This window comes from Streptomyces sp. NPDC093097, assembly GCF_044754325.1.
Lineage (GTDB): Bacteria > Actinomycetota > Actinomycetes > Streptomycetales > Streptomycetaceae > Streptomyces.
Genome location: NZ_JBIVOW010000038.1, coordinates 1 through 42,799, shown reverse-complemented (window position 1 = coordinate 42,799; position 42,799 = coordinate 1). Strand labels below are relative to the sequence as shown.

At 68.4% G+C, this 42,799-nt stretch carries 35 protein-coding genes and 1 pseudogene; 12 read left to right on the top strand and 24 right to left on the bottom strand.

All coding sequences use genetic code 11. The annotated features are described in order from the left end of the window. Positions 1 to 549: 549 nt before the first annotated feature. From ACIQE0_RS37035 to ACIQE0_RS37025, 3 genes are all read left to right on the top strand, one after another. The gene (locus tag ACIQE0_RS37035; RefSeq protein WP_402340310.1) at positions 550 to 1,350 is read left to right on the top strand and encodes a hypothetical protein; all 801 of its coding nucleotides are present in this window, start codon (positions 550 to 552) and stop codon (positions 1,348 to 1,350) included. Between the two features lie 193 nt (positions 1,351 to 1,543). Next, positions 1,544 to 1,873, top strand: a complete 330-nt coding sequence (locus ACIQE0_RS37030; RefSeq protein ID WP_402340307.1) for a hypothetical protein — start codon at positions 1,544 to 1,546, stop codon at positions 1,871 to 1,873. A gap of 60 nt (positions 1,874 to 1,933) precedes the next feature. After that, positions 1,934 to 4,729 (top strand): Helicase associated domain protein, encoded by a 2,796-nt coding sequence (locus tag ACIQE0_RS37025; protein ID WP_402340304.1) that lies wholly within the window; start codon positions 1,934 to 1,936, stop codon positions 4,727 to 4,729. Between the two features lie 137 nt (positions 4,730 to 4,866). Here the strand turns inward: ACIQE0_RS37025 and ACIQE0_RS37020 are convergent, their stop codons facing one another. Further along, positions 4,867 to 5,490, bottom strand: coding sequence for a hypothetical protein (locus tag ACIQE0_RS37020; protein ID WP_402340301.1), 624 nt, complete (start codon positions 5,488 to 5,490; stop codon positions 4,867 to 4,869). A gap of 348 nt (positions 5,491 to 5,838) precedes the next feature. On the opposite strand from ACIQE0_RS37020, the gene ACIQE0_RS37015 reads away from it, so the two are divergent. Continuing rightward, a complete protein-coding gene (locus tag ACIQE0_RS37015; RefSeq protein WP_366339387.1) occupies positions 5,839 to 5,991 on the top strand; it encodes a hypothetical protein in 153 nt (50 codons plus the stop codon). A gap of 77 nt (positions 5,992 to 6,068) precedes the next feature. On the opposite strand, the gene ACIQE0_RS37010 is transcribed toward ACIQE0_RS37015, so the two are convergent. From ACIQE0_RS37010 to ACIQE0_RS36990, 5 genes are all read right to left on the bottom strand, one after another. Further along, positions 6,069 to 6,512, bottom strand: a complete 444-nt coding sequence (locus tag ACIQE0_RS37010) for a hypothetical protein (protein ID WP_402340299.1) — start codon at positions 6,510 to 6,512, stop codon at positions 6,069 to 6,071. A gap of 937 nt (positions 6,513 to 7,449) precedes the next feature. After that, positions 7,450 to 8,244: an exonuclease domain-containing protein gene (locus ACIQE0_RS37005; RefSeq protein ID WP_402340296.1), complete on the bottom strand. Its 795-nt coding sequence runs from the start codon at positions 8,242 to 8,244 to the stop codon at positions 7,450 to 7,452. Positions 8,245 to 8,349: 105 nt separating this feature from the next. Continuing rightward, the gene (locus ACIQE0_RS37000; RefSeq protein ID WP_402340294.1) at positions 8,350 to 11,130 is read right to left on the bottom strand and encodes an RNaseH domain-containing protein; all 2,781 of its coding nucleotides are present in this window, start codon (positions 11,128 to 11,130) and stop codon (positions 8,350 to 8,352) included. Continuing rightward, on the bottom strand, positions 11,078 to 14,452 hold the full coding sequence (locus ACIQE0_RS36995; RefSeq protein ID WP_402340291.1) for a hypothetical protein: 3,375 nt from the start codon (positions 14,450 to 14,452) through the stop codon (positions 11,078 to 11,080). The genes ACIQE0_RS37000 and ACIQE0_RS36995 overlap by 53 nt, the downstream gene beginning before the upstream one ends. Beyond that, positions 14,449 to 15,648 carry a hypothetical protein gene (locus tag ACIQE0_RS36990; RefSeq protein WP_402340288.1) on the bottom strand — a complete coding sequence of 400 codons (1,200 nt, stop codon included), beginning with the start codon at positions 15,646 to 15,648 and terminating at the stop codon, positions 14,449 to 14,451. Before ACIQE0_RS36990 ends, ACIQE0_RS36995 begins: the two co-directional genes overlap by 4 nt. A gap of 83 nt (positions 15,649 to 15,731) precedes the next feature. Here ACIQE0_RS36990 and ACIQE0_RS36985 point away from each other — a divergent pair, with 83 nt between their 5' ends. Both ACIQE0_RS36985 and ACIQE0_RS36980 read left to right on the top strand, forming a co-directional pair. Then, positions 15,732 to 16,223: a putative phosphothreonine lyase domain-containg protein gene (locus ACIQE0_RS36985; protein ID WP_402340285.1), complete on the top strand. Its 492-nt coding sequence runs from the start codon at positions 15,732 to 15,734 to the stop codon at positions 16,221 to 16,223. A gap of 127 nt (positions 16,224 to 16,350) precedes the next feature. After that, entirely contained in the window at positions 16,351 to 16,644 is a 294-nt protein-coding gene (locus tag ACIQE0_RS36980; protein WP_402340282.1) for a hypothetical protein, read from the top strand. 13 nt (positions 16,645 to 16,657) lie between these two features. Here ACIQE0_RS36980 and ACIQE0_RS36975 read toward each other — a convergent pair whose 3' ends face one another. The 4 genes from ACIQE0_RS36975 to ACIQE0_RS36960 all read right to left on the bottom strand — a co-directional run bounded on the left by ACIQE0_RS36975 (position 16,658) and on the right by ACIQE0_RS36960 (position 22,946). Beyond that, on the bottom strand, positions 16,658 to 17,446 hold the full coding sequence (locus tag ACIQE0_RS36975; protein WP_402340279.1) for a Clp protease N-terminal domain-containing protein: 789 nt from the start codon (positions 17,444 to 17,446) through the stop codon (positions 16,658 to 16,660). 676 nt (positions 17,447 to 18,122) lie between these two features. Further along, on the bottom strand, positions 18,123 to 18,398 hold the full coding sequence (locus ACIQE0_RS36970; RefSeq protein WP_402340276.1) for a hypothetical protein: 276 nt from the start codon (positions 18,396 to 18,398) through the stop codon (positions 18,123 to 18,125). 154 nt (positions 18,399 to 18,552) lie between these two features. Then, the gene (locus tag ACIQE0_RS36965; RefSeq protein WP_402340273.1) at positions 18,553 to 22,071 is read right to left on the bottom strand and encodes a DEAD/DEAH box helicase; all 3,519 of its coding nucleotides are present in this window, start codon (positions 22,069 to 22,071) and stop codon (positions 18,553 to 18,555) included. Next, a complete protein-coding gene (locus ACIQE0_RS36960; RefSeq protein ID WP_402340271.1) occupies positions 22,056 to 22,946 on the bottom strand; it encodes a hypothetical protein in 891 nt (296 codons plus the stop codon). Before ACIQE0_RS36960 ends, ACIQE0_RS36965 begins: the two co-directional genes overlap by 16 nt. Before the next feature lie 546 nt (positions 22,947 to 23,492). Between ACIQE0_RS36960 and ACIQE0_RS36955 the strand changes: the two genes are divergently transcribed. After that, positions 23,493 to 23,927 carry a DUF6228 family protein gene (locus ACIQE0_RS36955; protein WP_402340269.1) on the top strand — a complete coding sequence of 145 codons (435 nt, stop codon included), beginning with the start codon at positions 23,493 to 23,495 and terminating at the stop codon, positions 23,925 to 23,927. 83 nt (positions 23,928 to 24,010) lie between these two features. On the opposite strand, the gene ACIQE0_RS36950 is transcribed toward ACIQE0_RS36955, so the two are convergent. The 10 genes from ACIQE0_RS36950 to ACIQE0_RS36905 form a co-directional block, all read right to left on the bottom strand. Continuing rightward, a complete protein-coding gene (locus ACIQE0_RS36950; RefSeq protein WP_402340267.1) occupies positions 24,011 to 24,847 on the bottom strand; it encodes a hypothetical protein in 837 nt (278 codons plus the stop codon). Between the two features lie 857 nt (positions 24,848 to 25,704). Next, positions 25,705 to 26,028 (bottom strand): replication initiation protein, RepL2, encoded by a 324-nt coding sequence (locus ACIQE0_RS36945; RefSeq protein WP_402340264.1) that lies wholly within the window; start codon positions 26,026 to 26,028, stop codon positions 25,705 to 25,707. Beyond that, positions 26,025 to 26,549: a MarR family transcriptional regulator gene (locus ACIQE0_RS36940; RefSeq protein ID WP_402340261.1), complete on the bottom strand. Its 525-nt coding sequence runs from the start codon at positions 26,547 to 26,549 to the stop codon at positions 26,025 to 26,027. The genes ACIQE0_RS36945 and ACIQE0_RS36940 overlap by 4 nt, the downstream gene beginning before the upstream one ends. A gap of 800 nt (positions 26,550 to 27,349) precedes the next feature. Further along, complete coding sequence (locus ACIQE0_RS36935; protein WP_402340258.1) at positions 27,350 to 27,979, bottom strand: hypothetical protein; 630 nt, start codon at positions 27,977 to 27,979, stop codon at positions 27,350 to 27,352. A 416-nt stretch (positions 27,980 to 28,395) separates the two neighbouring features. After that, positions 28,396 to 28,650: a hypothetical protein gene (locus ACIQE0_RS36930; RefSeq protein WP_402340255.1), complete on the bottom strand. Its 255-nt coding sequence runs from the start codon at positions 28,648 to 28,650 to the stop codon at positions 28,396 to 28,398. 451 nt (positions 28,651 to 29,101) lie between these two features. Then, positions 29,102 to 29,494 carry a DUF6247 family protein gene (locus ACIQE0_RS36925; RefSeq protein ID WP_402340252.1) on the bottom strand — a complete coding sequence of 131 codons (393 nt, stop codon included), beginning with the start codon at positions 29,492 to 29,494 and terminating at the stop codon, positions 29,102 to 29,104. Between the two features lie 182 nt (positions 29,495 to 29,676). Then, a complete protein-coding gene (locus ACIQE0_RS36920; RefSeq protein WP_402340249.1) occupies positions 29,677 to 30,054 on the bottom strand; it encodes a hypothetical protein in 378 nt (125 codons plus the stop codon). Positions 30,055 to 30,169: 115 nt separating this feature from the next. Further along, positions 30,170 to 30,757 (bottom strand): transcriptional regulator, encoded by a 588-nt coding sequence (locus tag ACIQE0_RS36915; protein WP_402340247.1) that lies wholly within the window; start codon positions 30,755 to 30,757, stop codon positions 30,170 to 30,172. Beyond that, the gene (locus tag ACIQE0_RS36910; RefSeq protein WP_402340244.1) at positions 30,757 to 32,337 is read right to left on the bottom strand and encodes a helix-turn-helix transcriptional regulator; all 1,581 of its coding nucleotides are present in this window, start codon (positions 32,335 to 32,337) and stop codon (positions 30,757 to 30,759) included. The genes ACIQE0_RS36915 and ACIQE0_RS36910 overlap by 1 nt, the downstream gene beginning before the upstream one ends. A gap of 631 nt (positions 32,338 to 32,968) precedes the next feature. Further along, a complete protein-coding gene (locus tag ACIQE0_RS36905; RefSeq protein ID WP_402340241.1) occupies positions 32,969 to 34,309 on the bottom strand; it encodes a hypothetical protein in 1,341 nt (446 codons plus the stop codon). A 183-nt stretch (positions 34,310 to 34,492) separates the two neighbouring features. Here ACIQE0_RS36905 and ACIQE0_RS36900 point away from each other — a divergent pair, with 183 nt between their 5' ends. Next, on the top strand, positions 34,493 to 34,903 hold the full coding sequence (locus tag ACIQE0_RS36900; protein ID WP_402340238.1) for a hypothetical protein: 411 nt from the start codon (positions 34,493 to 34,495) through the stop codon (positions 34,901 to 34,903). A 517-nt stretch (positions 34,904 to 35,420) separates the two neighbouring features. Here the strand turns inward: ACIQE0_RS36900 and ACIQE0_RS36895 are convergent. Beyond that, positions 35,421 to 37,001: pseudogene (locus tag ACIQE0_RS36895) on the bottom strand (IS1182 family transposase). A gap of 403 nt (positions 37,002 to 37,404) precedes the next feature. Here ACIQE0_RS36895 and ACIQE0_RS36890 point away from each other — a divergent pair. The 4 genes from ACIQE0_RS36890 to ACIQE0_RS36875 all read left to right on the top strand — a co-directional run bounded on the left by ACIQE0_RS36890 (position 37,405) and on the right by ACIQE0_RS36875 (position 40,207). Then, on the top strand, positions 37,405 to 37,857 hold the full coding sequence (locus tag ACIQE0_RS36890) for a hypothetical protein (RefSeq protein ID WP_402340235.1): 453 nt from the start codon (positions 37,405 to 37,407) through the stop codon (positions 37,855 to 37,857). 250 nt (positions 37,858 to 38,107) lie between these two features. Further along, complete coding sequence (locus ACIQE0_RS36885; RefSeq protein ID WP_402340232.1) at positions 38,108 to 38,242, top strand: hypothetical protein; 135 nt, start codon at positions 38,108 to 38,110, stop codon at positions 38,240 to 38,242. A 251-nt stretch (positions 38,243 to 38,493) separates the two neighbouring features. Next, positions 38,494 to 38,931, top strand: coding sequence for a type II secretion system F family protein (locus ACIQE0_RS36880; protein ID WP_402340229.1), 438 nt, complete (start codon positions 38,494 to 38,496; stop codon positions 38,929 to 38,931). Positions 38,932 to 39,418: 487 nt separating this feature from the next. Further along, entirely contained in the window at positions 39,419 to 40,207 is a 789-nt protein-coding gene (locus ACIQE0_RS36875; RefSeq protein ID WP_402340226.1) for a hypothetical protein, read from the top strand. Positions 40,208 to 40,320: 113 nt separating this feature from the next. Here ACIQE0_RS36875 and ACIQE0_RS36870 read toward each other — a convergent pair whose 3' ends face one another. The 3 genes from ACIQE0_RS36870 to ACIQE0_RS36860 all read right to left on the bottom strand — a co-directional run bounded on the left by ACIQE0_RS36870 (position 40,321) and on the right by ACIQE0_RS36860 (position 42,602). Beyond that, positions 40,321 to 40,647 carry a transcriptional regulator gene (locus ACIQE0_RS36870; protein ID WP_366340335.1) on the bottom strand — a complete coding sequence of 109 codons (327 nt, stop codon included), beginning with the start codon at positions 40,645 to 40,647 and terminating at the stop codon, positions 40,321 to 40,323. Continuing rightward, positions 40,644 to 41,246 (bottom strand): hypothetical protein, encoded by a 603-nt coding sequence (locus ACIQE0_RS36865; protein WP_402340222.1) that lies wholly within the window; start codon positions 41,244 to 41,246, stop codon positions 40,644 to 40,646. The genes ACIQE0_RS36870 and ACIQE0_RS36865 overlap by 4 nt, the downstream gene beginning before the upstream one ends. Positions 41,247 to 41,394: 148 nt before the next feature. Beyond that, positions 41,395 to 42,602 (bottom strand): IS3 family transposase gene (locus ACIQE0_RS36860; protein ID WP_402340219.1). Its coding sequence is split into 2 segments (ribosomal slippage): positions 41,395 to 42,305 and positions 42,305 to 42,602, totalling 1,209 coding nucleotides; the frame shifts between segments, so codons are not numbered across the junction. Positions 42,603 to 42,799: the final 197 nt, after the last annotated feature.

Genomic DNA, 42,799 nt, shown 5'->3' with positions numbered 1-42,799 from the left:
GCGCGCGTCCTCCTCCGGAGGAACGACGCACGCCCCTACGGGGCGTCAAATGCAATTCCCCTCCGGGGAATTGATAAGACCCTTCGGGTCTTACTATTCCTTCGGAATAGCTGGGAATTCCTCCGGAATTCCGCACTGGGCTTCCTTGAGGTGTGTCTTGTCTGGCGTGTGACAGGCTGTTGGTTGTGCCGGACGTGGGGCTGGCTACGGGGCGGGGGTTCCTTGGTTGGTCTGGGGTGCCGTCTACTGGTCTCTTCGGGCGGGTGGCAGTGCCTGACTGCCCGTCACTGGCCGTCGTCGAGTGTGGGTGGAGGGGGGTGCCTGACGGTGACTGGGCGGTGCGATGACTTGACGCTCCATCACGAGGCTTACAGCGTAGCAAGTTTCGATGGACTTGTAAGCTGTTCTCTGCCGAAACCATGCGTTCGAGTCCATCCTGTCTGAACTTGCTGCATCACTCTGTGATGCAGGGGTAGAGTTCGTGAAACTACGGCATCACCTCCCAGGGGCAGGAAGCACCGGGAATTCCTCAGGTGGAAGGGCCGAACGATGCCGATCGAGAAATTTACTGCGCGTGAAACCGTCCGTCGATCCGTGCAGAAGAAAGCTACCGGAATGGACCGGAAGCAGGTAGCAGAACAGACTGAAATCGCCCGCGGTTGGGAACACGCCGAATCGCGGCGCATCGGCTACGTCATGGCCCAGGAGCACATGGAGATCTACGCCCCGCAGGCAGATCTCACGGTCACCCGGTGGAAGCGCGAACGCCTCCAGCGGATCGCCGAACCAGAAGCCGCCACAACACCGTCCGTGGGCGCGGCCGTTCGCCGGTGCCGGGTCGTGGCGCGGCGCGTGGACGGCGCCCACTCAGGGTGCGCCACGCTCGCGAACTTCACCGACACCGAGTCGGTCGAGGCGGCGGTGGCCGCGGTGCGGCGGGAGAACGAGCGGCTGGGCGGCCTGTATGGCGTGCGTGGCCTGTGCCGCGTCGTGCAGGTAGTGGAAGAAGACGCGGTGACCGAGCCGCCCGAGGCCCGGCTGGAGGCTTTTGTGCGGGAGACGGTGCTGCCGCGCACGCATCCGAACTCCACCGCGCGGCGCCGGGTGTTGGAGGCGCTGGGTGAGGCCGGCTGTCTGTGCACCGCGCGAGCGGTGAACAGCGACGGGGACGTCATCCTCTGCAAGCGCAAGTCCGGGCACTACGACCCGGACGATCTGCCGGGGTTCAAGCGCGGGAAGTCGGACGGGACGCCCGGGGGCTGGCATCTCGCGGGCGGGTCGATCTGGAGTGACGCCGGTTCGGCTTGCTCCCCGCACACTCCGGTCCCCGGTGAGGTGGTCGGCCGGTGATCTGGAGCAGCGAGGACGTCGCGCGGGATGTGGTGCGGCGGCAGGGCGCGGGGATGCCGGCGGCGCAGGTGGCCGAGGCGGTTGCTCAGGCGACGGTGCGGGAGCGGGAGACGGCCGAGGAACTGCGGTCTCCGGGGCCAGTGGAGCACGGCGGTTTGGTGGCGTCGCCGGATCCGGAGGAGCTCGCCGAGCGGTGGGCGGCGCAGCATGCGGAGTGGAGGCGTCGGGGTGGGCGGTGTATGAGCCGGATCGGGACAGCGCTGGCACGACGTGGGCGGCGGAACGGACGATCCGGCGGGAGCGGGCCCTCGCCGCGCACACCGCGCACCTGGAGCAGCGCCGGGAAGCCGCGCAGGAGATGCGGGGCGAGGTGTGGTTGCCGGCCGGGCCGGGCCGGCTGCTGCGGCAGGCCGCAGCCCGTGCCGGGCTGACTCCCCAGGAAGTGCTCGCGCAGCTGGCGAGCCGGGTGGCGGTCGGCGAAGACGGCACCGTGTCCGTCGCTCCGTTCATTCCGTCGCGCTGACTTTCCATCGGAATTGCGGACTCGTTGAATTGCTAGATTGTGCAGAAGGAGGGACAAGGAATGGGCAACAGGACGGGTGAGATTCCGCTTTTCCCGCATCAGGTGGAGTTGGTGGATGCGGTTATTCGGGGTCTTTCGGGGCCGTTGGACGGGGTTCTGCCTGCCCGGGGGTTGCGCGGGACGGTGGTGTCGGCGACCGGTTCGGGCAAGACGATCTCGGCGGCGACGGCGGCGCTTCGGATGGTGCCGCGGGGGCTGGTGGGGGTGTTGGTGCCGACGCTGGATCTGCTGACGCAGACGGTGGAGGCGTGGCGCGCGGTGGGGCACACGGGGCCCGCGGTGGCGGTGTGTTCGTTGGGGGCGGACCCGCTGCTGGAGGCGCTGGACGTGCGGTGCACGACCAACCCGACGCAGCTGGCACTGTGGGCCGGCCAGGGGCCCATGCTGGTGTTCGCCACCTACGCGTCGCTGGTGCCGCAGGGCCTGGACGACGACCAGGACGGCGACGAAGAGGGCGCGGCCGGCGGCGGGGAGCGTGCGGGGGCGCCGGGGGTGCTGGAGCAGGCGCTGCGCGGCTCGTACGGGCAGCAGATGAGCCCGTTTGACCTGCTGGTGGTGGATGAGGCGCACCGGACCAGTGGAGCGATCGGGAAGGCGTGGGCGGTCGTTCACGACCAGGAGCGGATCCCGGCGGCGCGGCGGCTGTATATGACGGCCACACCACGGCTGTGGGCGCCCTCAACCACATTCGCCGGGGCACCGGGCCGGGACAGTGGTCCGAGCGGCTCTGAAGGGGATTCGGGGGCGTTGGGCGGACGCCTGGTGGCGTCGATGGATGACGTCGAGTTGTACGGGCCCGTTCTGTACGAGCTGGGGCTGATGGAGGCGGTGGAGCGGGGCGTCCTTGCCTCGTTCGAGGTGGATGTGCTGGAGATCCGCGACCCCGAGACCCCCGGCGAAGGCGCGGATCCCGAGGAGGTGCGTGGCCGGCGTCTTGCCGCACTGCAGGCCGCTCTGCTCAAGCACGCCGACGCCGTCGGGGCCCGGAACCTGATGACGTTCCACTGGCGCACGATCGAGGCCATGGCGTTCGCGCGGGCGTTGCCGGAGACAGCCGCGGAGCTACACCAGACGAACTCCGCGATCTACCCGAAGCGGGTGGGGGCGGAGTGGCTGTGCGGCGAGCACCCGGCGGCGCACCGGCGGGTGGTGCTCGACCGGTTCGCCGACGGCCTCGATGCCGAGGGGTGGGTGACCGACCTGGGCATCCTGGCGTCCTGCCAGGTGCTCGGTGAAGGCGTCGACATCCGCGGCAAGCGGGGTGTTGATGGCGTGGTGTTCGCCGACACCCGCTCCTCGCCCGTCCAGATCGTGCAGATCACCGGCCGCGGCCTGCGTCAGGCGCCGGGTGAGGGGAAGGTGGCGCGGCTGATCGTGCCAGTCTTCCTCCAACCCGGCGAGGACCCCGAGGACATGATGGCCTCTGCCTCCTACCGGCCCCTGGTCGCCGTCTTGCAGGGGCTGCGTGCGCACGACTCTCGGCTCATCGAGCGCATGGTCCTGCGCACCGCCAGTGCCCGTGGGAAGGCCACCTCGGTGGTCGCCCTCGATCCCGGGCACGAGGAAGACGCACACGAGGAGGGCGAGGAGGAGCAGCCGACCGCTGGTGACAGCGACGCCGGGGAGAGCGAGGAAGGCACGACCGCCAAGGCCGCCGACGTCGACGGTGATGGCCGGCGGGCCGCCGGCGACACGGACGAGAACCAGGACCAGGACGACGGGGACCGTCGCGGGGGTGTGCCGTTGCTGCGGTTCTCCCTGCCGCGCAACCCCGACGTCATCGCCGCCTTCCTACGCACCCGGGTACTACGACCGGACAGTGAAGTGTGGCTGTCCGGGCTCAACGCCCTACGCAAATGGGTCGAGTCGCAGGGGCACGCGCAGGTGCCGATGGACACCGTCGTACCCACCGGCACGACCGGGGCGACCGGGGCGACCGGGGCGACCGGGGCGACCGGGGCGACCGGGGCGACCGGGAGCAACGACGACGACGGCGGCACGTATGCGTTGGGGGCGTGGGTCAGCGAGCAGCGCCGCGCCTTTCGGGCAGGGACATTGAAGGCGTGGCGGGCCGAGCTGCTGGACGAGCTGGGGATGGTCTGGTCGGTCGCCGACGCCCGCTTCTACAAGAACCTCGCCGCGGCCCGCAGCTACTTCGCGCGGCACCGCACTCTGGCCGCGCCGAAGGACGCTTCGGTGGACGGGGTGGCGGTGGGGCAGTGGCTGGCCAACCTCCGCAAGACCGGTGGGCTGGGCAAAGACGAGGAACGCGCGGCCGAACGCCGGGCGGCGCTGGAGCGGATCGACCGGCACTGGAATCCGCCGTGGCCACTGGTGTGGCAGCAGCGATACGCCGCACTCACCGCGGTGCTGGCCGACGGGGCCGCGCTCGCGGAGATCCTTCCCGGGGTGGCGGTCGGCGGCCAGGACATCGGCACTTGGCTGCACGCACAGCGGGAAGGCTGGGCGCAGTTGGGCGACGGGCAGCGAGAGCGCCTGACCGAACTCGGCGTCGAACCGCTGCCGACCGCCGAGAAGGAGACGCCGGTGAAGGCGGCGAAGGCCCGGAAGGGGGCCTCAGCCGCCTTCGAGCGGGGGCTCGCCGCCCTCGCCCAATACAAAACCCGCACCGGGACCGTCACCGTCCCCAGAGCCCACACAGAAACCGTTGTGGTCCACGGCCAAGAGCACACCGTGAAACTCGGCATCTTCCTCTCCAACACCAAAAGCCGCCGCGACAAACTCACCACCAACAAACTCCAGCAACTCGCCGGGCTGGGGCTGGACTGGGCGTAACGCGGCTGATCATGCCGCGGGAGCGGAAGAAAGGCGAGGCAGTGTGGCCTCGATGTGACCGGGCATCGGGGCCACACTTCTGTACGCGGGGGACGTGTACAACCGCCCAACGAACCACCCACCAGGGAAAGCCGGGACTACGTCGGCTGAATACGTGCGCCGGTGGCAACTCCTACGTTGCGCCCCAGAGGGGACAGCGCCAAGCAGAAGAACAACGCGCCGAGCGGCAGCAGGTCCAGACCGGCCGCCATCGTCGCCGTACCGAGCAGCACAAGTGCGGGCCGCCAGACAGGTATGCGACGCTGCACGGCGAGCTGGATCGTCAGCCACAGCAGGCCGACGTAGAACAGCATCGGACCGACCGTGTACACCGCGGGCATCACACCGGGATGGCTCTGAACCTCCTCGAAGAGCTGATCCATCCCGGCCCGGCTGTCGGCTCGAAAGCCGACGATGAGATCGATGACGCCTTGGGCAGTGACGGACACCACCCCCACCAGCCCGATGAGCGCCGCCACACGGGCGCTCAACCGCGGCGCGCCGGTCGCCGGCTCCGACAGCCACAGCAGGCCCAGGAAGATCACGCCGAAGAGCAACACCCCTGCGATCATGGCGATATGACCGCTGATCCAGGCAAGATTCGGGCCGTGGGTCGGGTCGGAGAGCCGGATGGCTCCGTAGACGAGCATGCACAGCGGTGCGGCGATGAAAGCGGACCGCGTCAGTACGGTTCCGCGGGTTCCACGAGATCGGTTCGTCATTTGTCGATCTTGTCGGCCAGCACCGTACCCCGGCATCAGGGATCACCCCGATGACACCCGGACACACCCCTGACTGGCCATCATCGTTGACCCCTGATCCGCGTCACCCACTGGGGCACGGGCATAGCAAGCACTTCCCGCGCGGCGGCGGCGCGGGCGTACCTGACGCGGGAGGGCACGCTGGCCGAGGTCCCGCGGGGCACCTGGAGGTCATCGTGCACGAGGGAGAGCCGCACGCGATCAAGTTGGGTGTGTGGCTGTCCAACCAGAAGAGCAGGGCAACGAAGTTGCCAGCGCAGCATGCGGCGGTGCTGGCCGGGCCGCGTCCCTCCACCGAGCTCGCGCGGCGTGGACACCACTTCCACCGACGACGTCATGCACCGGCTCGGCAAAGCGCTTCAGGCGTACGGGGCGGCCAAGCACGCCGCCGGCCGCATCGACCTGTTCCACCAGCTGTCTGGTGGTCATCGCAAAGATGACATTGGATTTCGTCACCCATGACAGTGCTGCTCGTCAGCAAGTTGTCAGCGCGAAACGCAAGCGCTGACCGCCCCTCAACCCCGTGGGTCAAGAATGAACTAGCCCGCGCGCGGCGCGCGTTGCGCCTGCTTCCGGATCTCGCTGGCCTGAATGTTGATGGCCCGCACGAACTGCTCGTACTGCTCTGCATGCGCCGGATCGCCGGCAACCCGAGCGAAGACATCCCTCGTGAGGCTCTGGCTGACGGAAGCCAGCGTGGCAAGTGCTTGCTTGAGTTCCGCCAGGCGCTCGGGTACGTCGCCGTCCCCCGGGATCGCGTCCCGAGTTCGGTCCGCGAGCGTGGAGCGGCGCAGCGCATCAGGGGCCGGGGGATGGATCATCCGGAGCAGGCCATTGCCCGACCTGGGCAGGGCCGGCGTTGGTGTCGTGTCGGCTGTCGCCGCGGTGTCCCGCGTTGTGGGCACCTGCTGCTGGCCACGCGAAGTCCGCGCCGCCAGCGCCGCCTCGGCCTGAAGTCGTCCTGTCTGCGACAGGATGCACAACACCCGAGGCGGCCGGGACGGATGCGCCCCTCCTCCCTGCGAAGCGAGAGCCAGCCCAGTCCCGTGAGCCGGGTGAGGATCTGCGACACCGTGCTCTTCCCAAGGCCGGTCAACTCGCCGATCCTCGCTCCCCACAACGGCTCATCCGCCGACGCTGCCAACAACAAGCGCAGCACCTCAACCGTCGGCTGGGTCATGCGGAGGGCGGGAGTCGCCACACCATCCACCACAGCACCCCAGACTGCCATAGGTCAAGGATGAACCACGCCCCAGCATGGACGCATTCCGCTGACATCCAAAACGAGGAAGCGCTACTGAAACTCCCGCGCAGACCACCACATGGCGTTCGCCCGGGCACTGCCGGAGACAGCCGCGGAGCTGCACCAGACGAACCCCGCCATCTACCCGAAACGGGGAGGACGCGCACCGCTCGTGTGGCCTGGACTCCCTAACCGTCGCCACCGATGGTTCGTTGGCGTGATGCGTCCATCACATCCGTCCCCCCCCCCGGATGGGGCTGAAGGGGCCTGAGCCGGTCGGTTCCGGCCCCTCACTCATACTCCTGCTCCGCCAGCGCCGACCATGCCGTGACCGGGCTGAAACGAGCTCAGTTGTGCCGATCATGAGTGACATTGACGAACGACTCCTGGCGCTGATCGACAGCGTGGTCGCCTGTGACGAGGAGTGCCTGCTGATGCTGCTGCACGAGGCACGCGCGGCGGTCGAGTAGACCTGCCGCAGGCGCCTCAGCCCTGCCGGACTCACGCCTGGGGGCTTCTGTGGGCCGCTGCCGACTTCTGCCCGCCGAACTGCATGCGACGAATCGGTGGCGGCGGCCGTGGGACTGGTAGAGAGGTGGGCAAGGCCCAGGAGTCGGACGATCGCGTGGGGGACCAGCCGAGAGGTGTCATGGGCAGTTCGCGCGAGCCGCAGGGAGTTAGTGGCTGATGTGTTGCATGGTGCTCAACAGGCGCCGGCAGTTGGCGACGGCCTTGTAGACGCCTCCGAGTGGTTGGTAACGGTAGCTGCGGTGACGGGCCGACCAGAGGCCCTTCCACGCGGCATAGGGGCGCATGGCGTCCTCCCAGGTGCACTTTTGCAGCCAGGCTTCCGCTTGGAGGTGATCGTTTTTGTAGTGTCGCCGGAGTTCTCTCTCCAGTACGCCACGGTCGAAGGCGGCGTTGTACGAGAGGCAGCGTCGGCCGGCCATGAATCCGGTGAGTTCCGGGAGGAGCATGCTGAAGGTCGGCGAGGTGGTGGTACGACCGGCCGAGATGCCGTGTAGCGCGACTGCTGCGGGTTCTACTTCGGCGTGGGGGTGGACAAGCTCGTCGACGAGAGCGGTGCCATGCCGGTCGGCCAGACCAATCTGGACGGCCCAGGCGTTGTGGAGGCCGGTGGTTTGGATATCGATGATGAGAAGCCGCGGATCGTTGAGGCAATCGCGTGCCCACTGCCGTGCGCGGTCGCGGTCCTGAGGCCACGTCGGTGGACGCCGAAGTGCACGTACGGCGTCTTCGAGACGAACATGGTTCTCGTGCACCGTCTGTACGTGCCAGGTGCCACATGTATCGACCTGTGCATGGACGGTGCCGAGATAGCTGGTGTTCTCGTAGGCAACCCAGGTCGGGCGTTCGGTGTCGCTGGGGCGCACGAGCTGCACTGGTGTGCCGTCGACTACGCGCTCAAGACAGTGCTCCCAGTCCCATACGTCGAACTCCACGGTGACCACACCGCCCTCCACGCCCCACATTGACGGTGCGGTGCCGTACGTGATCTGCCACGTCGCAGCCCGCTACGGCCTTGGGGCGTGGACGTTCCCGATACACGGCGTCGCTCACCGAGCGTCTTCTTCTTCATGAAGCATGCGCCGGTAGTTGGGGTGGTCTTTGTCCATCTGGATCGCCAGGTGGATGGGGAGCGGATAGTCGGTGCGGTGGTCGTAGGAGAGAGCGTTGTCGCACAGCCGCGCTGCCGCGAGCGCGTAGCGGTACGGGTTGTCTCCGGTGGTGTGGTAGGGGATGTGGAGCTCGGTGAGAGTGTGGGCGTACCAGTCTTCGGCCTGTTCCTCGGCGTCGTCGCTGGCCCAACGGCCGTAGTGTTCACCGGCTCGTGCGTAGCGAGTGCCGCCGTTGAACTGCTGGGGCACATGAGCCAGATACCAGGTGGCGCGGGCTGTGGGATGGGCGAAGAGCCCGTTGGTGCGCTTGCCCGGTTCGAGGACTTCGAGGCCGGTCTCGGAGTCGGTGCGCAGATGCTGGAGCCGGGCGGGGCGGGGAAGTTTGCCGCTGAAGGTGCTGTCGTCGGTGACGCGCACAATGGCACGGGGCCGTTGATGCTCGGCCAGGGACAGGCCCGGAAGGGCGAGGCGTCCTTCGAGGTTTTTGATGGTGCCGTCGGGCTCGATCGGTTGGTCGAGGTGGGTGTTGGCGAGGTGTGGGTACAGGCTGCGGCAGCTGTTGCCGTTGACGTACAGCACGTAGCCGGTGGCGGGGCCTTTGTAGTGGCCGAGATTGAGTAGCGCCTGGTCGATGTCGTGGGTGAGGTGTTGGTCTTGTCGGCGCCCAGGGGGCAGCGGGCCGGAGCGGAATGCGAGGTTGGCTTCGGTGTAGGGGGTCCAGGTGTCCGGCGTGTGGGCGGAGCCGGGGATGTGGGCGAGTACGCGCCAGTAGTCGCCGTCGGGGACGAGCGCGCTCATGAGCCAGACGAGACGTGGGGGTTCGCCCGCTTTCCAGTTGCTGCGTTGCTGGCGTAGGTGGAGGCCGACGTGGACGAGGGGCTCCTTGAGGCCGTCGTCGGTGTAGGTGAGGTTGCGGGTGAGTCGGGAGGGGACGAGCCCGGCGGCGCGCAGCAGGTCGGCGACGGCGTAGTGACCGGGATGGTCGCCGGAGAGCTCTTGGCCCAGGCGTTCGAGCTCGGTTGGGTTCTTGATTTTTGCGGCCTTGCTGCGGCTGGGTGGGAAGGGGCGGTCGCGGAATTTGAGGAACTGGGGGAGGGCTCCGGAGCGGGCAAGGTAGCGGTTGGCGTAGGGCTTCGCGTCGGCCAGGTATGGGTCCTTTTCTGTGGAGTCCTTCGCGCGCGAGGCGCGGCGGCGGCGGGACCAGTCCGAGGCGTCGAATTCGGTTTCGGCCAGGGCGAGGACACGGGTCCCGGGTGGGGCGGTGAGGTGCGGAATCGCTCGGGCGGCGGCCTGTCGCCCTGCGTGGTTGTCACGGTGTTCAAGGAGCTGTGGCGCGTGGCTGAAGCTGATCTCGGTGTGGTCGTTGAGCGCAATGAGTGTGTCGTCCCGCTTTGCGTCGGCGGCGTCGGCGAGGTCGGGGCGATTGAAGTGGTAGCAGAGGAGTTTTTGTAGGCGGGGGCGCGTGGTGGGGTTGTGGTAGAGGGCGAGGATGCGCAGGCGGTTGCAGGCGGCGGCGCGGAGGATCTGGTCCAGGTCCGGGGCGTCGAGGAGGTGGGTGTCGCGTCCGAGGTGTGTCGTGCGTCGAGAGCGGGAGAGACGTTCGGTGCACTGGTGTAGGCGCAGGGGCTTGGAGTTGAAGGCCGTGCAGGCGTGGTCGCTGACGAGTGCCATGGTGTGCATGCCCGGGCCGCGGCCGATGGGGAAACGGGTGGAGTACGGCAGCACGGCGCGGAAGTCGCCCGGGGTGCCGCTCAGGTCCCGTACGACGCTGGGCAGCAGGGGGCGGGTGCCGCGTAGGCGGGCGTAGGCGTCGAGGGCGAGGCGGCTGGTGTGGGCGAAGTGGGTGTGCTCGCCTCGGCCGCCGAGGGCGAGTGTCATCAGGGGGGCGTCGGACTGGGCCGCGTAATAGACAGTGCGGGCGCCGGCAAGGCGGTCGCTGTAGCGCAACGTGCGTGGCTGGATGAGCACGTAGGGCTGCGGTGTGCCGGGCAGCGAGCCGAGGAGGACTTCCAGGTGCAGTCCGGCGTACTTGGTGTGCTCCCCCTCGGGCAGGCGAGCTGGATTGCTCGTAGGGTTCTTCTCTTTGCGGTTCTCACGGGCCTCCTTGATCTGTGTCCAGGTGGCGGGCCAGAGGTGCTTGGGCTCCCAGACGTGGACGTCCCCGCTGTCGTCGGCGCGTAGTTCGACCTGGCGGCCATCGATGCTCAGCGTGTGGCGGACGAGCAGTTGTGCGGGGTTCCAGGTGGCAGCGGGGTAGAGCCATCCGGGCGCGGTGAAGGTCTGCGTTCCGGTGTTGATGCGTTCGGCGAGGCGAATGTGCTCGGGTTTGGCGGCGGCGATCTGGTCGGCGAGGCGGCTGTCGTACCCCAGGCTGATCTTGTCTTCGGGGACTTGGAGGGCGACCTGTTCCCACAGGCAGACGGCGTCGCGGAGGTCGTCGCGGTGCAGGGGGGCGGCGGTGATGAGTCCGGTGGGGGGCTTGTCGTGCGACGGGCTGTCCATCTCGGCGCTGGTTTTGCCCAGTACACGCAGGACGCTCAACAGCGCGGTGTAGGGGAGGTTGCCGTCGCTGCCGGTGATGCCCCGGTACTCGCTGGTAGCGGCCGTCCATGCGTCTGCGGCGGGGGTCAGGTCGTACAGGTAGCCGTCGCCGAGCAGTTCCTGGTCAGCGGGGTAGGCGAGCAGGTCGAGATAGGGGCCTTGGGAAAGGTGGCTCATCGAGGGTCCTAGCCGCGAGGGTGGTCAGGGACGGTGGGTTGCCGCTGGCGAAGTTGATCCAGGCGTTGAAGGTGGAACCGTAGGTGTGGCGCAGCTGTTGTTGTTCGTCAGGTGCGAGTTCGGCGTAGTAGGTGCGCAGCAGGGAGGGGTAGTCGCTGCCGAAGCGGGCATCGTGGAAGGCGTTGTCGACGAGGTAGATCTCGACATCGGTGTCGCCGCGGCGAGCGCGGCCGGAGAGCTGGATGAGGTCGACGAGGATGCCGGCGAGGATCTCGGTCTTCAGGAAGCGGGGGTAGCGGCTGAAGTGGGGGTCGGCGGCGATGATGGCGTCGCGGCGCTGTTCGGCGGCGTGGCGCTGCGCAGCGAGCATCACGGCAGGGTCCAGGCTGGGTCCTCCTCGGGAGATGCCGGCAGCGTTGATGGAGGCGTACATCGTGGCCGGGTCGTGGATCTGTATGACGGGACGGGTGCCGACCCAGATCGAGTACAGGGCGGAGAGTTCGGTACCGGGGACGAGGATGTTCAGGCCGCGGCAGACCGGGCCGATGGGCGCGACGATGACCTTGACGTCGGGATGACGGGTGGGGAGTTCTTCGAGTTCGTCGACGGTGACCTGCACGACGCCGGGTGGCATCGTGACGGCCGGCGCCTTGCCGCTGGCAGGCAGTACCGCGGCAACCCAGTGGGGCTGGGGGGCTGTGGCGGCAATACCGGAGGCAAGAAGGAAGGCGTGCTTGGTGGAGTTGACGACGGTCAGAACGCGTTGGCGGTCGGGGTCGAGGCGGGCGATGTCACGCAGGTGGGGTTCGAGGCGCTTCTTCCACAGGCGGCCGCCGAAGGCAGGCAGGTCGCGGATCTTGGTGCTCTCCTCCAGTCCGGCCAGGCGGAAGAAGTCGTTGGTGTCGTCGTCGCGTGTGACGTGGCCGGCTTTGGCTCGCACGGCGTCGGGTCTCACGTCGCTGTAGAGGTAGGCCGGCAAGGTGTGCAGGTGAGTCTTGGCGGCCCGGGGGAAGTAGGCGGTGGCGGAGAAGGCCAGGATGCGGCGACGCTTGCCGCAGGTGCCCAGGGCGATGGTGTTGCCGAGCTGCGTCATCGTGGTGTGCGGGTCGCCGGTGAAGCTCCGCACGAACAGTCGACCGGTGGCGACGGGACGCGGGTTCTGGGTGATGGTGAAGCCGTACAGGGAGTCGCCGAGAGCGCCATGCGGGATAGGCGAGTGCTGGGCGAAGGTGCCCAACAGCTCAGCGATCGGGCGTGCTTCGGGCAAGAAGGCGTCCGCGGCGGCGGCGACGTTGCGCAGCATGGTGAGGGCGTCGGTCAGGCAGCTGAGCCAGGAGCGCACCAGCAGCGCGTTGACCAGTTGGAGGAGCGCAACGTCGTGGTGCCCGTTCTTCTGTAGCACGGTGGTGAGCTCATCCTTGATGGCGGGCAGTCGGTTGCGCCCTTGGTCGGCACTGACCGCCTCCTCCAGGAGTGCGCGGATGGCTCGGGCTTGAGGCAGTTCGGTACGCGCAGGCCCGCGCCGTGGGCGGCGCTGTGCCTGACGGTTCCGGTTCTGGAACGGGGTGGGCCACAGGTCCGCCAGCCCTGCCAGGTCTGCATAGCGGATCTTGTCGTTTTCCTTCTTGTGCAGCAGGGCTGCGACGATACGGCGGTCCCATTTGCCGGGCAGGTGCAAGCCCGAGGAGGGCCGGTCATGGTCGGTATCGTCGAGCTCGAGCCACAGTTCGCCCTCCAGGACGTAGTCGAGGAAAGATTCGGCGAAGTGCCGGGCCAAGCGCAGCGGATCGGCGATGCGGCGAGTCACCGAAGGGGGGACGGGGCGTCGGCGGTGCGCTCGGTCGAGCTGGACCAGCGGGCTGTCGGTGGTGCCGGGGCCGTGGGAGGCGAGTTCGAGCTGCTTGATGTTGGCCTCGCACAACTTCGCCTGCAGGTCGTCGACTTCGTCGATCAGGATGAGGGGGCATCGTCCCAGCAGGAGTTTGAGCAGGCTCTCGCGGCTGGTGGGCTGCCCGTCGAGCAACAGGGGCAGCCGGGCGCTGCCCAGCAGCAGGTTGTGGTGGTTGGTGACGATGATGTCGGCGTGGGCGGCGTCGTGGAGCAGTGCGAAGCGTGGGCAGTGGTTGATGCGTGGGCAGGCCCTGGGCCCGGTCTCCGTCAGCTCGGCGTCGTCTGTGTCGTCCTCGTGGACGTGGCGCAGGCGCAGGCAGGGTTCCTCGCCCGGTGCGGGGGCGGGGCCGTGAGTGATCCATGCTTTGAGGTCGCAAGGGTGGGCAAGCTGGTCGAAGCGGTCCCACCGGTCGCGGGCGACGGCGCGCCCCGCCTGCTCGGCCATACGGTTCGGTGTGATCAGCGGGGTGATGCGCAGATCACGGGCATGCCGGGCGGGGAGTGCGGCGGCGTCGAGGAGATCGTCGTCCAGGTCGTGCTGGGCGATCGCGCGGAGCTTGTCGGTAGTCTTGAAGACGTCGCCCAGCTGGGGGACGACAACCAGTACGGGGCCCAGCCGCTGGCGCGCGGCCAGGATGGCGATCTCGAGCATGGCGACGGACTTGCCGACCCCGGTGGGCGCGTTGACGATCTGCAGGCGTCCGGCGGGCAGCTCCAGGCGGTCGATCGCGTGGCCGTGGTGGTCGCGTAGACGATCGAAGAACTGCCCGAGCAGCTGCGGCTTCCACTCCACTTTCGCATCCCGCTGCTCGTGCGCGCGGGCTTGGGCGAGGACGGCATCGACCTGCACATGCGCGTCGCCGCAGCGAGGTGCGGTGCTCCACGCCAAGGGTTTGAGTTTCCGGTCGTCGGTGGGGTGGGCATGGGGTGGCACGCGCACGGTCGTGATCTCGCGGGTGCCGAACTGCCACAGCCCCTCCCCGGCCTGCACCGGCAGTTCCTTGCGGGCGGCGATCAATCGGGCGGCCTGGTGCAGGTGCCGGTCGGCCAGGGTGAGCGGGTCGTCGGTGTGGAGGGCCACCAGGTACCGACGACGCTGGGACCCCTCGTGTTCGGGTCTGGTGTACAGGCCCCGATGGCAGGCCGCGTAGTACTGAGCGGCGCTGGTGAAGTCGGTCTCCCGGGCCAGATCATCACCGCGCACCTGCCAGAAGCGGCCGAGGCGTTCGCGTTCATCTGCGCTCAGCTGCTCCCAGCCGGCCATGAGATCGCCCAGGCGTCCGGTGGCCAGCACCCCTGCTTGGTCAAGCGGCACGCACCGATGGCCAAGCGGGTCGGTGTAACCGAAGTAGTGCTCGGTCAGCGCGAGGGCTGCCGCGATCACCTCCTCCTGCTCGTCCCGTTCGTCCGGGTCCACACGCCTCCAGCTCACGCTCGTCCCCGGGCTGAGTCGGCGACGTGATCGAGGAACCGGGTGACCGTGAAGGGCCGGTAATGGGAGGCGGGCAGACGGGCTTTGAGCGTGGGCAGTTGGGATTCCTGCTGGTCGGGGACGACCACGCTGATCGGCTTGTCGGGGAGTGGTTTGCTGACGAGGGCGCGGGCCAGGGCGGCAGCGTCCATCCAGTCTTTGACGTCGATGTAGAAGACCCGCTCGCCATGTGGGGTCGGCACGGTCAGCCGCATGTCGTAGGCGTCAGGGTAGGGGTCAGCCGGCCACATCTCGCAGCGGGCTTCGGGCACCTCCTTGTGCGCGCGGTCGCGAAGTTCCTTCTCGGCCAGGCCCGCGACGGTGGTGAAGTACCACGCGCCTTCCTGGAAGGCGAGGTGATCGCTGCTAGCCGGCCGGCCCACCACCGGCCGGGTCGGCCATTCCTGCTTCGAGGACGGCCTTCCGGTAAGGCGCAGCCGGGGCGGTGCGGCGCCTTCGGTGCGGGAGAGATCGAGGGTGTAGCGCACGCCGCGCCAGGCGTGCGCGGTGCATCGCGCACGGGCGCGATGGTCCTCCACCTCCACCAGCATCGGCCACTGGCACAGCGGGCAGGCAAACCACCAGCCGGCCACCTGGGCCCAGGGCCACTCGGAGATCGGCTCGAAGAAGTCCACCTTCCCCCACAGATCGCCCCAGGCCCGCCGCAGAGCCCGCGCTTCCCCGGCTGGATGGGTGATGCAGAGCATGCGGGCACGCCCGTACAGCTCGGGAGGAAGCTGCTGCAGCGCCTCGTGTAGGCGGCCCTGCTGCTGCTCGGCTCGCATGCGTGCCCACGGCCAGGGCACCTCAAGGGCCCGCAGCGGCACCAGGTGTTCGCGGCACAGCCGGTGCACCTTCTCGCTCAACTGGCCTTGCCTGTCCAGCAGATGAAGATTGGACACCTCCCCGGGCAGCTCGCTTCGGGCGGGCAACAAGCTGCCGAGCGGGCCTTGCAGCCCACGCCGGAAGACGGCCATGTCCAGGCCCTGGGCGCTGTGCGCCGGGTGCGCGGCGCGCAGCAGCCCCAGACAGTCCATGGCGATCTGGGCTACCCGCTGCGGCGCCAGGGTGGCGTCGGTGAGGGCGGCCGCGGCCAGGCAGCACGCGGTGATTGCCTCGTCCAGACGCGCGACGGTGGGGCTGTCAGCCGACGACATGCGCATACCGTACAAACAGGAAAATGCCGGTATGCCCATAAATTGACTGTTGAGTTGGTGTTACCCCCGTATGGAGGCTACGCGTGGATACGCCCCCGACCGGCCTCTCCCCCGCCACCACCACCGATACGCCCTGGCTGTGGGCCTTCGCACCCACAGCCGATGAACCGCCGAGCTGGGGAAAGTGGCTGTGGTTCCTGCCGGTGGCCACCCTGGATACCGGATGGCGCTTGATTCACGACGCCGTCCGCGCAAGCCAGCTCGGCCCCGTCGCCAAGGCTGGCACCCTGATCAACGGCGCCCGCGGCGACGACACCCGCCGCGTCATCTGCATCTACACCGCCGACCTGCACGAACCCACGGCCAACGAGGCTGAAGCCGAGCGTGTCCTGCTCGCCCTGCGCTACCTCGGGGTGCCGCACCGGCTCGCCTACAAGACCAACGAGAGCACCCATGCCGGCATCTACGGGGACGGCGCTGCCACCTATGTCTCCCCCACCGACACCGTCAAGATGATCGACCGGGCCGCGCCACGGTCCGCGGCCCGCCATAGAGAAGCACTGCGCCGCCGATAGCCACCACGCCCCTGCCGCGCAGTCTCAGCCCGACCAACGCCGACGGAGCGCCACCCCACTGCGGCCCACACCGGCACATCCCAAAGAGGAGCCTGCCACGTGCACACGCGTCGGACAGGATCCGCCAGTGGCAACGCTGGTGCGGGCCTCGGCCGACCTGTCCTGGCTCAAAGACACCCTCCTGCCCACGATCCAGCACATGGGCAACTCGTGGAGAAATATCTCGGCTGAAGAGAGGGCACTCGTGCTCGACATCCCCACCCCGGAAGCCCTGGCGACCTGGCGACCTTGGGAGGCACAGGAGTGGCTAGACATGCTCGGAAACCAGGAAGACTTCACGGACGAGGAGTATCGACAAGTCGCGGACGTGGTGGCCTCAGTGCTCCTGGACGACGATGCCCTACGCCTCTTCCGGGAGTGATGGTCCCGGCCGTTCAGCGACCGAAACCGTCCTGAAGATACACCTCCGTGTTCTCCGCCAGGTCGCGCGGTGCGTCCCCGCGCAGGATCCCCACTGACCGTGGAAACGGTGGCTCAGGCGGTTCCTCACACGCCACCTCCGTGCACCGGCACGGCGGCCTTGCCTCCAGTTCGGCAAGACGCCGCTCCAGAGCATCGAGCCGCTCCAGAATCCCCGGCTTGCCCACCGATGCCTCGCGGATGCGTTCCATCGCACGCTCAAGAGATGCCGACTCACCAGTCGGAGGAGCCTGGAGCGGATCCGGGCGCGCCGCAGCACGTCGGCACAGGTCCCGATACATGCGCTCGAACCGCTGAAGGTCCAAACCCAGCCTGGTGCACGCCCGGGCCAGCACCTGACCAGGTGCATTCGGCACAGCCTGAGCACTCGTTCCCTGCTCTGCAAGACGGACGAGGAAAGCGGCGCTCTCCGCCCTGATCACGACGGTGGTGAGCAGCAGGTCCTCATCGATTTCGCGCCGGGACGGCCAGAGGTCGTCTTCCACCTGGGCCCATTCGACCGCCTGGTCAGCGGGTTCCGGCGCGGTGCCGGTACGGATGGCGGCGACAGCCGCGCGGGCCTCCCCGTAGGTGAGATGGAAAGCGGCCAAGGCCCGGCCAGGCACTCCATCGGGATCCTTCACCGCAGCCAGGAACAGGTGCTCCAACCCGCAGGCATTCCCACCAAGCGCCGCGGCCTCGTGCTGGGCCGCGGCCAGCAGATGCTGCGCCGCCTCGGTCAGGCGAAAGTCCTCGCTGAACACCGTGCCATCCTCCTGCTCCAAGCCATCTGAACATGCTACGTGGCCGACCGGAGCCCGGCCTCACGCGAGACACTGCCCACGGGTGCGGGGATCCATCGGCCGGGCACGATGCGCCGGTACCGTCGCCTGGCAACGGACGGCGCCCGGGTCACCGGTGCTCGTCCTCCTCATCCCAGCTGTAGAGGGCGGCGCGCTGGCCGTCATTGCCGAGGTTCTCCGCGGCCTCGGCAGGGTCGGCGTACTGGATCCGCTAACGACTCAGGCCCCCTGTGCGGTGCTCATCGTCGTCCCGAGGGACGCAGCCGGCGAAGTCGACGGCCTTCAGCCGAGCCACGACGGCCAGCTTCTCCCCCGGCGCAGCCCGGCAGTCCGGACAAGTCCGGGTGCCTGCCTTCTATCTGACGGCAGGCGGCACAGCTCGACTCATGCTTCCTCATCTCCTCATGCCTTCGTCATCTCCACGGTCAGGACTCCGGGCTGACGGAGCCGGCGGCGTCGCCACCGGTACGGAGCGCGGGGGCCATCGCTTGCCGGAGCTGAACTCCGCTGCCGGCGCGTGCTTCCCCGGGCGGTTCTCTCCGGGCGCAGCGTCCACGGCACGGAAAGGTGTTAGGCAGCGACTCGTTGGTGGCCAATCGCTGGACGATGCAGCTCGCAGTTCACGCTCTCTGACCGGCTAAGTCGACTGGCTGGGAGAGGGAAATAGGCTCTTGACCAGGTGCACGGGGGCGCGGGTATTGTCGGCCATTCCGCCCAATAGTGCGGTCACTGCGGCGCCTTGGATGGCCGGAAGCCAGCGGGCTAGGAGATCCATGACGTCTGGCACGTCGTCGGCGTAAACCGTCTCGTATCCAGTGATTTCGTTGTCGATGTCGATCAGGAATCGATCACCGGCGAGGGCGGAGAGTGGGACGCGCAGCGCTCCGTCGCCGCGCTCCAGGAGATCGGCCACGCCGTCGACGAGAAGCGCGCCCGGCAGATCCTGCGCGACCTAGTCTCGGACGGCATCCTCCAGCGCCTACCGATCGAGCTGTCTACCGCCCTGCTGACGACCCGGAGGTCACCGGGAGGCCGAAACCGCCCGGCGCCGACCAGCCCTTGGTGCCCTACAGGCTAGCCATGGCCAAGGTGGTGACCAGCTGCCCGGCCTCAAGGCGGTGTGTGAGGTCGAGACCGCTGTCGATCATGGTGAGGACGGCGTGATGCCGGGCAGCGGGGATGGCGGCGATCTGGTTTCCGTCGCGGTTGACCCTGATGGTCGCCGGCTTCTTGCCTGGGTGGGTCAGGGTGACCGGCCCGTCTCCGGTGCCCGGGCCTCCCTGCGCAAGAGGGATGGTCACGGGGCGGCCTCGCAGCAGTTCGTTGAGCGGGTTGGTCGGCTTGCTCACGTAGTCGAGGAGGTCCTCGACCTCGTACGTGTTGGCCTTGTACGCGGTGATCCAGCCGTCGATCTGCTGATCGGCGAGCCATGTGCGGAGCGCGCCGGAACTGATGCGGGCATCTGCCGCGGCGCGACCGATCTGGTGGGCCAGACGGCGGGAGGTGATGCCGGAGGTGAGCAGGGTGATCGCCTGCTCGGTATCGACGCCGTGCCGGATGTGCCAGGCCGTGTGTGCGAACAGGCGGGGCGTGGTGGGGGTCAGCAGGGGGTGGGTATTGACGAGGTTGACCAAGGCGCCGGCTGTCCAGCTGATCGCGTGCTCGAAGGCCTTGCTGATGCTGTGCACGGCCTGCTCCAGCGGCCTGGGATCGGAGGGCGCGCTGTCGGGCATCCAGGTGCGGGCCAGTTCCGGGATGGAGGTGCCGGAGATCCAGTCCCGGATCGCGCCGCTGATCGGCACTTCGGCAGCGAAGCCCCCGTTTTTGAGTGTCCCGGTGAATTTCCAGCACCCGAAGGTCTCGGGCATCATCAGAAGGCTCTCAAAGACGTCTTGCTCGGATAGGAAGCTCAGGGTCTGCTCCAGCGGCCATTCGGGCGGCCCGAAGAAGACGCTGATCTCGTCCAGGGTCTCTGCGGGGACCGCTTGGGCGACCAGCTGCTCCGCGAGGCGCTGGGCGATGCTGTCGAGGAAGCGCGCGGATCCGATGCTGGTGCCGGTGCTGGCCCAGCGACGTGCGGAGCCGGGGTCGGTGGTGTCGTAGACCATGGCGACCTTCTCCGCGAGCGCCATCCAGCGGGCCGGGACCGACTCGTCGTCGGCCTGTTCCATCGCGAGCAGCGATCGCACAGGGTCCAGCCGGTCGCCGGGCGCGTGGAGGGTCTCGGCATGGGTCTGCAGGACGAGCCACACGAACGCCGCGAAGTCGGCCGCGACAGTCCCCAACACGCCGAACAGGGCGTCAAGGGAGTGCTGCAACTCCCACTCAGCACGTGCAAGGGCCCGCAGCGCTTCCTCACTGAGCAGTTCGGAAGTGACGGTGAGCTGCTCGGAGTCGGGGGTGAGTGTCTCGAACTCCGCCGGCCGGGGCGGGTAGGGGCGAGTGAGGATGACCCACCCCTCGCTCTCACGCCCCGCGCGGCCGGCCCGGCCGATGGCGTTCAACAGCTCCGCAGGACTGAGGCTGCGCTGATTCTCGCGCGTGTGATCACCCTCGACCGTGTGGCTGATGATGACAGTGCGTACCGGAAGGTTGACGCCGTCGGTGAGGGTGGTGGTGCTGGCGATGGCCAGCAGGTCCCCGTCGCGAAGCCCTTGTTCGACGGCGTGGAGGACGTCGTCGGGAAGGTCACCGTGGTGGAAGGCGACGCCGTGGCGGGTGCAGTCGACCAGGGGGTGCTGCTCGCCGAGGGTCTCGGCCAGGAACTCGGTGAGCGCCGCCGCCTCGGGACGGACATCCAACCGCTTAGTCATGGCGTGCGCGGCGTTCCTGGCGATGACTTTGCTGGCGACGACCATCAGGAGGCTGCCGGCACGGGTCAGAGCAGCGGCGCCGGCGGCGAACACCTCGTAGTCCGGGATGCCGCCGGTGAGCTTGGTGTCCTTGTTCCACTGCCAGGCGTTGGGGGAGGCGTACGCCCTGGTGCCGACGCCGGGGATGGTCAGACCGAAGGTGCCGCTGGTGGCGGTCGGCCGGACGTCGAGCCGGGAGGCCACAGGCACAGTGGCCCGGGTGGTGGAGGAGTGGTTCTTGCTCGGCTTGCGCGGGGTGCGCTCGGCCTGCCCCTTGAGCAGCTGCGGGTACATGAGGCCGTGCAGCCGCCGGGGGCCGCGCCAGTCGTCGGTGAAATAGACCTCCTCTGCTGGCCGCGTCGGGTCTAGCCACGAGGCCAGGGCAGCCCGGTTGCCGACAGCGGCGGACAGCAGCACCAGCCGGATGTCGGGGCGGGTTCGCAGGAGGGCGAGCAGGCTCTCCAGCACGAAGCCGCGCCGTCCTTGCGTGAGGTGGTGGGCCTCATCGACGACGATGAGGCTGACGTCGTCCAGCGCTCCGCCTGGGTTGTTGCGGATCATGTGCATAAGCCGTTCCGGGGTCACAACGTCCACGTCCCCGACGAGGGACCCGCTGCCGTCGGCGAGCGGGAAGTCCGGCTGCTCGGCGACCAGCCTGCGTTCCATCAGCCGCAGCCGACCACGCAGCGCGGCCCGCATCTCTCGGCCGAGGCTGCGCATCGGCGACACATAGACCACGCGGCCGGGCTTCTGTGCCAGGTGGGAGCAGATGACCAGCTGGGCCATCAGGGTCTTGCCTGCGCTGGTGGGCACGCTGATCAGGCTCCGGCCGGTGCCGGGGGCGACCGGGTTGCCCCGCTCCAGGTTCAGCAACTGGCGCTGCGGGCGCCACAGGGTCATCACCGGCGGGTGGGACACCGTGAAGGTCCGGGCAACCGCATCCGGCGTCCCCTCCGGAAGCAGCGTGTACAGGCTGCTGGCGGCCATCTCGCCGCTCAGACCGAGAAGGTGGGCCGCGACCCACCGGGCGGTCGGGTCACCGCGGCCGGCGCGCCCGTCCAGCACGCTGCCGAGTAGGTCCTGTGCGTCGTGTAGACGGTCCAGGTCGCCGAACGAGAGGAACAGGCGGAGGAGGTGGACCGCTTCGACGACGGCTTCGGCGGGTCCGTACATCGTGCCCGCCAGCGGTTCGTCGTTCATCAGCGTGCGCAGTTCCGCGAACTGGCGGCGCCAGGCGGACAGGGCCCGGTTCAGGTCGGGCCGGTCGAATGCCAGGAACACGACGCCGGTCTCCAGGGCCAGGGTGTCGAGGTGCGCCGGGAGAGAGGAGGTGAAGTTCACCAGGTTCTTGACCTGGCGGTAGACGGCGGTGGCGTTGGGCTCTTGCTCGCACCTGCGGTACCCGGCCTGGGCGGCGAATGCGATCCTCAGCCGCTCGGCGGGGGAATGTCGCCCGTCGGCCAGGGCCAGGTCCATCACGTGCGCGCTGACCGCGAGGGCCTGCCGGGTCCGCATCGGGTCGAACCCGGGTGTCTCGGGCTCGACCGCGGCCAATCCGTGCAGGAGCCACGCCGTCGCCAACACGTCGTCCGGAATCTCCTGATCCCTGCCGAAGGCGGCGATCTCCAGTTGGGTGATGGCAGCCAGCAGTTCCTGCGCCGAGGGCAGGACCCCGCCGGGGCGGTGTTCGCCGAGGGCGGTCGCGAGTACAGCCGGATCTAGAGTGCGGTCCACACGTACTTCCTCACCTCATGGGCGAAACCCTCGAGATCGTCGATCGCCACCACCAGGCCCCGCAGCGCGCCGGGGTGCTTGTGGGTGGTGAAGTGCTCGTGCGCGAGGTGGAAGGCCTTCGTCGGGATCGCCGTGGTGTTCAGCGCGACGCTGACGCCGCCGCCGGCCGACTCCTCCTCATCGACCCACTGGTCGGCCAGACTGCCCACGAACTCCCGGGTGTCGTCAGCAAGCAGTTTGTCGCCCCAGGAGAGCATTCCCAGGTAGGTCGCTCCCTTGGTGCTGAGCTGCGTCCAGCCCTTGCGGATCGCCCCACCCGGCTCGTTCATCTCCCCGGTGTACTTCTTCATCTCCCACAGACGGAAGGAGAATCCCTGGGCCATTCCGCTTTCCCGGTAGACGACGAGTCCGTCGCCACCTCCATCGTTGACGGCGGCCTTCGGCGGTCCGAGGATCTCCACGGCACGCGCTGGGTCCTCGGGCAGGTCGCGGGTCAGGAGGTACCAGAGCCACTCGCCCACGTACCCGGCCAGCCCGTGGTTGCCCTGCTTCATCGCGGCTGCCGCTTCGAAGACGGGCTCCGCGAATGCCTTCACCAGGACGTGATCCTTCCCGGTCAGCTTCGCCCCGTTCAAGGTGGCCTCGCGCCACTTCCCGTAGGTCCGTGGGCGCCCGCCGGTCCGTTCCCGCATGATCTCGTCGGCGATGATCCACCCGGCGGCCGCCCGGTCCTCAGGGCTGCCGCTGAGGGTCACGACGAGCTCCCAGCGGCACGTCTGGTCGACTCCACGGGGCTCACGTCGTACCAGGTCGGCCAGCCGCCCACCGACGGCCGTCGCTCGGGCCAGCGCCTGTGCGGGCGAAACATCCGCCACCCGAACCCCCTGCTCGTCCCAGACCACCCGCGCCGTACCGGTTGGGTGCAGGGGGCCGAGGCGGCCCTCGGCAAGGTCACCCTATCGAGCGGCCCGCGCCAGTCCTGGAAGAGGCCAAGGCACCTCAGCGCACTGGAAATTCGGGGCGAACCAGTCGGGCGCGGCCCGCAGAAACGCACCGGCGTCCGACCAGGCCGGCGGAACGTGGACCTCGCGCAAGGGGTCGATGAGGACAGGGAACCGCTCCTCTCGGCGGGCCTGGGCGAGACGGGAGGACAGGCGCCGGTACGCCGGCGCGGTGTGCGGAATGTAGATACGCCTGCCGGAGGGTGCAGCCGCCGACCCGGTCGTAAGCTGCTGACGATGTCGGCGGCACGATCCACGATGCTCGGCCACTGGGTAGGTCAGAACGAAGAGCACTTGTCGGTGGGAGCCGGGAACAGCTGGTTGCTGCTGGGCCTCCGAATGTTGATGAGAAATTAGCAGCGGTCCCGGGCCACAGAAACGCGATGCCGTCAACGTGTTGACGTCCGTATCCTTCGGCGGGTGAGTCTGATCGAAGTGGGTCCCGGGCAGGTCGAGCTCGTCGTGCGGGGGCCGGGGACGCTGACGACCTCTGTCCGGTTGTTCGACTGGTCGCGTGCGGATGAGTACGAGACCGTCTTCGCGGTGGAGGCCGTTGCTGATGGTGTGCGTGCACGGCTCGAGAACGTGACCGCCACCGTCTGGGATGACATGAGCGAGTTCTTCGACGGCCTCGCGCGAGACTTCCGTGGCTGGGAGGGGGAGCGGGTCTGGACCAACAACCACCTGGTCGTGACGGCGACCTTCGGCTCGGGTGGTCATGTGTATTTGGACTGGACGCTTCGGTCCGGCTTCTTTCCCGGTGACTGGAATTGCACGGTGACGACCGTGATCGAAGCCGGTGAAGGGATGACGGCTGTAGCTGCGGACCTGCGGGAATTTCTGCGCCAGGGGTAGGTCGCCCACGTCTCCCTGCAGGCACTCCCGCGTCCGGTTCAGCCGACAGCCTGCTGTTCAGCTCGGGCGCGAAAGATCAGCCGTCAGCTCGATACGACTTGTGAGGCTTCTGAGAGGGCTTTTCTGATCAGGCCGGCAATGTGGCCGGGGTGGGCGCAGGCGTCCGAGGTGTCCAGTTCGGTCCAGGTGTGCAGGATGCCCTGCTCGTCGACGTCAGCAAGCCGTACGAGGTTCCAGGTGGAGTCTCCCCGCTGGAACTCCCATGGTGAGCCAAGGATGTCTTGCAGCGTGATGCGGCAGCCGCATCCGAAGCCTGAGTTGTAGTTTTCCGTGAGCTCTACTTCGTCTTGGACGTGGTACTCCGTATTCAGCGTTGCTTCGTCGCCGAGAAGGCCGGCCACCGTCGTGATCGTCTCGTGAGCGTCTGCGGGCCGCACGCCCAAGTACGTTGTCTGGGCAAGGATGCGTACTACGTCTTCGGCGTGGTGCGTGGCGCCCAGTGCTTGCTGGCCGGCGGATCCCACCATCGCTTCGGCATCGCTGAGGTTCAGGTCGTCGTGGCCGCCGTCGTATTCCGGCATCACGAGATCCCGTCGCGCGTCCATGACGTGCAGATACTCGGCCAGATTCTCCAAGGCAGCTCCGACCGCCTCGATCTGAGCGAACAGCGCCGAGGCAACGATAGCGGCTTGCTGCGGAGTGTAGAGCGCCCACTCTTGACTGAGTCCCTCAGCGGTTCCCTCCGCTGCCTCAGCCGCCGCAACCGCAAGGGCGATCACCTCCTCAGGATCACTTGGCGGCCCATAGTCGGTCACCAGATGGACCCCACCGCAAACGTCATTGACCAGCCGCCGGTTGCCTTGAGCGTCAACTTCAGCAGTCCGTCGCCACAGATCGAGCCACTCCTGCGGTTCTTCCATCTCTCCTCCGCGAGGTTTCAGATCAGCACAAAGCGCGCTGGGCGGACAATCACCCGTGATGCACTGATACACACCGAGAGCAACGTGCGGAATAGTTGGAATGTGTCGATCCGTCACGCGTCCAGCCCACCCCCTCCCCCGTGTTCGGGCATTGGCAGACAAGGCGGGGTGGGTCGGAGGCAGGTGCGCCGGAAGTTGGCGTCGCGCTCCTGCTCTTGCGCTCACGACGCATCTCCACCGCGGAGGTGGGTTCGCTGCACGACTGAGCCGGAACGGCCGGCTCGTCCTGGAAGGTCGTCCCGGGCGCAGCGTGGCGTGCTGTCTACTCGGTGGGCGCAGTGGGGGCCTTGTGCGGGATAGTGAGGATAACGGTGCGGCAGGAGCGGATCCCCAGCAGGTAGGGCGTGATGTCGGTCGTCCTGAAGCGGGCGCCGAGCCGCCCCCGCGGGCCCCGCCCTTGGTCGGATGACCGCACCTTCCCGGGCGCCGGCCGGCGAATGGACGTGCTAGCCGCTCAGATTCTTCAGCAGGGCTGAGCCGAACACCCTCAGCTGCCAGCCCAGCCGGGTCGCCGTACCGTCTGACGAGGCCCTGCAACTCTCTAGCAGGACCGCCACGGCCTCTCGGCTGGTTGGCCACCCCGCTACGGCATCGGCCACGTCGCGGACCGAAGTAGCCAACTCGGCCACGTCGCGATCGTTGCCCGTCCTCACCACGTCCGCTCGTGCGCCCGCGGCGGAGAGGTCAACGGAACGATGGGGCGCGGAGGCGAGCCTCGTCCAGATCGACGTCTACGACCAGGCCCCCGCAGACCCGCTGCGCCGGCGGCGCAGCGAACGGGCCGCGGCTGCGCGAGGTTAGCTGCCGACGACGCGTAGGTGTCCGCTGCTGCGTCCTCGTGCGGTTTCGATGTGCGGAGCGAGGCGGTAGAGCTTGATGCGGCCGACGCTGCCGGCTTCCTCCAGCCAGCCGAGTTCGACGAGTTCTTTGCGGGTGCGGGAGAACACGGGCGGTGTCATGCCCAGGGTCTCGGCGAGTTCGGTCGCTCGGGTGATGACGGCGCCTTCGGAGTTCTGCTCGGATGCTGCGTAGAGCAGGACGACGATGCGCTGGTTCGGGCTCAGCACCCGACCTGTGACTTTGAGGAGGTCCAGAACGTCATGCCTGTCATGGATCTTCACGAGTCGTCACCCTTCCGATTCGGCGCTTCAGGTGTCGCTTTTGAGGCGTCGGTCTTCTTTGTCCTGCGGCGGGGCTTGGGCTCTCGCACGTTCAGCTCGGGCGGGTTCCAGTCCTTGACGGCTTCGCGGTGGTCGAAGCCGGTGCCGATGAAGGCGAGGTAGGGAGTGCACCGGTAGAAGGTGGTCCGGCCGATACCACCGTCAGCCAGCAGCAGTCGTGCCTTGTGCAGTGTCTTCACGGTACGGCCCAGGGCGTCGGGGCTCATGCCGAGTTCCTTGGCGATGTCCGCCCCCGTCATCATCACCGGCCCCTGGCTCTCCTCGGTGGCGAACCAATACCACACCAGGACACGGAACTCCCGGTCAGTCAGCCCTGAGGCAGCGGAGGCAAGCTCGCGTCCACGGCGGATGCCGACGTTGATGTGAGGACCGTCGAAGGCATAGCCGGCCCGAGGAACCTCCTCGATCACTCCGGTGTCGCGGTCAACGAACGCCAGGAGCTTGCGTGCTGCCTGTCCCATGAGGGCCTTTCAGCTGCGTTGTACAGGTCGGTAAGTGACCCGGCTCCAGGAGCGTTTCACTTACCAAACTGAACATTAGCGCATAGCTAAGCGATACTCGCGCAGCGGCGTGTCGCTGCGCGAGAAGATAATGAGCACATAGCTAAGTGACGCGATGCTGGAAGCGGATTGACTCGACTGCAGGATCGGGTTGATACGACTCCAGAATCTGGATGACCCGATGCCTGAATCGGCATAGGCGACTACACGATCGGCATACCCGATCCCCGAAACGGGAAGGACCCGACGTTTTCGCAGGTCAAAGGCTCGCGGAGGGTTCGACTTCTTTATGCATCATTAGCTGCACCCTGCACCCCGTGCCCCAACTCCCCCTAGGGCAGCAGTCACAGGTGAAGGCCGTCACAACCTGAGATCGAGGATCCATCAGGAGGAACTGACGTGTGGGTGAATCCACGATCCCGCACCAGCCAGCTCGGTCCGCTCCCTCACCTCGTCCCGCTTCCGAACCCACTCTGTTCGGATTCGAGGTCCTTCATCATCCAGGGCCCGACATCGCCAGCCACAGAATGTCAGCCCCCATCACCAGCAGCTCGGCATCCTGCGTGCGGAGGTACGGAAGCCGTCCGGCCGGCCGAAACCACAGCCGGACACGAGCCACCCGTCCGGCCAGGCGACCCCCCACTGACCGCCACCATGTCCCCCTGTCCCCTCCAGTTGGTTTCCTGCAAGAGCGCTGGAACGCAGACCCTGAGGAGGCACCCTGGAAGCCACGTTTCTCAGTCGCTCCCCACCTTCGCCCGTCACAACACGGTGCCACGTAGAGCGCGGCGGTCGCCGGACAGGGAGTAACAGCGAGCGGCGAGGCCATGTTCAAAGGGTTCGCCGATGGCGTCGCGCAGCGGGGCGAGGGTCTGGGCAGCGGTGGTGTCGGAGACGTAGGCCGGAGCGACTTCAAGCATGAGCTCCCCGATCGCGTAGTTGACGGCGACGAGTTTGTCGACCACGGCACGCAGCTCGGCGAGCACGGGGTCCGCCGGCGGGTCGAGCGGCGGCGGGGGCGGGGCGGCACCGATATCTCGGACCGCTTGACGGACGACGGCACGGAGCGTCGGCTCGTCGAGGGACTGGGGACCGCTGTGGGCGAGTGGGGCGAGGTGCCGGGTGATCAGCTCCGCGACGTCGTCCGTCCGGCCGGAGATCGCGATCAGTGCGCGCTGGGACAGGCCATAGTCGAGCGCGGCCGCGGGGACGGGGCCGGTGTCTCGCGTGCGAGACAGCTCCTGGATCGAGACGGCGTCGTGGAGTGCGGCGAGGGTCCGGGCGACCTCCAGCAGGCAGTACGCCCGCGCGCGGCTGATGTCGAACTCTGCGTGGCAGTACGACGCCCACGAGGCATAGCCGAGGGGCCCCAGACCGTCACACTCGGTCACCAATACATGGATGAGGAGAGTCCGATGCCCAAGAAGACAGGCGCAGAGAAGCCGCACGGCTATGACCCCGAGAGCAACACCGTCCAGGTCGGAAGGTGGGACGGCCCTGATCTGCGGATGCGCTGTACCACGACGGGGTCCGTGTACGTGTGGCCAGACGGCGGCCCTTACGACGGCCCTGACAACTACGTGGAGCGTTCCGGGTTATGGCTCCCATGCCACCTCCGATGTCGACGAGCAGCGCTGGCCGACGTCGCTGTGCGGCTTCAGCTGGGCGGAGGAGGAAGGACGGAGCGTGAGCGGGTCGCCGGACTGCCTCGAATGTCGGCGCGAGGTCCAGCTTGGTGCCGTACGCCCTTGTGGCAACTGGTGACCTGCCCGTCAGAGTTCAGGAACTTCCCGTGATCTCGGCGGTGTTATGGATCTGCCTGAGGGACGTCGAGCTGGGGACGCAGGGCGCGAAGGGCGTCCCGGAGTCGGCGGCCGTCGTCGGTGTCCGGGATCTTGATGCGCCCAGCGTTCGTCGACGCCAGCTTCGCGAGGGCCTCCGCCGGGTCATGGTCACGCGAGTGCGCAATGTGCAGGCGGTAGAGCGCCTGGGAAAGCCCGGTGACCGGGTCCGGGGCGCCCTTGAGATAGCAGTCCTGGCAGATCAGGAAGGAGCCGAGCACCGCCCGTCGCCCCGCTTCACGGCGCCGGCGACGAGGTAGGCCGCTCGTCGGTGGCGCACATCCTGCAGAGCCGGGGAACCTCACGCGTAGTCATAACGCGCTCAACGGTCGGCACACCTATCCGTGATGAGTCCGAGGCGCCTGGCCCATCGCGGGCTCGGCGCCGCGGCGCCGAACTGCGGCCGAACGATGGTCGTCTGCGGATGAGGCAACGACGCCGGGCGTACCGGCGCCTCGCCGACCGTGCTGTCGGCCTGAGTGCAACGCCGGGGTCGACGCGCGGTGCGGGGTTACCCGATCCAGGTGATGTCCAGGACGGGCAGGTGCTGGGTGAGGCGGTTGATCACGTAGACGACGGAGAGCTGCCCGATGGCGGCGGCGCGGACGTCCTCGCCTTCCGGATCTCCGGCGTTCCACTGGGGCCAGCCCCACGGGGAGCGCCCCGCGATGTTCAGGATGTCGCGGACCGTCTCTTGGGCGGGCTCGGGGAGTTCGGTGAGCGTCTTCGCGGCTTGTGGGGAGAGGCGTACTGCCCACGGTTCACCGGCCATCGGCGGGTGTCGAGGATGTCGTCGAGGTCGACGAAGTCGGTTTCGTCGCGGTCGGAGTCCAGGTAGGCGTCGATGGCCGGGGCGGCGGCGAGGCGCAGTTGCCAGGTGCGGACGACGTCGTGCAGCGGGGTGAGGCTGTAGGTGTCGCGGGAGGCTTCCAGGGCCGTGGCCCAGTCCCGCTCGAAGGCCGGCACCCAGGTGCCGGCACGGCGGTCGTCGCGCAGTTGGGCGAGGAGTTGGGCGGCGGCGGCCGGGGCCGGCGGGGCGGGGGCTTCTTCGGGCTGCGCACTCATCGGCACCTCCTGGCGGGTCGTGTCGCCACCGTACGCGCAGTACGGGGCGGGGGGCGGACATGTGGTGATCCTTCCTGCACTGGTGAGCGTCAGCAGAGTCCTGCGATCTGCTGCAGGAGGTAGAGCATCCGGTCGGCGCGGCTGGGCGAGACGGGGCGGACCTGACGGCCGTCCGCGGTGAACTAGCCGCGCCAAGCGGTGGCCAGGGGCTCCAGCGGGCGCGCCTGCTCGTACAGGACTGGGCAGGCGCCGATTTGCGAGGTGAGTCCAGTATTGAGATCGGCGAGAGCGTCGTGGTTCCAGACCAGCACCGTGCGGGTGGCCACGATGTCGGTGAGCTGTTCGTAGCCGGCCTGCGGGTCGAGGGGGCCGGACGGGATGCCCTTGGCACGCGCGGAGACCAGGCCGGCTCCGTCGCGGGCCTTGACGGTGGCGGCCGGCAGGCCGGGGCGGCGCGGCAGGTCCATGGTCTTCAGCTGGGTCTCGGTGGCGTAGATGCCGTCCGGGACGTCCCGCCAAGATGCGAAGTGCGGCCGGGGCGGTGTGGTGGTCGGTGACACGGTTTCCTCCCAGTGGCGTTACGGCTGCTGTGCGGGTTGTGCGGTACGGCTGGTTGCCCGGTTGCCCGGTTGCCCGGTTGCCGGCGGGCCGGCGGGCCGGCCGAGCGTGGCGTGGTTAGGCGGCCCAGCCGACGGAGGAGACGTAGGTGTAGGCGTCCCAGTCGGTGCCGAGGCCGCCTTGGATGATCTCGTCCCAGATCGCTTCGAGTTCACGCGCGTCGTGCGCGATCCACGCATCGACAGCCCGATCCCAGATCAGCCCACGGACATTGATCGAACGCGTCTCCACGTCCCGGCGGTGGCGGGGGTCGACCTGCGACTGGTCGGCGGGATCGATCTCGACGCGGGTACCGCGGCCACGGTTGGTCAACCTGCGCTTGAGGTCGGCGACCACGTTGCGACGCCGCAAGTCCCAGTACGCCGCATCCAGGCGCGCGAGGTTCGCCTTGCTCGGCGTACGTTCCTCGGCCAGCCACGCCATGAGGGTGCGAGGGCGCGCCTGGATGCCGGCGCGATCCATGGCCTCGTAGCCGGCGTCGGACGCCGTCAGGTAGCGCAGGCGGGCGGACAGGCCGCGCTCGGAGGTGACCGGGGACCCGATGCCGGTGACCATGCGGTCGATGCCTTCGGCGGTGCAGACCCAGCCGGGCAGGGCCCGGGCGCCGTAGTGGCCGATCCGGCGCCACCGCGAGTCCAGAGCCATTACCGGGCCACCCGGCCGACGGTGTACTCACCGGAGGCCTTGGCGTCGCTGTGCTTGATCTTCATCTGGGACAGGCCGCGCCCCTCGGTGAAGACCTGCCGCCAGTCACCACTCACGTGGAGTTCGTCGGTACCCATCATCGCGATGACCTCCAGCCCCGCCTGGTGGGCCTTGTACGCCTTGCCCCACAGGTTGGCATACGCCTGACTGTGGATGATGTGCATCCAGTCCGGACGCTGGATCTCACGATTGTGGATCGACTCCCCCATCGTCGAGATGAACTTCGAGTACATCGCCTTCACGTATCCCTCGGTGATCGAGTCGTCCTCGGCCAGGGCCGTCTCCCGGGCGGCGGCCAAGACCTTGCGCAGGGCGTCGAGGAAGTTCTCCGTCGCACCCGACGTCCACGACTCGTGCACCGTCGGCGCCTCGATCAGACCGTACTTCGGACCCGACAGGCGCAGCAGCAGACGCAACGTCGCATCGGTGATCCACAGGGCGCCAGGCTCTTCACGGTCGCCGAGCGGGTCGGGCAGGTGCGGGTGGTCCCACGCTGCGGGGGTGACGAGATGGACGCCCGCGCGCTTGGGGTCCACGCCTTCGTCGCCGGTGTGGTGTTCCAACTTGCCGATCGGAAGCCAGCACTTGAGGGCGGAGAGGTACGCGGCGTTGGCGTCCAGGGCGGTGACGCGGATGGTGCCGGGGGCCTTGAGGGAGTAGTGGGGGTGGTGGAAGTTGGGGCGGGCCTCCCAGATCTGGTCCGGCTCCCGCTTCGACGGCTTGTGCAAGATGTCCGGCAGCGACGGATACGCCGTGTACTGGTACCGCGCCGTCGCCCGCGTCTCCTCGAACAACCGCATCACATCGGGAATCGCTCGCTTCACCAACGCCTGCAACGCGGCTTCCGCATCACCTTCGGCACGCTCCAACTCCTCATGCACCGCACCGGTGATCAGCGTGTTGGTCTCCGCCTGTGCCCGGGCCGAGGACTGGGCGCGACGTTGCGGCCGCGACGGCACCCGCGCGGGAGTCGGCGACGGCCGCACCGGCGCAGTCGGACCTGAAGTCTGCGGGGTCGCGGGCTCGGCCTGGGTCGCCGGGGGCGCAGCGGAGGCAGGTGGGGTGGTCGCCGGCAGGCACAGGCCGCCGGGGTGCAAGGACCGGCCGTCGGTCGCCTTGAACGGGGTCACCACGCCGCAGCGAATGCACGGCTCCGGCTCCCCCTGCACCACCAAGCCGTCCGCACGGAACGCTGTCGCCGGGAACTCCGCCGCGGTGGTTGGCAACGGCGGGCCGGACGGTCCGGCGACCTCGGGGGCGGCGGTGGGAGCGGGGTGGAGCTCGGCGAGACCCTTCAGCAGTTTCAGGTACTTCCCTCGCCCGGGCGGCTGCGGATCGGTCTCGCCAGACTCCCAGTTGGCGACGGTCTGCCGCCCCACCCCAACCGCGGACGCCACCTGGGCCCGCGACAAGCCCGCCGCCTCACGCAGACGCAAACGCTCAGCAGGAGCCGGCATCCACGCGAGGAGCCGCGCCTCTTCCAGCAAAGCCTCGACACCATCCAGCTGACCATCGCTCATAACCCGAAACTACCCCACCCTAGGCATCAAAGTTTCAGTTTTTGGGCAAAGAATAGCCACCAAATTGGCAGCATGCTAGGTAGTCGGGATGGCATGTTCCGCGGCTGCCAGGCACGGACGGACTCGCGCTACCTCGGAGTACGGCAGGCGCCTTGAAGGTCGCAGAGAAGCCGATGGCCTTCCCGGGCCGGCTCAGCGGCTTCAGGGCGGCGTCGAGCTGGACCTGACCGGGCGCCGGGCCCCGGGGAGACGAAGGGCGTGGCCGCGCGGCGCCAGGTGGCCGCGCCCGAGAGAACCTCACGCCGGCGACCGTGCACCGGGACGATGAGTTCGACGACTGCCCGGAAGGTGGGGCCCAAGCAATCGCCTGGGCCCCACCTTTGTACGTCATAGGCGTCGGGCGCTGCCGATGGGTTCCTCGACTCCGGCGCGCGGGTGGGTTGGTGACGGGTGGCTGGGGCGCACCGACGTGCGAGGGCAGTGCGCCGCAGCCTGTTCCCGTCCGTCCAGTTCAGGCCGGGCGTGGTTCGACGGTAGAGGGTTGCTCGGCATGCCGCGAGGTGGGCGCTCCGGCATGACGACGGAGCCACCCCGGTGAGGAGTTGGAAGTGCGTCTCCGCCTGTGGGCGCGTCAGGCTCTTTTGTGGGTGGCGAGGTGTTGGGCGCGTTGCTCCAGTTCCTGCACTCCGGCGACGTGGCGGTAGGTGGGGAGGGCCTTGAGCATCGTCTGCAGGTGTTCGTCGCCTCGGGCGGAGGAGATCGTCACGTGCTCGTCGAGGAAGGTGTTCCAGGTCTGGCAGGCGGCTTCGATGTGCCGCATGCGTAGTTGGCGTTCGGCGATCACACCGAGGCAGTGCAGGCGGCCTTGCCGCTCCAGGGGTGAGCGGGCCGCGTTCGAGCGGCGCAGGGAGGTGAGGGAGCCGGCCTTGTCGCCCAGGTGCCAGCGGACGTGGGCTTCGTGGAAGAAGTAGGCGGCTTGGTCGTAGCCGCCCACGGCGTCGCGCCGGTTGTCCGCGCGGGACAGTGCGGTCTCGGTCTGGCGTAGCCAGGTCAGGGCGGTGTGTCGGTCGCCGGTCATGGCCGCTGCGGTGGCCTGCTGGCCGCGCAGGAACGCGATCAGGCGTGGGCCTGCGGAGGGGGCGGCCGCGGCGGCGGCGTCGGCGAGTTCCAGGCCCTTGGCGCTGTGGCCGAGGTGGGTTGCTTGCAGGCTCATGCCGCGCAGGGTGCGGCAGTAGGTGACGTGGTCGTCGGCGGCGCCGGCGAGTTCGAGTGCGCGCAGGTAGTACTTCTGGCCCAGGCCCTGTTGGTTTTCGTACATGGCCATCCAGCCGGTGAGGTAGACGAAGTCCGCGACGGCGGCCCTCATGGCGCGGGTGACCTCTTCGGTGCCGCTCGCGCGCAGGTAGGGGCCGGCGGTGTTCACCAGGAAGGCGGCGGCCATCGGCCGGGCGTGGCCGGCCCCGACTTGGTCGAGGATGTCGGCGACCTTGTCGGTCATGGTGCGCACCGTCTCGACGTCGGACCGGCCGATGCGAACCGTCCGGCCGGTCGCCGTCGCCTCCAGCCGGCCCTTGACGTCTTCGAACCGCGGAACCGCCAGCGCTGCGACGTACATACCGGTCTTCAGCACTCCCCGTCGCGACGGATCCATGTCGGCTCGGCTCAGGTCGACCATTCCCGTCACGACGTCGTGTCCCGCGGCCGGTTCCGCCTCGGTCGGCCAGCCGAATTCGGCGCACGTTACCGGTCGCCCGAGCAGTCGCGAGAGCGCCTCGGTGACGGCGGGCCGCGCCTCGGGCTTCGGTACGGATCCGGCGAGCCAGTGCGACACGCTCGTCTTGTCGTAGTGCAGTCCGAGCCCCAGCTCAGCGCCGGCGCTGTTCACTCTGCGGGCGAGCTGGGCGTTTGCGATCCCTCCCGCCTTCATCAAGGCCGCAAGCGCGGTATTCGGTGTGCGTGGCCGACGTGCCATCGCTCCCCCCGAGTGCGTTCAACCAGTTCAACCCTGCCTCCACTCTCCTCCCTTACCCGGTGCGCCGCAGGAGGGTTGAGTGTTTACCGGCCGTTCGGTGATCGCCCCCGGACTGCCGTTGACGGCCCGGTCCGCCTCAACCCGAAGGCGGACCGGGCACCCAGACGACGAAGAGGCACCACCATGACCACGACGCCACAGATCCCGGAGAAACCCGCCGTTGCTGCTCGCCCGGACAGCAGTGCCGCCGTGCTGTACATGTGCGCGGAACGGGGTCGCCTGACCCCCACCCTCGCAGCCCAGCGCGCCGAAGAGGAAGGCCGTGAGTACGCCGCGGCGCGCAACCTCCGCCTCGTCGAGGTGGTCACGGACCCGTACGGGCAACCGGACCCTTGCCACCGCGACGGCTGGATGCGCGTCCGCGAACTCGCGGACGAAGGCCAGATCGCCGCGGTCATCGTCAGGTGGCCGGCGGCGATCTCTCCGGACGCCTGGCACGAGATGCGGCATCGGGAAATCCGCTGGCTGCAGGAGCAAGGCGTCGCGGTGTGCTACTCATGGGCTCCGCTCGCCGCCAGCGGCCAGGTCAAGTGAGTGCCACTCCGAGCTGGCCGGTGCACGAGCTCAGGGCCAAGTCCGTCGGCCAACCGCCTACCGCACCGCGAGCGCTTCACGGCCGCTTCCGGCCGCGGCGGCCGCCAGGTGCTCGCCCAGTTGTCGGATCTTCACGTCGCCGGCGTCGGCGAGACCGGCCTGGGCGAGGTCGTCGGTGACGTCTTGGAGTAGGGCCGAACCCTGTTGTGACGCTGCTCGTCCTGCGCGGCCGTGGGAAAGCGATTTCAGGGAGCAGGATCCCAAAGAAGACCATCTCGAAGCCGGCTGGGAACAAGCCCTACGCGAAGGCCACATCAGCCGTGAGCAGTTCGCCAACAGGCGCCGCCCAGCACGTGAAGCGGCTCTGGAAGCCCCGAACCAAGGGCCGATCATTCAGAGCGCCATCGACAAGCTCCGGGCCAAGCTCGCCAGCAACAACTTCAGCGAGGAGGAGCGTAGAAGGCTGCTGAAGATCTTGTTGTGGGGCTGTCCGGCTTGGGCCGGGCGGCCCTCTTGGCTATGCGGTTGGGGGGCTGAGGTGCCAGGTGTTGCTGGTGTGTGTGAGTCCGAGGGTGATCAGGCGGCGGAGGTTGAGGGCGGCGGCGCGGTGGTGGAGCCAGATGTTGTTGGCGATGGTGCCGCGGTGCGGGACGCGGCGGTTGCCTTTGGCGACCAGCCAGGCGATGGCGCGTTCGACCGGGGGCCGCCATCTGCGGTATTCGGCTTGCCAGGCCGGATCGGTGGCGGCCTGATGGCGAGCAGCGGTCAGCAGTTCATGTTGGGGATGGACGTTGAGGGTGCGTCCGGTCTTGGAAGTGGTGCAGCGCTCACGCAGGTCGCAGCCGGTGCAGAGCCGCTTGAACTGGGCGGTGCGGGCGCCGTCCGCTTTGACCTGGCCGAGGTTGGCGGTGCGTCCGGCCGGGCAGGTCACGGTGCCGGCCGCTGGGTCGACGCGGAAGTCGTCGATGGTGAAGCCGCCGGGAATCACCTTCCGCAGCGGTGGCGGCTTGATCACCAGGGTGTGGCCCGCAGCCTGCAACTGTCCGCGCAGGTCGCCGGTCCCGTAGGCGGAGTCTGCGAGCACGGTTGACGCGCCGTCCTCGCCGTCCAGCAGACCGCAGGCAACGGCCGCTTCGTGGCTGCCGGGGCCATGGCCGCCGGTGAGGGCGACAGCGGTGAACAGCCCGATCTCCGGCTCGAAGGAGACGTGTCCTTTGAAGCCGTCCTGGTGGCGAGTACGGTTTTTGTGGATGTGCCGGGCGTCGGGATCGACGGTGGACACCATCCGATCGGACACGGTGCGCTGGGCGATACGCCAACGTCCGTCACCTCCGGCGGAGTCCTGAGCCGGCTCGACGTCCTGTCCAGCAACCAGCGCCAGCAGGCCCACCGCGTTCGCGGCCTTCTCGCCCAACTCCTGCTCGGGCAGGTGCCCGAGCAGGTTGAGCGCGTCGGTGACCAGCGCGTCGACCAGCGCGGCGCGGGCCTGCTAGTCGTTCCAGGCGATCTTCGGTTTGCCTGGGTCGGTGTAGTCGTGCGCGCGGCAGTGCCCTGCAACCACCTCCGCGGCGCCGGGAACCTCACGGATCACCCGGCGGATGGCGGAGACGATCTGGGTGACGGTGTCCTGGGTGGCCACCGCGTCGTCAAGGACGGTGGAGTCCAGCGCCCTGCGCTGCCTGCCTTTGAGGACGCCGGTCGCGGCCACGACTTCCTTGACCTTGGTGAAGATCCGCGTGGGATCTGCCGAGTGGCGCAGACGGCGCCGGAAGTACGTCAGCAGCGACGGATCGAAAGCCGTGTCGTACAGACCGAGCCCGCAGGCCGCCTTCCACCGCAGGTCACACCGCAGTTCCTGGACTGTCTCGAAGTCCGACAGTCCCTGCAGGCTCTGCAGCACCACGGTCGCGGCCAGGACCTGAGGCGGCAGACTCGGACGGCCGTTGGACGAGGGATACATGTCGGCGAACATCGACGGCGGGAACAGAGCCTCCCGATGCTCGGCCAGAAACGCGAACACGCTCCCGGCAGGAATCAACTCCCGGCAGGTCTCCCACACATCCGGCCCGACCATCTCCCCAGCCCATTCCCCCTGCATGCCTACAAGCATGGCCCCGACCCCGCCGGGCCGGGGCCAGAACCCCAACATTTTCAGTCCGGTTCTTCAACTGGTCGCTGCGCGGGGGGTGCCCGGATCCCTCAGGAGGCATGTTTAGCCCCTGTTGAGAGGCTTGTTCAGCTTCCGCCGGCAGGCTTGCCCAGTGGTCCGGCCGATCAGGGCGGTGGCCGGCACGAGGTATCGGGCCTGCGTTGGAGCCAAGGTCGTCAATGCTCGGCCGGCGGGAATCGCCGCTCGGCCGGCGGTCCCTGGTTCGGGCCGCAGGGGGCGGGGGAGGGGTGTTTCCTCCGCGTCGCCTCGCTTCGCTGGCCCGGGCCCCGCACCGTCCGCCGCCGAGGCGGACCGGGTCCTGCCTGCCGGCGACGACCGGGTCGACGGCACCGTGGAGCCGCTCGCTTCCTGGCTGCGGGTGTGGGACTGGGCCTCAGGCGGCGTCGCCCGCCTCGCGTACGACTACCAGCAGATCGGTGAGTCCTGCGTGGCGGCTCTTGAACGGGCCGGGTATTCGGCGGAGTTCGCGCCCGAGCATGTGTCCGGCATCGGCTTCGCCTTCCGCTTCCGCCACTGGGGCCGCAGGCACCTGTGCCCAGCGCTGGAGAAGGCGCCCCGAGACCTGGACGGCTGGGAGCCGTGGTCCTGTGACCTGGAGCGGGGGCACACCGGGCCACATCACAATGCCTTGATGGGCTACCGCTGGGCCGACGACCCCGACGTCACCGCTCCAGGCATCTGTGGTGCCTGGGCCCATCGAGGGATCGGATGTGGGCTGGGCGCCTGCACTCTCCCGGCCGGTCACTCGCCCACCCTGCGCCACCGCGACACCCTCGATGAGTAGGTCACCAGGCCGCCGCTGTCGGCCGGTTGCCGCTGGCTGTTCGCCGCCTGTGCCGTCGTCTGCCGTCGTTCGGTCGCCCGCCTGCCGGCTGGCTGCTCGCCGTGCGCTGCCGCTGCCGCTGGCTGGTTGTCGTTCGGCTGCCGTGCTGCGGTCACCGGCTGGCTCCGTGTCGCCAGGTGGAGATGCCCGAGGAGATCCGCTTGGTGCTGCTCGTCTCTGGCGTGATCTCGGATCAGGTGGACAGGAAACCGTGGAGGAACTGTGCCGCGCGCACCAGGATGATCCGCAGGCGTTAGCGGAAGCACTGGTCGCCGCTGCCGAGAAGATGCCTCACGGCTACCGCGACGACGCAACTGTCACCGTGCTCTTGCAACAAACCAACTGACGCTGCGACACCGTCCTCGTCGTGGCCGCGGCCACCGCGCAGGCCGTCCCAGCCGGCTGTCGGACGAACCCGCGCGGCCGCATCTGGGCCAAGGCGAGCACGGCGGGACCAGGCCCTGCCGCGTTTCCTCCGGGTGCGGCGACCGTCCGAGGCTAAGGACGGAGGGCCGGAGAGGCCCGGGAGGGCGGCCCGCCGGAGGGGGGCTGCGGTGGCAGCGGGCCACGGCGGTCGAACGGGCCGTCGCCGGGCGGGTGGCAGCCGAACTGGCCCCGGCCGGTGATCTGTTGGCGGCCTGCCTGGCGGCCGGCGCCGGGCCCCGGGAGGCGGTCGAGGCGGTGGGCCGGTCGCTGGACGGGACGGTCGCCGAGCGGCTGCGCCACATCGCGGCCGAGCTGCGCCTGGGCGGTGAACCCGCCGCCGTATGGCCGCGGTTGGCGGAACTCCCCGGTGCCGAGGAGCTGGCGCGCTGCATGGAGCGCGCGGGGATATCGGGGGCCCCGGCCGTGGAGCCGGCCCTTCGGGTCGCGGCCGAACTGCGCGCCGAGTGGGGGCGGGCCGCGACCACGCGGGCCCGGCGGGCGGGGGTGCTGGTCACCCTCCCGCTGTCGGGGTGCTTCCTGCCGGCCTTCCTCGTCCTCGGGGTGGCGCCGGTGTTGATCGGGCTGGCGGGAGGGCTGCTGGAGGGGTGAGGGGATGAGGTGACACGGCGGTGCGCGGACCGGTGGGGCCGGGGCCCGGCCCCGGCGCGGGCTTCCGGGCCCCACTTCACGATGGTGATTTGAAGTGAAGTTGGCCGGAATAGGCGAGGGATTTGGCGAACCTTCGGCATTCAAGTCGGATGTGTCCGCAAATGAGTGGTAAGTCGTTTGGATCTATCGGAAATGGGGGCTAACGTCGCCCCGCGCCGCTCGACATGAACACGCCTAGCGGCAGGGGGCTGGGGGAAGAAGAAACGGGGCCGTTCAGGTTCCGCTCCTGAAGGCGCGTTTCCGCCTTCCCGATAGTGCTCCGGATTGACCGAATTGATCGATCCGCTCTGTATGTGATCGATCGCAAGTATCCATGCGGAAACAGGCACTAGAGGGGAAGAGACCTGTGAGTACAACAAAGTGGAATGTTCCGACGGTCGCTGCAGTGGTCGCCTCGGGGTTCTCGACGGTGGCTGCGGGAGTAGCGATGGCGATGGTGCTCACCATCGGGAGTGGGGCCAGTGCGGGTGCTCCGACGCGCCCCGGGCCGGTGCCTGCAGTCGCGGGGCAACCGGCTGCGGCGGTCCAGGTGGCTTCGAACGACAAGGCGGCGCAGAACTTCAAGGACGCGTTACAGGAGTTCCGCAAGGAGCATTCAGCAGCCCCCGCGAATGTCAGAGCCGACGCTGTGGCACGGGTGAAGAATCAGATAGCCTCCGGTCAGTTGGTGACGCACTTGCCTGACGGTGCGCACCTGGCGATCGGGCGTGCTCGTGCGGCCGTCGGGCCGGACGGTACTACCCTGGCGATCCCCATCGAAGGTGCGGGACTGCATGTCATGAGCGGCCTGACGGTGCAGATGGGTAAGGATGGTGTGCTGCACAGCGGCGAGTCGCAGTTCCAGCCCACGGGAGCGAATTCTGGGGTGTGGACTGCCTGGATGGACGGTGTCCTCACGAAGCACGTGAGCGCCTCGGGTGACGGTTCGTCGGCCCCGGCGGCCGGTCCTGTGCCGCAAGTGACCTCGGGTGGTCACATCCTGCAGGAGGCTCGGGCGATTTTGGGTGGCCGAATCCAGCAGGCGGGTTTCACCTCGGGTGGTCACATCCAGCAGGCGAGCTTCTGGGACGACCTTAAGAAATGCGTGGGTGACAGCGAGATTCCCGGCTGGATCATGACTGCCCTCGCGGTGCCCTGCGCGCTCACGGGGCCTGTGTGCGCGTCGGCCGTGTCCTTGTACTACGGCAACGCCGTCCTTACCTGCCTGGGCATGTAGCTGTTCGATCAGACGCTGCCGGGCACCTCGAGAATTCGAGGTGCCCGGCAGCGTCTGCACGGATGGAGCGCATCACGGCTCCCGCGCGATCGCTACTTGCAAGTGCGCGGTAGTCAGGCGTCCGGGTTGGTGTCCTGGTCAGGTTCACGCCGGAGTAGCCGCTGCAGTGCTGCGACGTGTCGGCTGTAGCGGGACTGGCCCAGCGGGGTCATGCGGAACCAGGTGCGCGGGCGTCGCCCGATCCCACCCTTGCGGACCTCGATGTAGCCCGTGTCCTCCAAAGCGCGGCTGTGCTTGGACACCATCGAATCGCTCAGCCCCGTCGCTTCCCGGACCGTGCGGAACTCCACCCACTGCGGGCCTGCGGCCAGCAGCGCACAGATCGACAGCTTCGGCAGTGCGTGGATCAGAGGGTCCAACCCCTCGGGTGTGTCGGTCACTGCTGCTGGCTCCCTGTCAGGATGTCGCCTCGGATCCCCGCAGCCATCCAGGTCAGTAGGAACGCGATCACGCCACCCGCGGCCACTGCGACCACAACGGCCGCCCATGCGGCGCTGCTCGGCGAATCGCTCAGCCAGCCCAGCCCGAACACCACGGCCATACTGCCCAGGCACGCCAGGACGAACGCGGGGAAGCGCCGGCGCAACGACGGATACACCGCGAACGGCGAGACATCCCACCGATTCGTCCCAGACCGCACGGAGAACACCACGATCAACGCCAAGAACAGCAGGCCGCCGACCTGGCCGTACGGCAGGTCCGGAATGCCTAAGCGTCGGTAGCCGGCCGCTGGGAACTCACCGCTGACCGCGAGTGCCCAGGACACCGCACTCAACACAGGAAACCACCAGCCCAGCCGAACCCGCGCAGCCGCGGCCCGGCGCTGACGAGCCACAACATCCATGCCCACCCGGTACTCGTCCATCCACTCACTCCCACACGCAAAGTAACTTTCCAAGTAGAAAGTACTTTCTCGGCTCGCGTTTAACAACCCGAGCACGAAGAGCCCGCCAGTGGCGACGCCGTCGTCATGGGTCACAAACTCGACCTCAGCGGTGATCTTCGACGGTGTCGACCTCGTGCTCGACGACGCTCACGAGCTTGAAGGGGCGCCTGCCTGCCCCGTGGACAGTGTTACTGACCTGCTGAGGGATCAGGGGCGTTGACCCCGGAGTTTGGACACGGGGTTATGCGGCTTCGGGCAGTGTAATTGATGGTTCGTCGAAGAGGTTTTCGTAGGCGATCGGGGAGCGTTGTCCGAGGCGGGAGTGCCGGCGGACGGTGTTGTAGCGGCTCGCCCAGCGGAACGCCGCGAGCCTCGCCTGGCGGGCAGTGGGCCAGGCCTTCGCTCCCTTGAGCGTCTCCGGTTTCATGGACGCGTTCCAGCTCTCGGCGGCGGCGTTGTCCGCCGAGCTGCCAACGGCGCTCATGCTCTGGGTCACACCTGCCTTCGCGCAGGCGTCGGCGAACACTGCACTCGTATATTGCGAGCCGTGATCGCTGTGAAAGACCGCCCCGTCGAGGCTGCCACGGGTCCGCTCGGCCGCCGCCAGGGCGTCGACGACGAGCTCGGCCCGCATGTGGTCGGCGATCGCCCACCCGGCCAGGCGGCGTGAGCACAGGTCGATGACCGTCGCCAGATACAGCGGCTTCGCCCCGGTCACCGGCAAGTACGTGATGTCTCCGACGTACCTGGTGTTCGGCGCCTTCGCGGTGAAGTCGCGTCCGATCAGGTCGGCGGCCTTCGCCCCGGCCGGGTCCGGGACGGTGGTGCGGTGCTTCCTGCGCAGCCGCAGGCCGGCGAGCCCGATGCCGTGCATGATGCGGGCGACGCGCTTGTGGTTCACGTGCTCGCCGCCGTCGCGGAGCTCGGCAGTGATCCTCGGGACACCGTAGGTGCCGTCCGAGGCACGGTGCACCGTGCGTATCCGGGCCGCGAGGGCTGCGTCGGCTGCCTTCCTCCTGGCCCGGTCCGGTGCGGTCTGGCGCCAGTAGTAGAAGCTGGAGCGGGCTGTCCCGACGATGGCGCACAGCCGCTTCACGCCGTAGCGGCGCTGGTGGTCCTCAACGAACTGGCAGCGGTTCACCAGCGCGTCTCCCCGGCGAAATACCGGGCCGCCTTGCGCAGGATGTCGCGTTCCTCCTCCAGCTCACGGACCCGCTTGCGCAACGCGGCGACCTCCGCCTCCGCCCCACTCACGGCCTGGGCCGCAGAGACCGGGCGGGCGGAGTGCGCACCCTGACGCCGTCCGTCGGCAGCCCGGATCCAGTTCCGCAGCGTCTCCGTGTTCACCCCCAGATCAGTGGCCACCGACTTGATCGTCGCTCCCGGCCGCGACTGGTACAGCGCGACCGCGTCCGCCTTGAACTCCGGCGGATAGTGCTTCATCCCCACGGGGACTCCGTTCTCCCAGATCCTCAAGATCCAGTGTCTACGGTGTCCAAACTCCAGGGTCAGGGCCCGCCTTCGACCTGGACCTTTTGTGGAAGACCTACTTGCGCAGGTTCGACGTCGAGCACGCTTTCAAGACCCTCAAGACCCAACTGGCTTGGACACTTCCCCAGATCCGCACCCCTGCCCAGGGCGACCGG

What these genes read in the sequence shown, in the direction of transcription:
- ACIQE0_RS37035 (WP_402340310.1), top strand. Translation starts at nt 550, where the DNA reads ATGCCGATCGAGAAATTTACTGCGCGTGAAACCGTCCGTCGATCCGTG.
- ACIQE0_RS37025 (WP_402340304.1), top strand. Translation starts at nt 1,934, where the DNA reads ATGGGCAACAGGACGGGTGAGATTCCGCTTTTCCCGCATCAGGTGGAG.
- ACIQE0_RS37020 (WP_402340301.1), bottom strand. Translation starts at nt 5,490, where the DNA reads ATGACGAACCGATCTCGTGGAACCCGCGGAACCGTACTGACGCGGTCC.
- ACIQE0_RS37000 (WP_402340294.1), bottom strand. Translation starts at nt 11,130, where the DNA reads ATGAGCCACCTTTCCCAAGGCCCCTATCTCGACCTGCTCGCCTACCCC.
- ACIQE0_RS36990 (WP_402340288.1), bottom strand. Translation starts at nt 15,648, where the DNA reads ATGTCGTCGGCTGACAGCCCCACCGTCGCGCGTCTGGACGAGGCAATC.
- ACIQE0_RS36950 (WP_402340267.1), bottom strand. Translation starts at nt 24,847, where the DNA reads ATGGAAGAACCGCAGGAGTGGCTCGATCTGTGGCGACGGACTGCTGAA.
- ACIQE0_RS36940 (WP_402340261.1), bottom strand. Translation starts at nt 26,549, where the DNA reads ATGGGACAGGCAGCACGCAAGCTCCTGGCGTTCGTTGACCGCGACACC.
- ACIQE0_RS36925 (WP_402340252.1), bottom strand. Translation starts at nt 29,494, where the DNA reads ATGAGTGCGCAGCCCGAAGAAGCCCCCGCCCCGCCGGCCCCGGCCGCC.
- ACIQE0_RS36915 (WP_402340247.1), bottom strand. Translation starts at nt 30,757, where the DNA reads ATGGCTCTGGACTCGCGGTGGCGCCGGATCGGCCACTACGGCGCCCGG.
- ACIQE0_RS36910 (WP_402340244.1), bottom strand. Translation starts at nt 32,337, where the DNA reads ATGAGCGATGGTCAGCTGGATGGTGTCGAGGCTTTGCTGGAAGAGGCG.
- ACIQE0_RS36905 (WP_402340241.1), bottom strand. Translation starts at nt 34,309, where the DNA reads ATGGCACGTCGGCCACGCACACCGAATACCGCGCTTGCGGCCTTGATG.
- ACIQE0_RS36900 (WP_402340238.1), top strand. Translation starts at nt 34,493, where the DNA reads ATGACCACGACGCCACAGATCCCGGAGAAACCCGCCGTTGCTGCTCGC.
- ACIQE0_RS36875 (WP_402340226.1), top strand. Translation starts at nt 39,419, where the DNA reads ATGGCGATGGTGCTCACCATCGGGAGTGGGGCCAGTGCGGGTGCTCCG.